Origin of the sequence: Marivita sp., assembly GCF_022763305.1 — a bacterium.
GTDB lineage: Bacteria > Pseudomonadota > Alphaproteobacteria > Rhodobacterales > Rhodobacteraceae > Marivita.
In genome coordinates, this window is sequence record NZ_JALEGT010000001.1 from 1 (window position 1) to 42,122 (window position 42,122).

At 60.6% G+C, this 42,122-nt stretch carries 38 protein-coding genes and 2 tRNA genes; 19 read left to right on the forward strand and 21 right to left on the reverse strand.

What is annotated here, in order from left to right; genetic code table 11:
* Nucleotides 1–361: 361 nt before the first annotated feature.
* The 5 genes from MRY75_RS00005 to MRY75_RS00025 all read right to left on the reverse strand — a co-directional run bounded on the left by MRY75_RS00005 (nucleotide 362) and on the right by MRY75_RS00025 (nucleotide 6,741).
* On the reverse strand, nucleotides 362–2,650 hold the full coding sequence (locus MRY75_RS00005; protein WP_292305094.1) for an arginine/lysine/ornithine decarboxylase: 2,289 nt from the start codon (nucleotides 2,648–2,650) through the stop codon (nucleotides 362–364).
* Nucleotides 2,651–2,906: 256 nt separating this feature from the next.
* The gene (locus MRY75_RS00010; protein ID WP_292305095.1) at nucleotides 2,907–3,989 is read right to left on the reverse strand and encodes a Xaa-Pro peptidase family protein; all 1,083 of its coding nucleotides are present in this window, start codon (nucleotides 3,987–3,989) and stop codon (nucleotides 2,907–2,909) included.
* Nucleotides 3,986–4,444 carry a GAF domain-containing protein gene (locus MRY75_RS00015; RefSeq protein WP_292305096.1) on the reverse strand — a complete coding sequence of 153 codons (459 nt, stop codon included), beginning with the start codon at nucleotides 4,442–4,444 and terminating at the stop codon, nucleotides 3,986–3,988. Before MRY75_RS00015 ends, MRY75_RS00010 begins: the two co-directional genes overlap by 4 nt.
* A gap of 50 nt (nucleotides 4,445–4,494) precedes the next feature.
* Entirely contained in the window at nucleotides 4,495–6,090 is a 1,596-nt protein-coding gene (locus MRY75_RS00020; protein ID WP_292305097.1) for an ABC transporter substrate-binding protein, read from the reverse strand.
* A gap of 21 nt (nucleotides 6,091–6,111) precedes the next feature.
* Entirely contained in the window at nucleotides 6,112–6,741 is a 630-nt protein-coding gene (locus MRY75_RS00025) for an XRE family transcriptional regulator (RefSeq protein WP_292305098.1), read from the reverse strand.
* A 100-nt stretch (nucleotides 6,742–6,841) separates the two neighbouring features.
* On the opposite strand from MRY75_RS00025, the gene MRY75_RS00030 reads away from it, so the two are divergent.
* The 9 genes from MRY75_RS00030 to MRY75_RS00070 all read left to right on the forward strand — a co-directional run bounded on the left by MRY75_RS00030 (nucleotide 6,842) and on the right by MRY75_RS00070 (nucleotide 17,442).
* Nucleotides 6,842–7,843 carry an ABC transporter permease gene (locus MRY75_RS00030; RefSeq protein ID WP_292305099.1) on the forward strand — a complete coding sequence of 334 codons (1,002 nt, stop codon included), beginning with the start codon at nucleotides 6,842–6,844 and terminating at the stop codon, nucleotides 7,841–7,843.
* Nucleotides 7,840–8,742: an ABC transporter permease gene (locus MRY75_RS00035; protein ID WP_292305100.1), complete on the forward strand. Its 903-nt coding sequence runs from the start codon at nucleotides 7,840–7,842 to the stop codon at nucleotides 8,740–8,742. Before MRY75_RS00030 ends, MRY75_RS00035 begins: the two co-directional genes overlap by 4 nt.
* Nucleotides 8,739–9,560, forward strand: a complete 822-nt coding sequence (locus MRY75_RS00040) for an ABC transporter ATP-binding protein (RefSeq protein WP_292305101.1) — start codon at nucleotides 8,739–8,741, stop codon at nucleotides 9,558–9,560. The genes MRY75_RS00035 and MRY75_RS00040 overlap by 4 nt, the downstream gene beginning before the upstream one ends.
* On the forward strand, nucleotides 9,557–10,285 hold the full coding sequence (locus MRY75_RS00045; protein WP_292305102.1) for an ABC transporter ATP-binding protein: 729 nt from the start codon (nucleotides 9,557–9,559) through the stop codon (nucleotides 10,283–10,285). The genes MRY75_RS00040 and MRY75_RS00045 overlap by 4 nt, the downstream gene beginning before the upstream one ends.
* Before the next feature lie 288 nt (nucleotides 10,286–10,573).
* Nucleotides 10,574–12,154 carry an ABC transporter substrate-binding protein gene (locus tag MRY75_RS00050; RefSeq protein ID WP_292305103.1) on the forward strand — a complete coding sequence of 527 codons (1,581 nt, stop codon included), beginning with the start codon at nucleotides 10,574–10,576 and terminating at the stop codon, nucleotides 12,152–12,154.
* A gap of 74 nt (nucleotides 12,155–12,228) precedes the next feature.
* Nucleotides 12,229–13,785, forward strand: a complete 1,557-nt coding sequence (locus MRY75_RS00055; RefSeq protein ID WP_292305104.1) for an ABC transporter substrate-binding protein — start codon at nucleotides 12,229–12,231, stop codon at nucleotides 13,783–13,785.
* A gap of 59 nt (nucleotides 13,786–13,844) precedes the next feature.
* Complete coding sequence (locus MRY75_RS00060) at nucleotides 13,845–14,813, forward strand: ABC transporter permease (protein ID WP_292305105.1); 969 nt, start codon at nucleotides 13,845–13,847, stop codon at nucleotides 14,811–14,813.
* Nucleotides 14,810–15,715: an ABC transporter permease gene (locus MRY75_RS00065; protein ID WP_292305106.1), complete on the forward strand. Its 906-nt coding sequence runs from the start codon at nucleotides 14,810–14,812 to the stop codon at nucleotides 15,713–15,715. The genes MRY75_RS00060 and MRY75_RS00065 overlap by 4 nt, the downstream gene beginning before the upstream one ends.
* Nucleotides 15,715–17,442, forward strand: coding sequence for an ABC transporter ATP-binding protein (locus MRY75_RS00070; RefSeq protein ID WP_292305107.1), 1,728 nt, complete (start codon nucleotides 15,715–15,717; stop codon nucleotides 17,440–17,442). Before MRY75_RS00065 ends, MRY75_RS00070 begins: the two co-directional genes overlap by 1 nt.
* A 127-nt stretch (nucleotides 17,443–17,569) precedes the next feature.
* Here MRY75_RS00070 and MRY75_RS00075 read toward each other — a convergent pair whose 3' ends face one another.
* The 10 genes from MRY75_RS00075 to MRY75_RS00120 all read right to left on the reverse strand — a co-directional run bounded on the left by MRY75_RS00075 (nucleotide 17,570) and on the right by MRY75_RS00120 (nucleotide 26,185).
* Entirely contained in the window at nucleotides 17,570–18,598 is a 1,029-nt protein-coding gene (locus tag MRY75_RS00075; RefSeq protein WP_292305108.1) for an AbrB family transcriptional regulator, read from the reverse strand.
* Nucleotides 18,595–19,245 carry a GntR family transcriptional regulator gene (locus MRY75_RS00080; RefSeq protein WP_292305109.1) on the reverse strand — a complete coding sequence of 217 codons (651 nt, stop codon included), beginning with the start codon at nucleotides 19,243–19,245 and terminating at the stop codon, nucleotides 18,595–18,597. Before MRY75_RS00080 ends, MRY75_RS00075 begins: the two co-directional genes overlap by 4 nt.
* A 119-nt stretch (nucleotides 19,246–19,364) precedes the next feature.
* Nucleotides 19,365–19,646: a hypothetical protein gene (locus tag MRY75_RS00085; RefSeq protein WP_292305110.1), complete on the reverse strand. Its 282-nt coding sequence runs from the start codon at nucleotides 19,644–19,646 to the stop codon at nucleotides 19,365–19,367.
* Nucleotides 19,647–19,767: 121 nt separating this feature from the next.
* Complete coding sequence (locus MRY75_RS00090; protein ID WP_292305111.1) at nucleotides 19,768–20,703, reverse strand: AEC family transporter; 936 nt, start codon at nucleotides 20,701–20,703, stop codon at nucleotides 19,768–19,770.
* A gap of 46 nt (nucleotides 20,704–20,749) precedes the next feature.
* The gene (locus tag MRY75_RS00095; RefSeq protein ID WP_292305112.1) at nucleotides 20,750–21,553 is read right to left on the reverse strand and encodes an MBL fold metallo-hydrolase; all 804 of its coding nucleotides are present in this window, start codon (nucleotides 21,551–21,553) and stop codon (nucleotides 20,750–20,752) included.
* Nucleotides 21,553–22,356: a TatD family hydrolase gene (locus MRY75_RS00100; RefSeq protein ID WP_292305113.1), complete on the reverse strand. Its 804-nt coding sequence runs from the start codon at nucleotides 22,354–22,356 to the stop codon at nucleotides 21,553–21,555. Before MRY75_RS00100 ends, MRY75_RS00095 begins: the two co-directional genes overlap by 1 nt.
* 43 nt (nucleotides 22,357–22,399) lie before the next feature.
* Nucleotides 22,400–23,527 (reverse strand): DNA polymerase III subunit delta', encoded by a 1,128-nt coding sequence (locus MRY75_RS00105; protein WP_292305114.1) that lies wholly within the window; start codon nucleotides 23,525–23,527, stop codon nucleotides 22,400–22,402.
* Nucleotides 23,524–24,150, reverse strand: coding sequence for a dTMP kinase (gene tmk, locus MRY75_RS00110; protein ID WP_292305115.1), 627 nt, complete (start codon nucleotides 24,148–24,150; stop codon nucleotides 23,524–23,526). The genes MRY75_RS00105 and tmk overlap by 4 nt, the downstream gene beginning before the upstream one ends.
* Complete coding sequence (locus MRY75_RS00115; RefSeq protein ID WP_292305116.1) at nucleotides 24,147–25,319, reverse strand: D-alanyl-D-alanine carboxypeptidase family protein; 1,173 nt, start codon at nucleotides 25,317–25,319, stop codon at nucleotides 24,147–24,149. Before MRY75_RS00115 ends, tmk begins: the two co-directional genes overlap by 4 nt.
* 32 nt (nucleotides 25,320–25,351) lie before the next feature.
* The gene (locus MRY75_RS00120) at nucleotides 25,352–26,185 is read right to left on the reverse strand and encodes an SPOR domain-containing protein (protein ID WP_292305130.1); all 834 of its coding nucleotides are present in this window, start codon (nucleotides 26,183–26,185) and stop codon (nucleotides 25,352–25,354) included.
* A gap of 804 nt (nucleotides 26,186–26,989) precedes the next feature.
* Here MRY75_RS00120 and MRY75_RS00125 point away from each other — a divergent pair.
* The 3 genes from MRY75_RS00125 (at nucleotide 26,990) to MRY75_RS00135 (ending at nucleotide 29,089) form a co-directional block, all read left to right on the forward strand.
* Entirely contained in the window at nucleotides 26,990–28,828 is a 1,839-nt protein-coding gene (locus tag MRY75_RS00125) for a reverse transcriptase domain-containing protein (protein WP_292305117.1), read from the forward strand.
* Nucleotides 28,829–28,839: 11 nt separating this feature from the next.
* A tRNA-Ser gene (locus tag MRY75_RS00130) sits at nucleotides 28,840–28,929 on the forward strand.
* Between the two features lie 56 nt (nucleotides 28,930–28,985).
* Nucleotides 28,986–29,089: transfer RNA gene (locus MRY75_RS00135), tRNA-OTHER, on the forward strand.
* Nucleotides 29,090–29,596: 507 nt separating this feature from the next.
* On the opposite strand, the gene MRY75_RS00140 is transcribed toward MRY75_RS00135, so the two are convergent.
* From MRY75_RS00140 to MRY75_RS00160, 5 genes are read right to left on the reverse strand one after another with little or no spacing between them, the layout of a single operon-like run.
* Nucleotides 29,597–30,178 (reverse strand): VOC family protein, encoded by a 582-nt coding sequence (locus MRY75_RS00140; RefSeq protein WP_292305131.1) that lies wholly within the window; start codon nucleotides 30,176–30,178, stop codon nucleotides 29,597–29,599.
* 35 nt (nucleotides 30,179–30,213) lie between these two features.
* Complete coding sequence (locus tag MRY75_RS00145; RefSeq protein ID WP_292305118.1) at nucleotides 30,214–31,239, reverse strand: uroporphyrinogen decarboxylase family protein; 1,026 nt, start codon at nucleotides 31,237–31,239, stop codon at nucleotides 30,214–30,216.
* A 51-nt stretch (nucleotides 31,240–31,290) separates the two neighbouring features.
* Nucleotides 31,291–32,787, reverse strand: coding sequence for an amidohydrolase family protein (locus MRY75_RS00150; protein WP_292305119.1), 1,497 nt, complete (start codon nucleotides 32,785–32,787; stop codon nucleotides 31,291–31,293).
* Nucleotides 32,788–32,813: 26 nt separating this feature from the next.
* Nucleotides 32,814–33,617, reverse strand: coding sequence for an IclR family transcriptional regulator C-terminal domain-containing protein (locus MRY75_RS00155; protein ID WP_292305120.1), 804 nt, complete (start codon nucleotides 33,615–33,617; stop codon nucleotides 32,814–32,816).
* A gap of 5 nt (nucleotides 33,618–33,622) precedes the next feature.
* The gene (locus MRY75_RS00160; RefSeq protein WP_292305121.1) at nucleotides 33,623–34,486 is read right to left on the reverse strand and encodes a dioxygenase; all 864 of its coding nucleotides are present in this window, start codon (nucleotides 34,484–34,486) and stop codon (nucleotides 33,623–33,625) included.
* Between the two features lie 125 nt (nucleotides 34,487–34,611).
* On the opposite strand from MRY75_RS00160, the gene MRY75_RS00165 reads away from it, so the two are divergent.
* From MRY75_RS00165 to MRY75_RS00195, 7 genes are read left to right on the forward strand one after another with little or no spacing between them, the layout of a single operon-like run.
* Nucleotides 34,612–35,424 (forward strand): citryl-CoA lyase, encoded by an 813-nt coding sequence (locus MRY75_RS00165; RefSeq protein WP_292305122.1) that lies wholly within the window; start codon nucleotides 34,612–34,614, stop codon nucleotides 35,422–35,424.
* Between the two features lie 4 nt (nucleotides 35,425–35,428).
* Nucleotides 35,429–36,574 carry a CoA transferase gene (locus MRY75_RS00170; RefSeq protein WP_292305123.1) on the forward strand — a complete coding sequence of 382 codons (1,146 nt, stop codon included), beginning with the start codon at nucleotides 35,429–35,431 and terminating at the stop codon, nucleotides 36,572–36,574.
* A gap of 50 nt (nucleotides 36,575–36,624) precedes the next feature.
* Nucleotides 36,625–37,674 (forward strand): C4-dicarboxylate TRAP transporter substrate-binding protein, encoded by a 1,050-nt coding sequence (locus MRY75_RS00175; protein WP_292305124.1) that lies wholly within the window; start codon nucleotides 36,625–36,627, stop codon nucleotides 37,672–37,674.
* A gap of 9 nt (nucleotides 37,675–37,683) precedes the next feature.
* Nucleotides 37,684–38,241: a TRAP transporter small permease subunit gene (locus MRY75_RS00180; protein WP_292305125.1), complete on the forward strand. Its 558-nt coding sequence runs from the start codon at nucleotides 37,684–37,686 to the stop codon at nucleotides 38,239–38,241.
* Nucleotides 38,238–39,548 (forward strand): TRAP transporter large permease subunit, encoded by a 1,311-nt coding sequence (locus MRY75_RS00185; protein WP_292305126.1) that lies wholly within the window; start codon nucleotides 38,238–38,240, stop codon nucleotides 39,546–39,548. Before MRY75_RS00180 ends, MRY75_RS00185 begins: the two co-directional genes overlap by 4 nt.
* Before the next feature lie 9 nt (nucleotides 39,549–39,557).
* The gene (locus MRY75_RS00190) at nucleotides 39,558–40,085 is read left to right on the forward strand and encodes an NAD(P)H-dependent oxidoreductase (RefSeq protein ID WP_292305127.1); all 528 of its coding nucleotides are present in this window, start codon (nucleotides 39,558–39,560) and stop codon (nucleotides 40,083–40,085) included.
* A gap of 30 nt (nucleotides 40,086–40,115) precedes the next feature.
* Nucleotides 40,116–40,961, forward strand: a complete 846-nt coding sequence (locus tag MRY75_RS00195; protein ID WP_292305128.1) for a fumarylacetoacetate hydrolase family protein — start codon at nucleotides 40,116–40,118, stop codon at nucleotides 40,959–40,961.
* Between the two features lie 216 nt (nucleotides 40,962–41,177).
* Here the strand turns inward: MRY75_RS00195 and MRY75_RS00200 are convergent, their stop codons facing one another.
* Nucleotides 41,178–41,861, reverse strand: coding sequence for an FCD domain-containing protein (locus MRY75_RS00200; RefSeq protein ID WP_292305129.1), 684 nt, complete (start codon nucleotides 41,859–41,861; stop codon nucleotides 41,178–41,180).
* Between the last annotated feature and the right edge of the window lie 261 nt (nucleotides 41,862–42,122).

A 42,122-nucleotide genomic window follows, 5' to 3' on the forward strand; every position in this document is an offset into this window, starting at 1 on the left:
ACCCGGACGCCGACGTCGCGTGCGCGAGACAAAACCAAACCCCACGAAACTGCCCCCCTGAGCAAAAGTTCGCAGCTTCATGAATTATCCGGGCTAGCAGTCTTTGGTGCGTTGTCATGCGTTGCGTAAGGCAGGACCGCGGTTGCCCTGCCTGCCCGGGTCTCGTCGCCCCGTGCCGAACGGGACGATCAGGTCACGCAAGGACACAAGGATACGGGTAAGGTATCCGCCGCCCGGCAAGGCAGGGCACTTCGCAGGTGGCGGAGACGGTATCCGCTTCGAAGGGTAACGCTCCCCACGCTCGATTTGCGCGGGGATTCGTCACGTTTGCCGTATAAGGCACCGTCTGGGTGCCTTCCATTCACGCCACGCAATCGGCGAAGTACTGCACGTTGCCATCTTCCCCGGTCTCTTGGACCAGTCCATGAATATCGGTTTCGAAGCCCGGGCATTCCAATGCGAATTCGCGATTGAACTTGAGGAAATCCACGATCTTTCTGTTGAAGACCTCGCCCGGGATCAGCAGCGGAATGCCGGGAGGATAGGGTGTGACAAGGCTGGTCGTGATCCGCCCTTCGAGCTCGTCGATGGGCACGCGCTCTGTTGTGCGACGCGCGATATGCGAATAGGCCTCGCTCGGCTTCATCGCGGGCACCAGATCGCCGAGGTAGATTTCGGTCGAAAGAACCGCAACATCGTGACGGGCATATTGCCTGTGAACATGCTCGCACAAATCGCGCAGTCCCATATTCTCATAGCGGGGATGCTTCATGCAGAATTCGGGCATGGCCCGCCACATCGGCTGGTTCTTTGCGTGGTCATCCTTGAATTGCTGCAACGCGGTCAACAGCGTGTTCCAGCGACCCTTGGTGATGCCGATGGTGAACATGATGAAAAAGCTGTAAAGGCCCGTCTTTTCAACCACGACGCCATGCTCGGCAAGGTATTTCGTCACGATGGAGGCCGGGATGCCGGAGTCGTCGAACTTGCCCTCGAGGCTCAGGCCGGGGGTGATGATCGTCGCCTTGATGGGGTCCAGCATGTTGAAGCCCGGCGCCATGTCGCCAAAGCCATGCCAGCTGTCCTCGCCATCCGAGGACTGAACGCCGTCGGCATCGGTCCGTTTGAGGATCCAGTCCTTGGTACTGCCGATTCCCTCGTCGGACAGGCCTTCCGGACCCCAGACCTTGAACCACCAGTCGTCGTCGCCGTATTCCTCGTCGACCTTGCGCATGGCGCGGCGGAAATTCAGCGACTCCTCGATACTCTCTTCCACCAGCGCAGTACCGCCCGGGGGTTCCATCATCGCCGCCGCGACGTCGCAACTGGCGATGATGCTGTATTGCGGGCTGGTGGACGTGTGCATCAGATACGCCTCGTTGAACAGATGGCGATCGAGACTCGCGTTCTGGCTGTTCTGGACAAGGACATGGCTGGCCTGACTGATGCCGGCCAGCAGTTTGTGGATCGACTGCGTCGCATAGGTCACGGAATGCTGCGGCCGCTCGCGCTTGCGGCCCATGGAATGAAAATTCCCGTAGAAGGGATGGAATGCGGCATGCGGCAACCACGCTTCGTCGAAATGCAGGTTGTCGACATACCCATCCAGCAAGGTCTTGATCGTTTCCGTGTTGTACAGAACACCGTCATAGGTGGATTGCGTCAGCGTCATGATCCGCGGTTTGACGGTGTCGGGATCGACATCTGCCAGCAGGGGGTTTGCGCCGATCTTGGCTTTGATCGCGTCGACCTCGAAAGCGCTTTGCTGGATCGGTCCGATGATGCCCCAGTGATTGCGCGTCGGTTTGAGGAATACCGGCACCGCGCCTGTCATGATAATGCTGTGCAGAATGGACTTGTGGCAGTTGCGGTCGACCACGACCACATCGTCGGGCGCAACCGTGTGGTGCCAGACCATCTTGTTCGAGGTCGATGTCCCGTTCGTGACGAAGAAACACTGGTCGGCATTGAAGATACGAGCCGCGTTTCGCTCGGACGCCCCGATGGCCCCGTTGTGATCCAGCAGTTGTCCAAGTTCTTCGACAGAGTTGCACACGTCTGCGCGCAGCATGTTCTCGCCGTAAAACTGGTGGTACATCTGGCCGACAGGCGATTTCAGAAAGGCAACCCCGCCTGAATGGCCGGGACAGTGCCAGGAATAGGACCCGTCCTCGGCATAATCCAAAAGGGCTTTGAAGAACGGCGGCTGAATGCCCTCCAGATAGGCTTTGGCCTCGCGGATGATGTGGCGGGCAACGAACTCCGGCGTATCCTCGAACATGTGGATGAACCCGTGCAGTTCGCGCAGGATGTCATTCGGCAAGTGCCGGCTGGTCTTGGTCTCGCCGTACACGTAGATCGGAACATCCTCGTTCTTCCACCGCACCTCTTCGATGAAGTTGCGCAGGTTCACGACCGCCGGATCGAGATCCGGGCCCGGGCTGAATTCCTCGTCGTCGATCGACAAGACGAACGCGCTGGCGCGGGACTGCTGTTGAGCGAATTTGGAGAGATCGCCATAGCTGGTGACGCCCAGAACCTCGAAGCCTTCCTCTTCGATGGCTTGCGCCATGGCCCTGATCCCAAGGCCCGATGAGTTCTCTGAACGAAAGTCTTCGTCGATGATGACGATTGGGAAGCGGAACTTCATGGAGGCAACCTAGCGCGTGATGTGAGTGACGGGTGGCGCAATACGCTGAATTTGTTCCAGTCTGTGGCGGAATATACTCTGCGCCTTTGTTCAAAGCATTTCTGCTGGCGCGCGCCACGTCAAGGGGCAGAAAGTCCTTTCGTCTTTCAGGGCAGCGGTCTCAATTCAGGCAAAGTGCCACCAGCGCGCCGCATCGAGCCGGCCATGACCGACTGCCCTTCGGCCAAATCGCAGTGGTGCGCCGCGCGACGGTCTTTCACGCGGGTGCGATGAAGGGATCGCGCGACAGACCCGAAAGGATGCGGCATCCGTCAGATGTCACAACAGCCACTTCTTCCAGCCGCACGCCGAACCGTCCGGGAAGGTAGATCCCGGGCTCGACCGTGAAGACCATGCCTTCTTCCAGAATTTGCGCGTTGGTTGCGGTGATATAGGGCGGTTCATGCACTTCCGACCCAAGCCCATGGCCGGTCCGATGCGTGAAATAAGGACCATAGCCGGCATCCGTGATCACATCACGCGCCGCCTTGTCCACAGCCCGTGCCTCGACACCCGGTCGAATGACCGCAAGCGCTGCCTGCACCGCGGCATCCACAACCGCGTGCACCTCGTCATAGCCTTCAGGGGGCTCGCCAAGGCAGGCCATGCGCGTGATGTCCGAGAAATATCCGTCGACCGTGCCGCCGATATCGACGACGATGGCATCTCCGGCGCGCACGGCTGTATCCCCGGTGTGATGATGCGGATACGAGGAATGTGCGCCCGTCCCGACAATGGAAAAGGCGACCCGCGATCCGTGTTCTGCAAAGCAGGTCTTGGCCACTTCGGCCAGATCGCTCTCGGTTATGCCCGCGCGGATCGCCGCGCGCAGCGCGGTCTGAGCCGCATCGGCAATGCGGGCGTTCTTCTCGAGGGCTTCAAGCTCGGATGCGTCCTTGATCATGCGCAACGCCCCCAGCGTATCGCCCGCAAAGCTGCGGGCCACGTTGGGAACGGCGTCGAGCAGGAGCAGCGCATGATCCGCGCGCATGGTTTCATCCACCGAGACGCTGCGCGGTTGCGGGCATATCTTTTTCAAAGCCTCGTCCAGCGCGCTGTCGGGGCCGTCGTCGTCGCGCCATTCCCAGAACGGCAGATCGGTGTGCTGGCGGGCATCGCCCGCGTTGAGGGCCGGCATGACAAACCCCGCCGCGTCGCGGCCGATCAGCAGCAGGCAGGCGCGCTCGTCCGGATGCGGCATGAATCCCATGAGCCACCGCATATGCGCGCCGGGGGCCAGCACGATCAGATCGGTGTTGGTGTCGCTCATCTTGCCGCGCAGGCGTTCGAGACGGGTCACGACGGGTCCTCCATAGGAACATGTTTGAACGCGGCGCGCAGGGCGTCGCTATGGGCATGCACCAGTGCCTCGAGCCTCGCGACGCAGTCGGGCGTGAAGTGGCCTTCCCGGTCCAGGATGTTCACCGTGCCGACCACCTGTCCGTCTTCGGAGACAGGAATGTTCATTGCCGCTTCGCAGCCCAGTTCGTTGATCAACGCATGGTCCGAGAAATACGGTGAGAATCCCGCCGTTTCATTGGCGACGAATGTCTCGCCGCGCGTGATGACCTGCGCGGTCCAGGGGCTGTCTCCCATCGGTTTCGTGCCGGTGACCGGGTAATCCGCGGGATGCGAAGAATAGGCCCGGCGCGCCACACCGGCCCCCCGGTCAAGAACCGTTACGGTAAAAAGCCGTGCGCCACAGGCGTCTTGGGCCGCGCGGTGCAGCGCGGCGAAGGTGTCGTCAGGTGTCATGATCTGTCCCTATCGTGGGCCGGGGGCGCAACCCGCCCCCGGCTCTGATCTCAGTTCTTTTCGACGAGACGGTAGTACACGTAATCCGAGCTTGCGCCGTTCACGTAGCCCTGCACGTCGTCGTCCATTGCAACCTGCTTGGTCGCCTGGAACATGATCACAAAGGGCGCCTCCTGCTGCATGGCCTCCTGCAGCTCGACATACATCTGGTTGCGTGTCTCGGCATCGCGTTCGGCCAGAGCCGCCATCGTCTTCTTGTTGATGTCCTCGGGCGGCATCCACGCATTGCGCCAAGTCGTGGTCGACACATAGGCGTCGTCGGAATTGTCCGCGTTATAGGCAAAGGCCTTGGCGTTGGAATGCGGGTCCATGAAATCTGGCCCCCAGTACAGCAGCATCCCTTGATGGGTCCGCGCGCGGTACTTGGTGATCACCTGCGCCCCGGTGCCGGGCAGGATGTCGAAGTTGATCCCGGCCGGCGCAAAGGTCTGCTGCAGGCTTGCCGCGATATCCGTGAAGGGGGCCGCATTGATCACGTCGAGTTCGATGTCGAGCGGCAGCTCGACGCCGCCCTCTTCGAGGATCGCCTTGGCCTTCTCGGGATCGTAGGTGAACGGCGTGTCGGTCAGGGCTCCGGGGAAGCCTTCGGGCCAGAACGCCTGATGCACCTCCATCTGCCCCTTGAGGAAGCTGTTGGCCATGCCCTCGTAATCCACGAGGTAGCGGGACGCCTCCCACAGCGCGGGGTTGGTCAGCGGCTCGTATTTCTGGTTGAAGCTGAACCAATGGACGGCGGTCTGCGGGTAGGTCTCGATGCGAATGTCCGCGTTGCCCTCGAGACCGGCAACCTGATCCGGAGTCAGGTTCTTGGCCATGTCGACATCGCCGGATTCCAGAAGCAGGCGCTGGGTGGCGGCTTCGGCGACATGCCGGATCAGCACGCGCTGCATGCCGGGGGCACCATCCCAGTAATCGGGGTTGGCATCGAGCATCAGCACCTCGCCCGGTGCATAGCGCGCGAGTTTGAACGGCCCGGTGCCGGCACTGTTCTGGTTCATCCAGCCGTGGCCCATGTCGCCATCGACCTCGTTGGCCATCGCCGTTTCGACATCGACAATGGAGGCCGGACGCGAGGCCAGAACGTTCAACACGAAGGACGGCGCGAAGTCGCCCGACCAGCGCGCAGTGACGGTGTTGCCGTCGGTGGTCACCATCTCTTCGAGATTGTCGGCGGTCCAGCCAAGGTTGCCGAGAATGAACGCCGGAGCCTTGTTCAGCACCAGAACGCGCTTCCAGCTGCCGACCACGTCTTCGGCACGCAGCGGGTTGCCGGAATGGAACGTCACCCCCTCGCGCAGCGTGAACGTGACCGATTTCGCGTCGGCGTCGATCTCCCAGTCGGTGGCAAGGCCCGGCGCGAGGGTGGTGGTGTCCTCGGCCCCGTACTGCACAAGCTGGTCATAGGTGTTGGTCACGTATTCGCCGGACGAGAATTCATAGGCGGTGGCCGGGTCGATGGTGACGATGTCGTCGATGTTCTGGGCGATCACCAGCGCGTTTGCGGGTGTTTCTGCCAGGGCGGGCGCGGTGGACAGTGCGATCAGGCTGACCGCGAGGGCCTTGGTGAAGGTCGTGGCATGTTTCATGGGTCTCTCCTGTTGGTGTCTTTATGGGTCTTCTTGGGCGTCTTGAGGTTCGGGCTGTGCCGGGTTTGGCGGCCCGATCAGGCGCGGTGACGTCCCGGTCCAGAGAAGCCGGGCAGGGCCGTCACCGACATTGGCGAAGGAATGGGGGGTGTCCCCCATGAAATGCAGGCTGTCGCCGGGGTGAAGGATGAAGGTCGCCGCACCAAGGGTCTGGCGCACGGTCCCGTCGAGCACCACGATCAGTTCTTCTCCGACATGCGCCGTCACTTCGGACGCATAACCTTCGGGTATGTGCACGACGAGCGATGACAGCGTGCCGCCCGGCAGCACCGTCGACAGCCGTTCATACCGGAGCGAACTGTCCGCCAGCGCGAACTGAGGTCGCTCCCCCTGCCGCGTCACGCTGTCAGCGGGTTTGGGCGTGGCGATGAAGACATCGACATCCACCCCCAGAGCGGCGGCAAGACTCGCCAGCGTGCCAAGACTCGGTGTCGCCTTGCCGCGCTCGACCTGGCTCAGGAAGCCGACCGAGATGCCTGCCTGATCGGCCAGTGCCTGCAGCGTAAGCTCTGCCTTGCGCCGCAGGTCCCGAATGCGACCTCCGAAGGCCGGTGATTGAGACGGCTCGGCTTGGCGCATCGGTTGAGACATGATTCCTCCTCGGCTTGCCGAAAAGCGTAGTAAAAAAATTTTGATCAGTCAAAAAATCTTTGCTAGGCTGGTCCAAACGGAGCTGCCAGAAGCCTGCCTCATGCCCGCCCTGCGATTCCTGCTGACGCTTGCCGTGACCTTTCTCGGCCTGCTCGCGATCACCTTCGTGATCGGTCGGGTCGTGCCCATCGATCCGGTTCTGGCCGTGGTCGGGGATCGCGCCAGTGCCGAGACCTATGAACAGGTGCGCGCGGAAATGGGTCTGAACGATCCGCTTCCCCTCCAGTTCGCGCGCTATGTCCTGAGCGTCCTGCAGGGCGATCTTGGCCAATCGGTGTCAACCGGTCGTGCCGTGGCCGAAGACCTTGCCCGGGTGTTTCCGGCCACGCTCGAGATGGCAACGCTCGGCATCATCATCGGCGTGGCGCTTGGTGTGCCGATGGGGGTCTTTGCAGCGGCGCGTCAGGGATCGTGGGTGGATCAGGTGATCCGCGTGATCGGACTTGCAGGCTATGCGATTCCCGCCTTCTGGCTTGGGTTGGTCGGGCTCGTGATCTTCTATGCCAACCTGCGCTGGGTCGGAGGCCCGGGGCGGATCGACCTGTTTCTGGACGGCATGGTGCCCGTCCGCACCGGGCTTCTGCTGGTCGACAGTGCAATCGCGGGCGACTGGGAGTCCTTCGTCAGCGCATTTTCGCATATCGTCCTGCCTGCAACGATCCTCGGCTTTTTTGCGCTGGCCTACATCGCGCGCATGACGCGAAGCTTCATGCTCGAACAGCTGAGCCAAGAGTACATCGTGACCGCCCGCGTCAAAGGTGTGCCCGAGCGGCTGATCCTCTGGCGTCACGCCTTCCGGCCGATCCGCGTGCAGCTCATCACTGTGATCGGGCTCAGTTATGCGGGTCTGCTCGAAGGGTCGGTCATGATCGAGACCGTCTTCAGCTGGCCCGGCATCGGCAACTACCTCACCACCGCGCTCTTGAATGCCGACATGAATGCGGTGCTCGGTGCGACGCTGGTGATCGGGGCCGTCTTTGTCGGCATCAACAAGGGGTCGGACGCGCTCTACCGCGTGCTCGACCCGAGGGCGCGCACATGATCCCGACCGCCTGGCTTTTGTCCGATGATCCCGAAACGCGCTGGCAGGCCCGGCTTGGTCAGGGCTACCGGCTGTCTCGCGCATTGCTGCGCAACCCACTGTCGGTTGTCGGACTGTCCATCATCATCGCGCTTCTGCTCGTCGCCGCCTTCGCGCCATGGCTGGCCCCGTTTTCGGCCGTCGAGGGCGATCTGGCGGACCGGCTGCAGCCGCCGTCCGCCGTGCACTGGATGGGCACGGATGAGCTTGGTCGGGATATCCTGTCGCGTGTCATCTATGGCGCACGCATCACGCTGGGAATCGTGCTTCTGGTCGCGGTCATTGCCGCCCCGCTGGGTCTGCTGATCGGGACTGTCGCGGGCTATTTCGGTGGGTGGATCGACCGCGTCCTGATGGGTCTGACCGACATCTTCCTGTCGCTGCCCCGGCTGATCCTTGCCTTGGCGTTCGTGGCTGCCCTTGGGCCGGGGATCGAGAATGCGGTGATCGCCATCGCCATCACGGCCTGGCCTGTCTATGCACGCATCGCCCGGGCCGAGGTGCTGACCTTCCGCAACGCCGAGTTTCTGGATGCCGTGCGCATGCAGGACGCGTCATCCGTGCGGATCATCGCGCTGCATGTCATGCCGCTCTGCCTCTCCTCGACCATCGTGCGGGTGACGCTCGACATGGCAGGCATCATCCTGACCGCGGCCGGTCTTGGGTTCCTCGGTCTCGGTGCGCAGCCGCCGCTGCCGGAATGGGGTGCCATGATCTCGCGCGGGCGCGATTTCATCCTCGACCAATGGTGGGTCGCCACCATGCCGGGATTCGCGATTGTCGTGGTCAGTCTGGGTTTCTGCCTCTTCGGCGACGGTCTGCGCGATGTGCTCGACCCGAAACAACGGGGGCGCGGATGACGTTGCTCTCGGTCGAAAACCTGCGCGTGACCTTTCCGTCCGATCACGGTCCGGTCGAAGTGGTGCGCGGACTGTCCTTCACGCTGGGCCGCGAACGTCTCGGGATCGTGGGCGAGAGCGGGTCAGGAAAGAGCATGACCGGGCGCGCCGTGATGGGGTTGGTCGCTCCGCCGGGGCGGGTGACGGCGGACCGGCTCGAATTCGAAGGGCGTGATCTGCGCAGCCTGCCGGAACGGGAGTTCCGGGCACTTCGGGGGCCCCGCATGTCGATGGTGCTGCAGGACCCGCGCTACAGCCTCAATCCCGTGATCCGCATCGGCGCGCAGATCGAAGAGGCTCTGGCCGTACATGGCAACCTGACCGCAAAGGATCGACGGACGCGGATGCTTGACGCGCTGAACGCCGTGCGGATCGACGACCCTGAACGCGTCGCGCGGCTGTATCCGCACGAAGTGTCAGGGGGGATGGGCCAACGGGTGATGATTGCGATGATGGTGGTGCTGGAGCCCGCACTGATGATCGCAGACGAGCCGACCAGCGCACTGGATGTGTCCGTGCGCGGTCAGGTGCTCGATATCCTCGATGATCTGGTAAAACGGCGGGGCATGGGGCTCATGCTCATTTCGCATGACCTCAACATGGTCGCGCGCTGGTGTGACCGCATCCTCGTGATGTATCGCGGAGAGGTGGTCGAAGAGCTGGGCGCGGGCGCGTTGCATCAGGCGCAGCATCCCTACACCCGTGGGCTGATCGCGTCGCTGCCGCGGCTTGACGAAACCCGTGACCGACTGCCGGTGCTGGACCGGAGCCTCTTGTGATCTCCGTCCGCGATCTTTCCGTACGGTTCGGGGAAACGACCGTCCTGCACAGCGTGTCATTCGACGTGGCGAAGGGCGAAAGCTTTGCGCTCCTTGGGGAATCGGGTTCCGGCAAATCGACGATCCTGAAGGCGCTGTCGGGGCAGGTGACGGATTGGACGGGAGCACTTCAGATCGCGGACACGGTGCTACGGCCGGGCCATCGCGCACGGTTGGCGCGGACTGTTCAGATGGTGTTCCAGGACCCGTTCGGCAGCTTGCATCCACGCAGAACCCTCGACGACACGCTGTCCGAGCCGCTCGCCATTCACGGGCAACCCGACCGCGACAAACGGGTGCTTGCCATGCTCGACGCCGTGGGCCTGCCACGCCGTTTCAGGTTTCGTCTGCCGCACCAGCTTTCGGGTGGCCAGCGCCAGCGGGTTGCCATCGCGCGCGCCCTCATGCTTGATCCTCCGGTGCTGCTGCTCGACGAACCCACGAGCGCGCTGGACGTCAGCGTACAGGCTGAAATCCTGAACCTCTTGAAGTCGCTGCAGGAAGAGAAAGGTCTGACCTTCCTTCTGGTGACCCATGATCTTCCGGTGGTCAGCTTCATGTGCGACCGCCTCGCGATCCTGCGGGCCGGTCGGATCGAAGAGATGGCCGATGTCGCGGCGCTGCGGGCCGCAAGACTGGAAAGCGACTATGGACAGGAACTGATCCGGCGGTCCCAACATGGCTGAGACCCATGCGGCAAGCGACGTGCGGGGCGACAGCCCAACGATGACATCCGGATGTCGCGGGCGGGCTTTGCCCGCGCGAAGCGATCGTTGCCGCAACCGCGTGCACGCTCGGGTAAGGTCCCACTTTACGCTCTGGACCGCCCTGAAAAAGACCGGAATTCCGCAAGGTCAGGTGTCCGCAACGGTCAAAAACTTTTCCAAAAGCCTTGGCACTTGGACGGCCTCGTGCTGTGCTGGCGGTATCGTCCCCACCGCAAAGAGGGACATGAATAAACCAGGGAGACCCTTATGACCAAGTTTACTGGCTTGATGGCGCTTGCCGCGCTGATGTCCACAACGACGCTTGTTTCGGCAGAGACACTGCGCTGGGCGCGGGCAGGAGATGCGCTCACGCTTGATCCGCACGCGCAAAACGAAGGCCCGACCCACACGATTCGGCATCAGATTTACGAGCCTCTGATCATTCGTGACACAAGCGGCGCGTTCGAGCCGGCGCTGGCCACCGAATGGGGCCCGAGCGCCGACGACCCGAATGTCTGGGTGTTCAAGCTGCGCGAGGGCGTGACCTTCCACAATGGAGAGGCGTTCACGGCGGAAGACGTGGTTTTCTCGTTCGAACGCGCAAAACAGCCCAACTCGGACATGAAGGAACTCATCAACTCGATCGTCGAGGTCCGGGCTGTCGACGACTACACGGTCGAGATGGTCACTGACGGTCCGAACCCGATCCTGCCCTCCAACCTCACCAACCTCTTCATTCTCGACAAGGGCTGGGCCGAGGCGAACAACACGGTGAACGTGCAGGATTTCGAAGGTGGCGAGATCACTTACGCCACGACCAACGCAAACGGCACCGGACCCTACGTGCTGCAATCGCGCGAACCGGACGTGCGCACCGTCATGACCCGCAACGAGGGCTATTGGGGCCGCGATCAGTTCCCCATGGAAGTCTCGGAAATCGTCTACACCCCGATCCAGAACGCGGCGACGCGCGTTGCGGCACTGCTGTCGGGTGAGGTCAACTTCCTTCAGGACATGCCGGTTCAGGATCTGGAACGCGTGAACAATGCCGATGGTCTGGTCGTCAAGAAAGCACCGCAGAACCGGGTGATCTTCTTCGGCATGAACATGGGGGCCGACGATATCGAGGCCGACAATGTGGACGGAGCCAACCCGCTGGCAGATGCGCGGGTGCGCAAGGCGATGTCGATGGCAATCAACCGGGACGCCATCCAGCAGGTCGTGATGCGCGGCCAGTCGGAACCAGCCGGTATGATCGCGCCGCCCTTCGTCAACGGCTGGACCGCCGAGATGGACGCGGAATCCACAACCGATATCGAAGGCGCGAAGGCCCTGATGCAGGAGGCGGGCTATGGTGACGGGTTCTCGATCCGGCTCGACTGCCCGAACGATCGCTACATCAACGACGAGGCGATCTGCCAGGCAGCGGTCGGCATGCTGGGCCAGATCGGTGTGACCGTGAATCTTGACGCCAAGCCCAAGGCGCAGCACTTCCCGTTGATCACCGACGGCAAGACCGATTTTTACATGCTGGGCTGGGGCGTTCCGACCTACGATTCCGAATACATCTTCAACTTCCTCGTGCATGGCCGCGAAAGCGATATCGGAACGTGGAACGGGACCGGATATGACAACGACGAGCTGGATGCGAAGATCAAGTCGCTTGCGTCCAACACGGATCTCGACGCGCGGAATGCGGACATCGCTGAAATCTGGCGGGTCGTGCAGGATGAGACCCTCTACATCCCGATCCACCACCAGGTGCTGAACTGGGGCATGGCCGATGGTGTCGGCATCGAGGTCGATCCGGAGGATCAGCCCAAGGTCAAGTACTTCACGATGAAGTAAGTTTTGGAACCGCGGGCCGCTCAGTGTTCCGGGCGGCCCGCAGCAACAGCCAAACAACAAGCGAGGATGTGACGATGCTCCGCCTTTCGACTGCACTTGTGATGGTTCTGGCCCTGCCTGCCACAGCCGAAGACTTCAAATTCGCCGTGACGACCGACCCGCAGACGATGGACCCGCACGCGGTCAATTCCGCGCCGGTTCTGGGTTTTCTGAACAACGTCTACGAGGGACTTGTGCGTCGGGGCAAGGACATGAGCATCGAGCCATCGCTCGCCACAAGCTGGGAGCCGATCGGCGACGGCGCGGGCTGGCGCTTCAATCTTCGGGAAGGCGTGACCTTTCAGGACGGCTCTGCGTTCAATGCGGATGATGTCATCTTCTCTTATGAACGCGCATCCTCGGAACAGGCTGACACGTCCAGTTGGTTTGCGCCGGTGAGCGAGGTTGTGAAGGTCGATGAGTTCACCGTCGACATCCTGACAACGGCGCCGAACCCGATCTTTCCGGATTCGATCGCGAACTGGATGATGATGGACAGCGGCTGGGCGGAAGCCAACAACGCGGTTCGTCCCGACAAGGATCAGGGAAATTACGCGACGCTGAATGCGAATGGCACCGGTCCCTTCCAGCTGGTCTCTCGCGAGCCCGATCTGAGGACAGTGCTTGAACCTCATGCCGGCTGGTGGGGTGAGGTCGAACACAACCTCACCCGGGTCGAGATGACACCGATCCAGAACCCGGCCACGGCGCTGGCGGCCTTGCTGTCCGGTGATGTGGATTTCGTCAATCCGGTGCCCATTCAGGACGTCGAACGCCTGAAGGGCAATCCGGATGTCTCCGTGGTCCAGGGGGTCGAAGCACGGGTGATCATGTTGGGCTTCGATCAGCAGGAAGGCGCCGCCGAAAGCGGTCAGGGGGCGGCGGACATGTTCCTTGACCCGCGCGCCCGAGAAGCCGTGGCCAAGGCGATCAACGTGCCCGCCATCCTGCAGACGATCATGCGGGGCAATGCCGAAGTCGCGAGCCAGTTGGTCGATCCCTCGATGCGGGGATACTCGACCGCGAACGCAGCACCTTACGCCTTCGATGCTGAGGAGGCGCGGCGGCTTGCGGAAGAGGCGGGACTGACAGGGCAGACGATTGCCTTCAAATGCCCGAATGACCGCTACCTGAACGACGAAGCCGTTTGCCAGGCCATTACCGCAATGCTGGCGCAGGCCGGCATGGATGTGTCGCTGGATACGATGCCCGTTTCGAACTATTGGCCCGAACTCCGGGCCGACAATTTCGACATGTATCTGCTGGGATGGTCGCCGGGAACGCTGGATGCCGAACATCCGATCCGGTTCCTCGCAGCGACACCCAATGAAGAAGCCCGTCTCGGAAGCTGGAATTTCGGCAGCTATTCCAATGCGCGTGTCGACGAACTCTTGCCGCAGATCCAGTCTGAAATCGACGACAGCGCACGTCAGGCCATGCTCGATGAAGTGGCTGCGATCCTGCAGGATGATGTGGCGTACGTACCGCTTTATGTTGAGCCACTGGTCTGGGGTGTCCGCTCCGGTGTCGAGCTGACGCAGCGGTCGGACAATTTCTTCATCCTGCGCTGGGTGACTGTCAATCAGGGCTGAAACAACGAACCGCCCCGGAGCTCAGAAGAGTACGGGGCGGGTTCCAACGGGATGATCCAGTGCTTTCGTTCATCATCAAACGTGTCGGACAATCCATCCTCGTGCTCTTGATCACGGGGCTGGTCGCGTTTTCCATGTTCACCTTCGTGGGTGATCCGATCGACAACATGCTCGGTCAGGAGCGCACGATGGAAGACGTCGAGCGGCTGCGCCAGCAGCTCGGTCTCGATCAGCCTTTCATCGTTCAGTACTACCGCTTCCTCGAACAGGCCGTGCAAGGCAATTTCGGCGTCTCCTATCGGCAAGGCCGTCCGGTGGCAGAAATCCTGCTCGAACGCGCTCCGGCCACGCTCGAACTGGCAGCGGTATCCGGCATTTTCGCCATCGTGCTGGGCATCGCTCTCGGGGTGTTTACGGCGATCCGACGCGATGGGGTGGCGGCGAACCTGATCATGTCCGCGTCGCTCATCGGTGTCTCGCTTCCGACCTTCCTGATCGGCATCCTGCTGATCTACCTCTTCAGCGTCGAACTGGGATGGCTGCCCAGTTTCGGACGGGGCGAGACCGTGAAGATCGGGGGATGGTCAACCGGCTTTCTCACCGAGTCCGGCCTGAAGGCGCTGATCCTGCCGTCCATCACACTGGGCCTGTACCAGATGACGCTGATCATGCGCCTCGTGCGTTCGGAAATGCTCGAAGTCCTGCGGCAGGACTATATCCGCTTTGCCAAGGCGCGCGGATTGAGCGACCGGGTCATCAACTTCCGTCATGCGCTCAAGAACACGATGGTGCCCGTGATCACCGTGATCGGTCTGCAGCTTGGCTCGATCATCGCCTTTGCCATCATCACTGAGACCGTTTTCCAATGGCCGGGGGTCGGGCTTCTGTTCATCAATGCGATCCAATTCGTCGATATCCCGGTCATGGCGGCCTACCTGATGCTGATTTCCGTAATGTTCGTGGGGATCAACCTGCTGGTGGACATCCTTTATGCGTTCATCGACCCGCGCCTGAGGGTGGCAGCATGACCCGGTTCTTCGAGAGCGACATCTTCTACGCCTTCCGGTCCAGCCCGGTGGCCATCGTGTCGGCCATTGTCACGGCGCTTCTGGTGCTGTCTGCCGTTCTTGCGCCTTTGATCGCACCCACCAACCCGTTCGATCCGGCAAGCCTCAACCTGATGAACGGGTTCACGCCGCCGATGGAGCCCAACGCCTTTACCGGAGACAGCTTTTTCCTCGGCACGGACGACCAGGGGCGGGACGTGTTCTCGACCATTCTCTACGGGTTGCGGATTTCGCTCTTCGTGGGCTTCGCGGCGGTGCTTTTTGCGATGATCCTCGGCATTCTGCTCGGCCTGCTCAGCGGCTATGTCGGCGGGTGGACCGAAACGATCATCATGCGCGCCGCAGATGTTCAGCTGACCTTTCCGTCGATCCTTGTTGCCATGCTGATCTTCGGCATCGCGAAAGGGATCACCCCGGTCGAATACCGGGATCAAATGGCGATCTGGGTGCTGATCCTCGCCATCGGTCTGTCGGATTGGGTGCAGTTCGCGCGTGTGGTCCGCGGCGCGACTCTGGTGGAAAAATCCAAGGATTACGTCGCCGCGGCGCGTCTGATCGGACGGTCCCCTCTGACGATCATGATACGGCACATCCTGCCGAACGTCCTGTCGCCGGTTCTGGTAATTGCAACGATCTCGCTGGCGCTGGCAATCATCGCCGAAGCGACGCTCAGCTTTCTGGGCGTTGGCGCGCCACCGACACAGCCGTCGCTGGGAACGCTCATCCGGATCGGCCAAGGATTCCTCTTTTCGGGGGAGTGGTGGATCCTCTTCTTTCCGGCCTGCACCCTTCTGGCCCTTGCCCTTGCGGTCAACCTGCTGGGTGATTGGCTGCGTGACGCCCTGAACCCGAGGCTCCGGTAATGGCCGAACCTGTTCTTTCGATCCGCAATCTCACCGTCGACATCCCGACGCGGCACGGCCTTTTCAAACCGGTCGAGGGCGTCTCTTACGACATCCGTCCAGGCGAAATTCGGGGCGTCGTCGGAGAGTCCGGTGCCGGCAAGTCCATGACCGGCAACGCGATCATCGGGCTTCTCGATCCACCGGCGCGGATTGCGGACGGGGAAGTGTGGCTCAACGGTCGCCGCATCGACCAGATGGGGGCCGAGGAGAAGCGTCGCATCCGGGGCAAGGAGATCGGCATGATCTTCCAGGACCCTCTGACCTCGCTCAACCCGCTGTTCACTGTCGGCGAGCAACTCGTCGAAACGATCCAGCTGCATCTTGGAGTAAGCCAGAGCGAGGCCAGGAAACGGGCCATTGCGCTGTTGGACCGGGTGCGCATTCCCAACCCCGAAGAGCGGTTCAACCAGTATCCGCACCAGTTCTCGGGCGGCATGCGCCAACGTGTGGTGATCGCACTTGCCCTCTGTTCCGAGCCTTCGGTGATCGTCGCCGACGAGCCGACAACTGCGCTTGATGTCAGCATTCAGGCCCAGGTGCTCGACCTGATCAAGGAACTCGCGCAAGAACGTCAGGTGGGTGTCATCCTTGTGACCCACGACATGGGGGTGATTGCCGATACGACCGATCAGGTGACGGTGATGTATGCCGGGCAAGTCGTCGAGCAGGGGCCCACCGACCAGATCCTGGGTGCGCCGCAACACGAATACACCAAGAGCCTGATCGCCGCCGTCCCGCGCCCACAGGTCAAGCTGCACCGCTTCCCTCAGGTGAGCTATGGCGGGCGGGATACGACTTTCAAGATCGAAGATCTTGCCCGGAACTGGGATCGGTCCGGTGCGTCGAAGACCGGGACATTGCTCGAGGTCAGCGGGCTGACCAAGCGCTTCTTGTCGAAAGGTTCGGTGCTGCCGTCGCGGCGGGAATACTTCACCGCCGTCGATGACGTGAGCTTCGGCATCAAGGATGGCGAAGTGTTCGGTCTGGTGGGCGAATCCGGGTCGGGCAAGTCCACCGTGGCGCGGATGATCGCCACGCTGTACCCGGTCGACGCGGGCACGATCACCTTTGATGGCGATGAGATGACGGCGATGGATGCAGCCGGGCTGGCACGGTACCGGCGTCAGATCCAGATGATTTTCCAGGATCCGTTCTCCTCGCTTAATCCGCGCATGTCCGTCGGCGATATCGTCGCCGAACCGCTCATCCATCACAAACTGCTCCCCCGCGGCGAGATTGCGGGCCGTGTGCGGGAATTGCTGGATCGGGTTGGTTTGGCATCGGACGCGCATCGCAAGTATCCGCATGAGTTCTCGGGCGGACAGCGTCAGCGTATTTCCATTGCCCGCGCCTTGGCGACGCAGCCCCGCTTTCTGATCTGCGACGAGCCGACCTCGGCGCTTGACGTGTCGATTCAGGCGCAGATCCTCAACATCCTGAAAGACCTGCAGGAGTATCTTGGCCTTACGATGCTGTTCATTTCTCACGACCTTCCGGTGGTTCGTCAGATGTGCGACCGCGTCGGTGTCATGCGACAGGGCAAACTGGTCGAAGTTCAGGAAACCGGGGCATTGTTTGAAAGCCCCCGATCCGACTACACGAAAGAGCTTCTGAACCTGATGCCCCGCCTTGAACAATTGTCCGAGGACGAAATCGCAAACCTTCGCGCCAAGGAAACAGGCTGAGTTATTCTCTGCCGTCTTGATGCAACGAATGGTTCGGACCGGATGCGAGTCTCTCGCGACAGGCTGTCTTGACCATATCGGATTCCAGAACCTTGTCAGAATGCGCAAGTTTGCAAAATACAGTTTGCTACTTTGTAAACCGCGTCCGGAACACCCGCGCCGCCAAGGGGGCACCCATGATGACGACGAAAATCCGTAACACATGGTGCGCCACGACAAAGGCCACGTCTGCGCCCACGATCAGCGCGAGAACGGTCAGTTCCGCCTGACCTCCCGGAGCAAAGGCGAGCAGGGTTTCCATTCCGGGGGCAAGGCCAAGACCATAGATCGCCTCGACGAAGATCAGGGTCAGCACGATCAGGATCAGGCAAAAGCCCAGGCCTGCCGCCAGATCCTTGCGGATCTCACCCATTGTGATCCCGGCGTATTTGGTGCCGATGGTCATGCCGATAAAGAACTGTGCCGCCCAGATCGCCTCGGCAGGGGGGCGGTTGTGCAGGCCACCTGCGAGTGTCAGCGCCGCCGTCACGATCAGTGGCCCGAGGATCGACGCACCGAACAGGCCCACCCGTTTCGCCAACCGCCAGCCGGTGATGGCGCAGACAGCCATCAGCAGCAGTTCAAGCGGCGGGATGCTGGTTGCGGGTGCGCCCGGTGGGTTGGACAGGTCCGCCTCCCAGATACCGATGAGCAGGAAAGGCAGGGCGACGACGATCACCATCACCCGTGTCGCATGAATAAGGCTGAGCGCGCGGACATTGGCCCCGGCCTCTTCGCCGAAGATGATCATGTCCTGAAGTCCGCCCGGCATGGTGGCGTAGTAGGCGGTGGCGAAATCGTATCCGCAGAACCGCTGGAAATAGGGCACACCGATGACACCGATCACGGCAACCATGATCGGCACCAAGAGCAGGGTGGGCCACATGGCCGGGAAGGTCGCCAATACGGCAGGGGTCAAGGTGGCGCCAACGGCGACGCCGAGGATCGTTCGCATCGTGTCGTTGAGCGGTTTGAACCCGCGCATCGGGACCCCGGCCAACGCGGCGGCGAGGCAGGCAAAGATCGGCCCCATCAACCATGGCAGGGGCAGGTGCAGCAGCTTGAACAGGGCAACGCCTGTGCCGGCAATGGCAAAGGTCCGCAGGATCACGATCACGTGGCGATCCCCTTGAGCCTGTAGCGAAGCGAGGTCTGCAGATGTGCTTCGGCCGCATCGGCAGCACGGTCGCCATCGCGCTGGCGCAGGGCGGTGATCACATCGCCGTGCTGCGAGACGACGACGCGGATGCGGTCGGGGTCAAGATAGGTGGTCGGCCCCAGCAGGATCAGCGCGTTGTTGATTGCCTCAGCCGAGGCCAGCAGGAAGCGGTTGCGGGCGGCACGGTAGAGCGCTTCGTGAAAGTCCTGATTGATGGCGGCACCCAGCGTCGGAGTGTCCTGCGCATCGAGGATTCGGGCGTTCATATCGTCCAGCGCGTCGAATTCAGCCGCGGAGCCATGCTGTGCCGCCATGCGGGCGGCGGTGCGTTCCAGAACGATGCGCATCTCGTAAAGCTCGACCACTTCGGTCCGCGAAAGTTTCCGGATCACCGCTCCGATGCGGGGGCGGTGTTCGACAATCCCGCTGAGTTCAAGCCGCCGCAGCGCTTCGCGCACCGGTGTCCGGGACAGGCCGAGCCGCTGTGCCACGTCCTCTTCGCGCAGCCGGTCACCGGGGGCGAACTCACCGCCGCGCAGGGCGTCGATCAGGCTGGCATAGGCTGCCTCGCCGCTGGAGAAAGGGGATTTCTTTGGATCGGTCATTTTGTATCCGTTTGGATACAATTCTTATGCGCGAAGCGCGGGTGCATGTCAAATACACTGTGCGACATGCAAAACGCGCCGACACGGCGGCGCGTTTGTCCTGTGTTGCAATGTGAGGATCAGTCTGCCTGGGACAGCTGGAACGGCTGAGGCGTAATGCCGTGTACGTTTGCATGTTCCAAAGCCCCCGCCTTCTGCAGTTCCTCATGCACCAGCAAGAGCTTCATCCCGTGGGCCAGATCGCTCCGGTCGTGAATGGCACGGATCCGGTTTTCCGCATTGGTGTCCAGCTGGCTCAGATCGAAATCCGTGACATAGGTGCCGATCACCTCGGGCAGGGTCTCGGCCGACAGAGTCAGCGGCATCAGCGTCAGCAGAAATGTTGCAATCATGCGGGTCATGGTTCGGGTTCCGTTTGGCAGCGGTTCACCAAGGAAACGCGAACCTTCGGCACAAGGTTCCGCAACCGGGCCACCGGGTTTCGGGGCAAGGCTGTGCAACGCCGCTAAATCTAGAGGATGTTCAGGGCAGGGTGCCTAACCAGAACCAGGCCGTGATCACGGAAAGTGCACTGGCGGCCAGCACCGAGGACGCCACCACCCTGCGGGCACGACCATAGATATTGGCGAAGACATAGCAATTGACGCCCGGTGCCATCGCGGCGGTCAAGACCGCGCTTCTGAAGGCGCTGTCGTCGAGATTGAAGGCGGTGCCGAGGGTCCATGTGATCGACGGGTGCAAGAGCAGGCTGATCGCGCAGATGAACAGGATGATCCGCAAATCCCCTTCGGGCCGGTAGCGATAGAGCACGCCCCCCATCGCGAAGAGCGCGGCGGGCAGGGCGGTGCGCACCATCATGTCGAGCGCATCGGTGAAGGTCGCCGGTAGCGTGACGTTCAGAACGTTGAACACCGCGCCCAGAGCGATGCCGACAACCAGAGCGTTCCGGAACATGGCCTTGACCACGGTCACGGGCAAATCGCGGTTCGGTTTGCCGGTGGCGCGGGCGCGGACGAATTCCATGGTGGTGATGCCCAAGCCATAGCAGATGGGCGAATGCAGCGCGATGATCGCGTAGTTGGCGGCCAGCGCGTCCGGCCCGAAGGCGCGTTCCGTGATCGCGAGGCCCAGAAGGACGGAATTCGCGAAAAGGCAGGTAAAGCCGATCGCCACCGCATCTTCCCAGTCGCGCTTGAACAGGTAATGCGCGCCCAGAAGACCGACGAAGAAGCAGGTCAGGGACCCGGAATAGAAGCTGACCAGAAGCGGCAGCGAAAAGCTGTCCCCAAGGTCCAGTGTCCAGATCGCTCGGAACAACAGACAGGGGATAGCGACGTTCTGGGTAAAGGACATCAGCCCGTCGATGGAGGCCGCCGACAGCAGCCCGCGCCACGCCACCAGGTAGCCGAAGCCGACGACCAGAAAGACTGGCAGAATGATGTCGAGCAGCGCCTGCATCAGCCGCGCGCCCGTACGGTACGACCGCCGTATCGCACGGTTGGGGTCACGCCAGCGGCTGCGTGATCACCATGCCGTCATAGGCCGGTGTGATGTGGTCGGGGGTCTCGGCCTCGACGGTCGCGTAGTCGAGGTCGATATGCATGTTGGTCAGCACGCCTTTGCGCGGTTTGGCCCGGTCCATCCATTCCAGCGACTGCGCCAGATGCGCATGGGTCGGGTGCGGATCGCGGCGCAGGGCGTCGAGGATCCAGACATCGAGGTCCTGCAGATGATCGGTCCAGACATCATCGGGGATTTTGGCGACATCCGGCAGGTAGGCCAGATCGCCGATGCGGAACCCCAAGGCGTCGATGCTGCCGTGGTTGACCTTGAACGGGGTCAGGGTGACCGTGCCGCCTGCGCCGTCAATGCTCACAGGACCGTCGATGGTGTTCATGTCGAGGATCGGCGGATACGGGCTGTCCGAGGGTTGCACAAAGGCATAGCCGAAACGCGAGAAGAGATCGTTCTGCGTGTCGCCATCGGCCCAGACCTGCAGCCGCTTGCGCATGTTGAAGACGATCATCCGCAGGTCATCCAACCCGTGCACATGGTCGGCATGGCTGTGGGTGTAGACCACCGCGTCCAGCTCTCCGACCCCGGCGCTGAGCAGTTGCGCGCGCATGTCGGGGCTGGTGTCGATCAGGACGCGGGTGGTGCCTGCGTCGGTCACACGTTCGACCAGCATGGAACAGCGGCGGCGGGTGTTCTTGGGGTTGTCGGGATCACATGCGCCCCAGAGGCCACCAAGGCGGGGCACTCCGCCTGAGGATCCGCAGCCGAGGATGGTAAAGCGCATCTCGCCCATTATGCGGCGGCCTCATATTGCGCGGCTTTCCAGAACAGGCGGTCGAAATTGGCCTCGGTCCGGGCGGCGAAATCGGCATAGTCCATGCCGTAGATCTCGGCTCCGACGCGGGCGGTGTGTGCGGTGTAGGCCGGTTCATTGCGCTTGCCGCGATGGGGCGGGGGCGCGAGGTAGGGGCTGTCGGTTTCCACCAGCACGCGGTCCACCGGGGCGGCCGCGAAGATGTCGCGCAGCTCTTGGCTTTTGGGGAAGGCGGCGATGCCGGACATGGAGAGGTAGAAGCCAAGGTCCAATGCCGCGCGGGCCAGTTCGGCGGATGAGGAAAAGCAATGCATCACGCAGGTATAGGGCTTGGTCTTGAACCCATCTGTGAGGATGTACGCCATGTCGTCATCTGCCGCGCGGGCGTGGATGATGAGCGGCAGGCCGGTTTCCTGCGCCGCCTCGATATGCACCTTCAGCGAGGTTTTCTGAATGTCGGCGCTTTCGGCGGTGTAGTGGTAATCGAGCCCGGTTTCCCCGATGCCGACGAATTTCGGATGCTGTGCCAGCTTGACCAGTTCATCGACGGTTGTCAGCGGTTCATCCGCCGCACTCATCGGATGGGTGCCTGCGGCGTAGAACACCGGGTCGAACGCTTCGGCAATCGCGCGGACCTGCGGCTCAAGGCGCAGGCGGGTGCAGATCGTGACCATGCGGCGCACGCCCGCGTCGAGCGCCCGGGCGATCACCTCGGGGCGTTCGTCGTTGAAATCCGGGAAGTCCAGATGGCAATGGCTGTCGGTGATCTGTGGTATAGACATGAGGCTGGTATCAGGGATGCAGGCAGGGGCGTCAAGACGTGGCTTACGACCTGGGGCAGCCCTCTTGCAGGGCAAGGAAGCTGGCGAGCAGGAGCGATCCCGCCTCGACATTCACCGCGCGCCCATGGCGCAGGCGTTCACCCTGATCCTGTGCCAGTTGCGCCCATTGCCGGGCAGCCGTGGGGGACGGGCAGAGACGCTGGAAGGTCTCTGCCTCGTCTGGTGCGGCTTCGGGTGAGGGCGGTTGGCCTGTCGCGCCCGTTCGGGCAAGACGGGTCAGGGCGCGGTCGAAGAGGCCCAGAAGCAGGTCGAGCCGCTCTTCCTTGCCGCGCCCGGCGGCGCTTTCAGCCAGCGCGATGGCGTGCGGACGGCTGAGATTGGGCAGGGTGGAAAGCAGTTTGACGAGATCCGCGTAAAGTTTCAGCCCGTCCTGCTGCATCAGGCGCACGGCTTCGCCGACCGACCCGCCGGACAGCGCGGCCAAAGCGGCGGGGTCGGACACGGTCTGGTCGATCTCGGTTGCCGCAAGCGCCTGCGCCATGTCGGCGGCGTTGAGTGGTGCCAGCCGCAATTCGCGGCAGCGGGACCGGATGGTCGGCAAAAGCCGCGAGGGCTGGTGGCTGACCAAAAGCAGCGTCGTGCGGTCCGGCGGTTCCTCCAGCAGTTTGAGGATCGCGTTGGCCGCGCTGACGTTCATGTCGTCGGCAGCGTCGACAATCACGACGCGGCGCCCGCCATCGGCAGAGGACAGCGCAAAGAACCCCTTGAGCTTGCGCACTTCATCCACGGTGATCTGGGCCTTCAGGCGTTTCGCCTTGTCGTCATATGGACGGCGCAAGGCAAAAAGACCGGGTTCCGAGCCTGCGAGGATTCGCCGTGCAACCGGGTGGTCTGATGCGATATGGAGATCGGTCGGGGGGGGCGGGGCACCGAAGAGGCCATCGTCCTGTGCGATGGGCGTGGCCAGCAGAAACCGCGCGATCTGCCAGGCGAGCGTGGCCTTGCCCACCCCGCGTGGGCCTGTGATCAGCCAGCCGTGATGCAATCGGTCAGAGCTGAAGGCCTGCAGGAAATCCGCCTGCGCGGCGTCCTGACCATAGAGTTTGACGGTCTCGCGCGGATGCGGCGCGCCGTCGATGCGGTCTGGTTCTGGCTGTGTTGCGTCACTCATGTCAGATGCGGGCTTACCGCAGCCCAGACATCCTCTGCAACGCTGTCCGCATCCCGCGCGCCGTCGATCACGCGGAAGCGGTCGGCGTATTCCTGGGCGAGATCAAGAAAGCCGGCGCGCATCGCCATCTGCAGCGAGGCACCGAAATCCTCGAACCGTTCTTCCAGCGTCTTGCGGGCTTTGGCGCGGCTGAGCCCCACCTCGGGGTCCATGTCGATCAGAAGGGTCAGGTCCGGCTCCACCCCGATCATCAGGTCATGCAGCGCGTCGACCTTGGCCCGCAGGTTGCCGCGCGAAAGGCCCTGATACATGCGGGTGCTGTCAGCAAAGCGGTCGCAGATCACGACCTTGCCCGCCTCAAGCGCGGGCTGGATCGTGCGTTCCAGATGGTCGCGGCGGGCGGCGGTGAAAAGCAGGATCTCAGTCTCGGCAGACCAGCGGTCGGGATCGCCTTGCAGGACGAGCGCGCGGATTTCCTCGGCCCCCGGTGATCCACCCGGTTCGCGGGTATGGATTACATCGACGCCCTGCGCGCGGAGCCGGTCTGCCAGCATCCGCGCCTGTGTGGATTTGCCCGAGCCATCAATCCCTTCAAAGCTGATGAACAGCCCGGATCGGCTCACATCGTGCCCTCGGCCGGGGCTTGCAGGCGGCTCAGCAGCACCTGCGACACGCTCATCATGCGGGCGACAAAGCCGCTCGCCGGCACGGCGCTGGCCGCAAAGAGCGGAATGCGATGCTCAGGCAGGCCCTCCGGGCTGATGATCAGCTCGGCCAGTTGCCGCCCTTCCGCGATCGGCGCCTCGATCGGCCCTGTATAGACCACTTCGGCGGTGACACCTTGGCCGGGCGTGTTCGGCAAGAGCAGGGTGACATCCTCTTTCGCCATCAGCCCGACTGTGTCGCTGGCCCCCATCCAGACATCGGCCTCGGCCACCACGGCACCGGCGCGGGTCACGGTCTTTTCAGCGAACTGGCGGAAGGCCCAGTTGACGATGGACTCGGATTCCTGCGCACGAGCCTGTGCCGTGTCGAGCCCCGTGATGGTGAAGATCACCCGCCGGTCGCCCTGCTTGGCCGATCCGACCAGCCCATAGCCCGCTTCCTGGGTATGGCCTGTCTTGAGACCGTCCGCACCGATATCCAGCGCCAGAAGCGGGTTGCGATTGAACCGGTTGGAGGATTCAGCCTCGTCGAACAGAAACTCCTTCTCGGCGAACATCGGATAGAAATCCGGGAAGTCTTCGATGATGCGTTGGGCCAGAAGCGTGAGATCGCGCATCGACATCACATGGCCTTCGGCAGGCCAGCCGCTCGAATTCTTGAAGATCGAATTGGTCATGCCCATCTGCTGCGCGCGCTGGGTCATCATGCGGGCGAAGCCGGCCTCGGTGCCGTCGGGCGACAGCGCTTCGGCCAGCACGACGCAGGCGTCATTGCCCGACAGAACGATGATCCCGCGGATCAGGTCCTCGACAGTGACGCGTTCACCCTGGCGCAGAAACAGCGTCGAGCCGCCAAAGGAATTGGCATGGGCCGAGACGGGCAGTTCCTCGTCAAGCCGCAACCGCCCGTCGCGCACCGCCTCAAAGGTGATGTAGAGCGTCATCAGCTTGGACATGGATGCGGGTGGCATCGGGACATCCGCATTCTTGGCCAGAAGGACGGTCCCGGTCTTTTCGTCCAGCACGAAGGCGGCCGAGGCGCGGGTGTCGAAGGCGCTGGCTGAGCTTGTCGACAACAGCAGCGCGGCAAGGCCGGCGGAGACGAAGGCGCGGTATTTGCGGATCATGGCAGCTCTCCTGTCATACCTGCGGGGTCGGATCAGTTGGTGACGGCATAGGCGTCGGTAAAGCCGGTATCCTTGATCTTGGCAAGCAGAGCGCTGCGCTCTGCGCGGGTCTGTGCCGGTCCGACAAGCACGCGCCAGAAGGTTTTGCCGCTCGAGGATTGTTCAAGAACAGTGGGCACCATGCCAGCCTGGCGCATCGCGGTGGCGGTATTGTTGGCGTTCTGTTCGATGCTGAAGATGCCGATCTGGATGAAGGGCTTGTCGAGCGTCGATGTCGCAGGGGCCGGGGCTGCTGCGGGGGCAGGGGGCGGTGCCGCATCAAGGGCTGCGGCCGCGGATTCGGCAATCGGGTCGAGCGTCGTTTCGGCCACGTCGGTGGGCGCGTCAAAGCCGCCGTCTCCGATGGGGGCATCCTGCGGCGGGGCAGATGTGGCGTCGTCCGGCACTTCCTCGCGGCGCAGGGCCACCACGTTGAGTTGCGTCGGCGCGCCTGCCAGAACCCCAAGGGCTGCTGCGGCATCGGAGGAGATCTGCAGGCGCGGACCGGGGGTTTCGCGTTCCTTGCGGAACAGCGCGCCGATCACGAAATTGCCGTTTGTTTCGTTGCGGATGATCACCCGCTCGGGTTCGGACACGTCGGGATGCGCGGCCCAGACACCGCCCAGCGACGGGCGCCCGTCCCAGAGACCATTCTCGCTGACCGAGAACACTTCGGGCGCTTCGACATCGCGTTCCACCAGCCGCGTCGACCGGGTGCCCGGAGCTGCGGTGCCATCGGTGGCAGACGCCCCCTGGCCCCCCTGCAGGAATGCCGGCAGATTGGCCCCGTCGCAGGCGACCAGCGCAATCAGCGCCACCCCGCACATCGCGGTCGCGCGCGCCCTGCGCCAGAGCGGAGAGTTGGTGATCGTGCTGTCCATTGCCTGCTCGCCTTCTGCTATGCCCATTCGGGCGCATGTCCGGGCATGACACCCCGCGCCGCTCTTTCTTTTGCGCAAAGCTTACAGGCTTCGATGCGTCAAGAAAAGTCTGACGGTGGCAATGCGCAGATTTTCCCCCGACGCCGCTTTCAGAATCGCAGACGTGGGGCTATGTCACTCGCCACCGGAGGTTTGGCAGAGTGGTCGAATGCGGCGGTCTTGAAAGTGCGCCGATTTCGGCGTGAAATTGGTAGAATAGGAGTCTATTCCACACTGTGTGAATGTGTGTAAAACACCGCGGTTAGGTCGGATCGAAAGAGAAGGCTGAACATAGCATCCGTGGAAAAGCGGCGTTGAGGCGAACGAGTTGTAGCCAAGGAGAACGCCGCAGTTAAGTTGCATATGGTTAAATCTACACTGATTGAACCCCAGTCTATCCGGGACCACTGCGACCCTTGACGGAAAAACTCGCGATACCGTCGACTTTGCTCAGAGGAAAAGGTTTTCAAGTTTCCTCTGCCACACAGCAAAGGGAAGCATGCGCGAAGCATGCCAACGGACGAAACGGGAACCTAAGTGCAACCTATAACCAGTTTCTCGCAAAATTCGGGAATGCCTAAGGGGAGTAATCCCTATGGTATCGGAGTCGCCGTAGTAGTCGTTCCGCTGTGCGGTATAATGACGGTTGTAATGATCGTAGAAGACGAAGGGCGACAGGTTCTCAGCTGAAGGATGAGGAGGTTTATCCGGATGGATAACAAAGGCCTATTAAGACTTCAGAAACTGAAGACGCTGAATGCTGACCCTAACTGGGAAAACAAAGATCTATACCGTCTGATGTATATGGAAGAACTCTATATCATCGCCTACGAAAAGATCAAAAGTGAACCCGGTAACATGACTGCGGGGGCGGATAACAAAACCATTGATGGCTTCTCTATGTCGACCATCAATAACACTATCCGCAAGATGAAGGACCAGAGTTTCGATTTTACCAGAGCAAGAAGGATGCATATCCCCAAAGCGAACGGTAAGACGAGGCCCTTGGGAATTCCCTCCCCCAAAGACAAAATCGTTCAAGAGGTCATTCGAATGATTCTCGAATGCATCTATGATGGCTCCACGCCAACATTCTCTGAACGATCTCATGGCTTCCGCGATGGAAGAGGGACACACAGTTGCCTACAGGTCGTTCGTTCATGGAACGCTGTTTCATGGTTCATCGAAGGAGACATCAAAGGATGCTTCGATAATGTGGACCACCACGTTCTCATGGATATCCTGAAGAGGCGGATCAAGGATCAACGATTTTTGGACCTAATCTGGAAAACTCTTAGGGCGGGGTATATGGAGGGTAACATCCACCATAACTCCATCATCGGGACTCCCCAAGGGAGTATCGTTAGTCCTATTTTGGCTAATATCTACTTACATGAGTTTGATATGTGGGTAGAGGACTGGATCGCCAATCACGAGAAGTCCCAACGTAAACGGACCAACCCGGAATACACGTATTACGTCAAAGAGCTGAACAGGATCAAGAATGGCAAGAAACGTGTCTCTCCAGAGAGATACGCCGAACTCGTCAAGGGGAAACTCCACACCCCATCTCTAATGCACAACGACCCCGAACATATCCGGGTAGTATACGTGCGCTACGCTGACGACTGGCTAACAGCTATCGACGGACCCCGCCACTTGGCGGAGAAATTCAAAGCCGAAGCCACCGAGTTTTTCCTTGGAAAACTCAAACTGGAACTCAGCGATGAGAAGACGGCCATCAGGAACGCCAGGAAAGAAGAAGCTGTTTTTCTCGGAACCAGTATAACTATCGGTTCTGGAGACAATATTGTTCAACGCAGCTTACCACCTCGTGGCAAAACGCTGATCAAACGTCGGACAAATACTGCCCACCTCACTTACATGAGGATGCCTACTGAGAAAATTCTTAAAAGGCTTCGGGAAAATGGCTTTATCGACGGCACCAACCAGCCCCAAGCACGACGCGCTTGGATCAACAAAGAAGACTGGGAAATCGTAGAAGCCTACAATGGCATTATACGAGGCTACCGGAACTACTATTCATTCGTGGATAATCCGCGTAGCCTTCACTACCTCCAGTATCTTCTTCAATATTCGTGTGCAAAAACCCTCTGCAACCAAAAGAGAATTTCCTTACGGAAACTCTTCCGGAAGCACGGGGTTGGATGCAAAGTCCCCAAGAAATGGGATAAAGACGGAAAGGTCATCAAGTTTTCTGAACTTGCGCTACAACGCAGCTTCAAGAAAAATCGGATGGATTTCAAATGTGGCAAAGGTCCCTCGGATCAAGTCACACTTGGGATTAAATACCTTACACGAACAAAGCTGGACGAAGACTGTGTAATCTGCGGAGAGACCGAAGGCATCCAGATGCACCACGTCAAACATCTCCGAAAAGATAAGGCAAAAGGCTTCACGCGGATCTTGCAGGCTATCAACCGTAAACAAGTCCCGGTCTGTCATAAATGCCATGTGGGTATTCACATCGGCTCCTACGATGGAATCTCCATCAAGGACTTGGCAAACCCGGCTGTTGCACGTAAGTAGTAGCGGATTGAGGAGCAGTGGCAGAGTGGTCGATTGCGTTCGACTTGAAATCGAATGAACGTTCGCGCGTTCCGTGGGTTCGAATCCCACCTGCTCCTCCATTAGCGCGTATGGAGAACTGGAGAGCCGTGTGCTGTGAAAGCCGCAAGCACGGTTCGGAGGGGGGTTGTTGGTTATCCTGTCTCAACAGGACCCGGCAGCCTACCCTACACCGTTGGGCGTGAGAGCGTCCCCAGGGTTCGAATCCCTGAGCCTCCGCCATTGAATCGCATCAAATATTTGATATTATTGTGTTTTGCGGGCGGCATTTGGTCTCTTGCAGCCTTCCTTGCCACCATCGTGGCCGCCATTGCGTGCATCTCTTTGCATTCGTCCCAGACTCGTTTTGAGGTCTGGGTCGGGGAAGAGTGAAGAGGTGTTTAACCGAGTATTTTCGGGGAGTCTAAGCAATCGACCGTCAGCTGGGGCATGCGCGTGGCGACGCGACGGCCAAGTCGGGCTAAGAGATGTCTGAGTGCGTTGCGCCAAGACTGTCAATTAACCGATGCTCACCCCAAGTTTTTGGTTGAAGATGCTAGTCCAGCCGGTCAATCAGGCGCTCGATTCAATCCTCGGAATGGCAGTGCAAATTCCAGCTCTCAAGACCATCGGAGACGAGCTTGGCCTGTCGATGGGGGATGCCGTGAAGAAGGTAAAGCGGGACGACGACGCCAAAAGCTGACCGAGGCGCCGGAACCCGGATCGGTTTCCTGAATGACAGGCCGACTGTCAGTAGGGGTTTCGCGCGCCCCGATCTTCTGAAAGAGATTGCTGGTCGCGCCGCACCAGCAGTTCGATGGCGTCCGCAAGATGTTCCTTGTCGATGTTGTGGTCGCCGCGCGCGACGCGGATGCGATGGGCTTCGATCATCACATCTGCATGACGGCAGCCTTCAGGCGGTTCAAACCTGTAAGACGCCAATTCGATCCGCAGGCCCAAAGGATCGCGGAAATAGATCGAGTCCATGAACCCACGGTCGACCGGTCCCGAATGGGGGACGCCCCGTGCGTCAAGGCGGGCTGGAACCTGCCAGAACGTCGCCTGGCTCACGTTCAGAGCCAGGTGATGCAGCGAACCGGTATCCTCTGGCACCGGAGTGGGGTCAGGCTGGCGATCTTCGGACGTGAAAATCGTGATCAGGCGGCCATCTCCGGGATCGAAGTAAAGATGGCCCTGAGACGGATCGTCCAGATTGGGCTGATCAAAAATGAACGGCATGCCCAGCGTTCCTTCCCAGAAATCGATCGATGTCTGACGGTCAGCTCCAATAATCGTAATGTGGTGTACGCCTTGGGTCTGGATCTTGCGCAAGGACGTGTCAACCATGGGATTTCCTTTCCGATATCTTAGCCAGCGTATTCGGCACGGACGAGCGCGGCGCCGTCTGCCATGGCCTTCATCTTGCCGAAGGCCACATCGCGAGGCAGGTACTTCAGGCCGCAATCCGGGGCGACCACGACCTTTTCAGCGTCGACATGCGGCAGGGCGCGACGAATACGCTGTGCAATGACTTCAGGTGTTTCCACGTTCATATCCGACAGGTCGAGCACACCGACCATGATCGTCTTGCCACGCAGCTCTTCCAGAACGGACGTATCAAGATTGGCCTGAGCCGTTTCGATGCTGATCTGATCGCAGAGGCAGTCCTTCATCTGTGGAAGGAAGGAATAGCCTTCAGGTCGTTTCTTTGTCATCGCGGCGTACCCGAAACAGATATGCACGGCCGTGGTGCCTGCCGCACCTTCCAGCGCCTTGTTGATGGCCTCGATGCCATAGTCGGAAGCGATGTCAGGCTTGGCCTGCAGCCAGGGTTCATCAAGCTGAACAATATCTGCTCCGGCAGCAAAGAGATCCGCGATTTCCTCTTTGACCGCCTGCGCATAATCCATCGCAGCGTCAGCGGTCGAACCGTAATGATCGTTCTGCGCCTGAAGGCTCATTGTGAACGGGCCGGGCAGGGTGATCTTGATCTTGCGATCGGTATGGGCGCGCAGGAATTTCAGGTCTTCGACCTCGACCGGTCGCGCGCGGCGAATAGGTCCGCTGATCCGCGGCACCGGAACCGGACTGCCAGAGCGCGTCATCACGGTGCCATAGTTGTCAAGGTCGAGACCCTCAAGCGCCGTGGCAAAGCGGTTGGAATAGCTTTCGCGACGAATCTCGCCATCGGTGATGATGTCGAGACCTGCCTTTTCCTGTTCACGGATGGCCACGAGCGTTGCGTCATCCTGTGCCTGAGACAGAAAAGGCTCCGGGATGCGCCACAGTTCGGCGGCTCGGGTGCGTGGGGGGAACTGGCCTTTAAGCTTGTCGCGGTCGATCAGCCAGTCGGGTTGGCAATAGCTGCCGACGAGGGTCGTTGGGAAAAGCATGGTCTGCCTCCTGATAACCGGGCGTTGGAGTACGCCCGGTCGGGTTGCCATTCAGGCGAAAAGATCCTGCTGCACGCCGGCCTTTTCAAAAATGTAGTCGCGGCTTTGCTCCAGTTCGGAGCGCAGTTTATCAAGGTCATGGCCCAGAAGCTGTCCCTGCCACTTGCGGATCTTGCCTGCGACCATGACGGTGTCGACATTGGTGCGGTCCATCAGCGTCACAACCGCGCCGGGCGCATTGTTGAGCGGTGCAACATTGAGTGCCTCTGCGTCGAGCAGGATGATGTCGGCCTCCTTGCCGGGCGTCAACGAGCCTGTTTTGCCGTCCAGCCGCAGACCTTTCGCGCCCTCGATTGTGGCGTGACGAATGGCATCCGAACAACGCATCAGGCTTGGGTGGTCGCCGCCGCCCAGAGCCAGTTCGTTGGCGTGCATGCGCTGCAACGTGATCATGCCCCGCATCTGGGTGAAGAAATCCGCCGACATGGTGCATTCGACGTCTGACGACAGTGATACGGACATACCAAGGTCAAGCGCCTTTTGAATCGGCGGCTGACCGTGGCGCATGTGCATTTCGATAGGTACAGAGAGCGAGACATGCGCACCGGCATCGGCTGCCGCTTTCCATGCATCATCGGTCATGCCTGTCATGTGGATGAAGATGTTGTCCGGACCGAACACGCCTTTCTTTGCCAGCGCGTCAAAGGTCGGGGTCATGCCGAATGTGGTCACCACATGCAGCGCAATCTGCAGATCAAGCTCGCGGCCGATCTGCCACATTTCTTCGTAGCCTTCGATGTAGATCTCGCCACCCATGACCATGCTCAGAAGCTGGTCATCCGAACTGAAATACTGCTCGCGGATGCGCCGTGCGCCACCGGGATGTTCCTTGCCGTCCCACCAGCCTTCGAAATAGCCGAATACGCCCCGGCGCCCGGCATCGCGCAGACCTTCGATGGCAGCGTCTGAATGCTGAGCGGAGTGATGGATCTGACTGACATCCATGACCGTGGTCACTCCGGCGTCAAGCTGGGCCAGACCGCCGTAGAGTTCGTTGATATAGACATCTTCCGGGCGATAGTGCTGCGAAAACCCGAGCAGCATTGCCTCGTAGTAGTTGCGGGCGTTTTCGGGCTTGCCGTCATTGACCACGATGGCATCCGACAGAGACGACCGAAGCCCGGTTTCGAACTGGTGGTGGTGCGTGTCTATAAAGCCCGGCATCACGATTTTGCCCGATGCGTCGATGACGTGTGCATCCGCGGCGTCGATATGGGCTGCGACCTCAACGATCTTGGACCCTTCGATCAGCACGTCACCTTTGGCAAAATTCCCGACCGCGTCATCGACCGACATCACAACGCCACCCTTGATCAGGATGCGCGTGCCTTTTTCACCCGAAAGTTCGGGAAGCGGGGCGGCGGTGATGTTGGTGCGCGCGGCCTGCGCTGCCGCCGCGCCGGAGCTTGTCTCGGTCGGTGGCGAAAAGAGCGGTGGCCTGGCGGGGCACAGCGCGCGGGGCGTGGTTGGACTGCAAAGTCTGCACATGGTTGGGTCTCCTCCCTGAAAGTTCTTTATCCCGCCAGCGCGGCGCGCAGCATCGGGTAGCGGGTCAGTTGGTGGCCGATATGAGCGGCTGCCTCGCGCAGCGCGGGCAACCTTTCGGCAACAAGTTGATCCGGGGTGACGAGCCCGGTGTAGCCGGACGTGTTCAAGGCTGCGACGGTCTGACCGTCCGCATCGCGCACGGGGACAGCCAGAGCGGTGATGCCATAGTCGAGTTGATCGACGGTGGTGGCATAGCCCTCGCGCCGGGCGACCATGATTTCCGCGCGCAGGGCTTTTGTGTTGGTGCAGGTCTTGGAGGTGAGTTTGACCATCTCGACCTGCGCCAGATAGCGATCCAGCGCATCGTCGGTCTGCCCGGCAAGAAGCACGCGCCCCATCGACGTGGCATAGGCCGGATAGCGCGCACCTGCCACAGCGGCCGCTCGGCGCGCGCGCTGTACGGACACATGCGCAACGTAGATCACGTCCTCTCCATCAAGCGCACCGACCGAGGAGGCATCGCCAAACTGGTCTACGATTGCTCGCAGGTCTTCGCGCAGGATTTCGTCAATCTGCGCTGTCACGTAGAACGCCGATCCCAGGGCCATCAGCTTTGGCCGCAGGTGAAAGCGCTTGTCCCGGCGCCCGACATATCCCAGCGATTCGAGCGTCATCAAAGAGCGTCGCGCTGCGGCCGGCGACAGCGAGACGCGGCGTGCCACCTCGGACAACGTCATTTCAGGATTGGAGGCATCGAAGGATTCGAGAATCGCGATGCCTTTGGCCAATGCCTCTACGAACTCTGCCGGTTTGTCGTCAGCGACGCTCACTTGTTTCAGCCTTCCGGAGCCAGAACGAAGTCGAATTCGCAGACGGCATCAGGTGTCTTGGTGAGCGTGTAACCCAGATCATCGATATTCTTTGCGGGCTTCATTTTGGCGATGAGCGACTTGCGCACTCCGAACACCGCGTCGTTGTCGAGATATTCCATGTTCTCGAAGAACACTTCGGTGGTGATCGAACTCATGCCCGGAGACCGCACCATGTAGTGCAGGTGGGCGGGGCGCCACGCATGGCGATTGCCGGCGCGCAGAAGTCGCCCAACCGGGCCATCATAGGGGACGGTATAGGGCTTGGGCAGGACCGTGGTGTAGTAGTAGCGCCCGTTTTCATCAGCCTCGAAAACGCCGCGCAGGTCCATCTTGTCCTGCCCCTGTTCCTGCTCCTGGATGGGATAAGTGCCTGCGGCATCGGCCTGCCACGTGTCGACGATGGCACCGGGCAGAGGGTTGTGGAGCGAGTCGGTGACCTTGCCATGAACGAGCACGCACACCCCGTCGCGACCATCGGACAGGTCCGCGCCAAGCGCCTTGCGCGGTGCATTGTCGAGGTAGAAGGGGCCAAGGTTCGAGCCTTCGGTTGCTCCGCCGCGCGTGTTGATCATATCGACCAGCGCAGACCAGCCGATCACATCCGAAAGCAAAATGAATTCATGACGTTCCGGCGTGGAAATCTGCCCGCAATCATAGAGAAACATGAGGACTTCCATCCATTCCTCATGCGTGACCTGGTTTTCGCGGGTGTAGTCATGCACGTGCTCGATGAAACTGTGCAAGAGCTGCTCGAAGCGGCTGCCTTCTTCGGTCTTGAAAGTTTTTTTCACAGCTTCGGTGATCGTGAACTCGTTGATATCGCGCATGATTTCTCCTCCCCGTGTGGCTGACGCAGCGCGCCAGCGACATAATTGCTTGACCCGAACCTAGGGCCGCTCATATTTTTCGACAAGAGAAAAAATTTTCGCAATGCGAAAAGGAGCATATACACATGCGCATCGGCAAGCAGAACCAAGCCTTCACCGCAATTGCCACATCGGACTCGGAAACGATTACCGTGCGTGGTCTGGATCTGTGTGACGACCTGATCGGTAAGATCAATTTCACCGATTATTTCTGGCTTCTGGTGCTTGGTGACAAGCCGACCGAAGCGCAGCGCGACATGATGGATGCTTGTCTGGTTGCGATTGCCGAACATGGATTGGTGCCCTCGGTGCAAGCCGCGCGGATGACATTGGCAGCGGGACCGGACGCGTGGCAGGGGGCCATGTCGGCGGGGCTGTTGGGTATGGGCAGCGTGGTTGCCGGGTCATCCGAAGCCGCCGGACGGTATCTTGCCGAGGTCATCGCCAAGGCTGAGGCTGATGGAACCGACATTGAGACGGCCGCGATTGCCAGCCTTCAGGACCATAAGATCAACAAGCGCAAGGTCGCGGGCCTTGGTCATCCGCAGCACTCGGGAGGGGATCCCCGCGCGGATCGTCTGCTCGCCATAGCTGATGAGTTGGGGGTTTCCGGTAGGTATATCGAAACGCTGCGCATCCTCGGCAAACATGCCCCAGGCATCATCGAACGACCCTTGCCGATCAACGTATCGGGCGCGATTCCGGCTTGCATCCTTGATGCGGGTTGGCCGTTGGAAGCCATCAAGGCGGTGCCGCTATTGGCCCGCGCGGCTGGTCTGTCGGCGCATCTCTTCGAAGAGGCTCAGCGTTCCATCGGGTTCATCATGTCCCACAAGGCCGATGAGGCCATTGCCTATGACGGCAAGACTTCGTCCCGCAACACAAAAGCAGCGGAGTAATCAAATGGTCAAACCGCTCAAGAACATCCGCGTCATCGAATTGGGCACCTACATCACCGGGCCTGCTGCCGGCATGCATCTGGCCGATCTGGGCGCTGACGTGATCAAGGTTGAACGTCCGGGCACGGGTGACCCGTTCCGCGCGTTCAAGGGTGGTCTCTACAGCCCGCACTACCAGACCTACAATCGCAACAAACGGTCCATCGCTTTGGATACGAAAGACCCGGACGATCTGGCTGTCTTGCATGATCTGGTCGCAACAGCCGATGTGTTCATCCAGAACTTCCGGCCCGGTGTGGCGGAAAAGCTGGGTGCGGGTGAGGACGATTTGCGCAAGATCAGGCCTGACCTCATTTATTGTGCCATTTCAGGTTTCGGAACATCCGGTCCATCGCGGGACCGCCCAGCTTATGATACCGTCGCGCAGGCGGCTTCGGGCTATCTGCGGCTGCTGACACCGCCAAGCAACCCACGCGTGATCGGTCCGGCGATCGCCGATGCGGTGACTGGACAATACGCAGCGATGGCCTGTCTGGCTGCGCTGTTGGAACGGTCGCAGACCGGAAAAGGCCGGCGCATCGACATTTCGATGCTGGAGGCGATGTGCCATTTCAACCTCGACAGTTTCACGCATTATTACTCGGTGAACGAGGTCATGGGGCCATTGTCGCGCCCGGTGGTGTCGCAATCCTACACGTTCGAATGCCGTGACGGAAAATGGATCGCGATCCATCTATCGTCGCCCACGAAGTTCTGGGAAGGATTGCTGGCGGCGACCGGTCAGGAACAGTTGAAGGAAGACCCGCGGTTTGCCGAGCGGCTTGAACGGATCAAGTATCAGGACGATCTGATTGCGCATTTCACTCCGGTTTTCAGAACCAAGACCCGCGATGCCTGGTCCGATCTTTTGCTCGAACATGAAGTCCCGCACTCGCCCGCGTATGACAGCGACGAAGCGTTGGAGGATCCGCAGGCCCGCCATTTGGGTATCAAGGTCGAGGCACCATCATCGGAGCTGGGCACCTTCACCACCGTGCGCCCACCGTACAATTTCGACGGCGCACCAGAGACAGATGTTTCAGCGCCGCCGGTTCTTGACGAACATGGTGACGAAATTCGCGACGAGCTTGCTCGGAGGAAGGCAAGCTAGTCGTTCAACAGCAAGGCGGAGCAAAGGCCGCATCCAAGGGGAGGAAGACCATGACTTATCTGCGCGGTGCCGTTCTAGGCGCCCTGTTGGCGGTGCCGGTTTCGGCCCAAGAGACGATCAACCTGACCGTTGCGTCCAGTCACCCGACCGTTGTGCCTTGGGTCGGCATGATCAAAAGCCATTTCATGGCCAAGACGGACGAAATCCTCGCGGAAAGCGGCAACTACAAGATTGAATGGAACGAGGCTTTTGGCGGCCAGCTTTACAAGGCCAATGCCACACTCACCTCGGTCGAGGAAGGGATCACCGACATCGGTTGGGTCTTTTCGTTTCTTGAACAGGCCAAGCTGCCACTGAGCCAGGCCTCGTCCAACGCACCTTTTGCGACTTCGAACCCGGCGATCCAATTGCAGGTCCATCAGGAGCTTCTTGAGACCAACGAGGCCTTCCTGAATGAATGGGAACAGCACAACCTCAAAGTGCTCGGGTTGACGGGCACGGACCTCTACGATCTCTATCTGAAGGAGCCGCTGACTGGCATCGACGATATTGACGGGATGAAGATCTCGGCACCAGGGGTGCTGGGCACCTGGCTGCGCGGCACCGGTGCAAACGCTGTCGATGGCGCGCTGACCACCTATTATACCGACATCCAGACAGGCGTGTCCGACGGCGTTCTGACACTTGCGCTGGGTGCGCTGCCGATCAAGGTTTACGAGGTTGCCCCCTACATCAATCGCTTTGACGCAGGTGGTGCGTTTTCCGGTGCCGTGGCGATCAATCGCGACAGCTGGGATGGTCTGCCTGAAAAAGTGCAGAATGCCATGATCGAAGCCGGCCGCTACTACACCGAAGAGCACGGCAAAGACCTTGTTGAGCGGCACGAAGCTGCCCTGAACAAGATGGTCGAGCTGGGTGCTACCATTGTCGACATGCCGGATGGTGAGTTGGTGAAGTGGGTCAACAAGATGCCTGATGTCGCAAATGACTGGGCTGCTCCGCTGGAAGAACGCGGCATTCCTGCAAAGGAATTCCTTGCTGCTTACATGGACGGTCTGCGCGCGCGGGGTGAAACACCCGCCCGCGATTGGGACAAGTAAGGCGCGGCTGTGGAGACGCTCACGAACAATGGCACCTCCCCCGGTGGGGAGGTGCAGGAGACGGGTTTCGAACGTGCCTGGAGCCGACTGGTCGAAGGTTTCGCGGCTCTTGGCACGCTTCTGATCGGCGTTTTGATGTTGATCATCTGCGCCGATATCGTTGCGCGGAACATGGCGGGCGCCTCGCTTCCACTGGTCTCGGAGGGTGGCGCCTTGCTTGTTGTGACGCTTGTCGCTCTGCAATTGGGGGCCACTGTGCGCGCAGGTCGTCTGGCCCGTACCGAGGTGTTCATCGTCCCCTTCGCAGAACGCAACCCCAAAGCCGGAGCGGTCCTGAACGGGATGTACGACCTTGTGGGCGCGGTTGTTCTGGGTCTTATTGCGTGGTCGTCCTTGCGGGTCGTGGGAAAGGATTTTGACGCCGCCGAATTTATCGGCGTGCCGGGTATCGCAACACTTCCGACTTGGCCGTTTCGGGTGTTGGTGCTTGCTGGCTTTGCGGTTGCCGCAATCGAATTCGCGTTCCGTGTCATGCGCGCCGTCCGGGCCGTAAGGGCTTCCTCATGACTCCGTTCGACATCGGGCTGATCGCAATCCTGCTTCTGGTTGTGCTGATCCTGATCGGCATGCCTATTGGCATCGGTATGCTGGCCGTGTCTTTCGGCGGTGTTGCTTTTATCCGCAGCGATACGGTTGCCGTGCGGATGATGACGCAAGTCGCCAATGACAGCCTCGAGGAATACCTCTTTGCGGTCGTTCCGCTGTTTGTTCTCATGGGACTGCTTGTCACTGTCTCGGGCGTTGGCAAAGACACATTCGACGTATTTCAAAGACTGCTGCGCCGGGTGACAGCAGGGCTGGGTGTGGCAACCGTTTTTGCCAATGCGGTCTTTGCTGCGATCACCGGAATTTCGATCGCATCTGCCACCGTCTTCAGCCGGATTGCGGTGCCCGAGATGCGCCGTCATGGCTACACCAATCGGTTTTCCACGGGAGTTGTCGCCGGGTCATCTGTGCTGGGCATGATGATCCCGCCCTCGCTGCTGATGATCGTCTATGCCGTGCTGGCAGAACAATCCGTGGGGCGGATGTTTCTTGCAGGTGTCGGGCCGGGATTGTTGCTGGCTGTGGCCTTTACCCTGACGATCCTGCTGCTCGCGTGGACACGGCGCGACTTTGTTTTCGAGTCGAGCGACCACGCCAGTTATGACGACATTACCACCCTGCAGATTTTCGCCAAATCCATCCCTATCCTGTCGCTGATGATCCTTGTGCTTGGGGGACTTTACGGCGGGTTCCTCAACCCGACCGAGGCGGGCGCAGCCGGAGCCTTTGGTGCGTTGGTCATCGCCCTTTTGCGCAGGTCGCTGGACCGCAAGACCTTGTGGAGTCTCTTGGTCGAAACCGGGCAGATCACCGTATCCGTACTCTTTCTGATCCTTGCAGCAACATTCTTCAGCCGGATGCTGGCGCTGTCAGGGGTGCCACGCGAACTTTCCGAATGGGTTCTGACCGGGAACATCGGTCCTTACGGATTTCTGCTGGCCTATGTCGTGCTGATCGTGGCGCTAGGCTGTCTTATCGACTCCATCTCGATCATGCTGATCGTTCTCCCGATTTCCCTGCCGATTGCGCAAGCCGCCGGGCTCGATCTGATCTGGTTCGGCGTGATCACAGTGATCTCGGTCGAGATCGGTCTGCTGACGCCACCCTTCGGTCTGTCGGTCTATACGATCAAGGCTGCGATGGACGATCCTGACCTCAAGGTGGGCGAGATATTCCGCGGCGCGGTTCCTTTTATCTTGGCGATGTTGGCTTCGCTTGTCGTCATCATCGCCTTTCCCTCAATCGCCACCTGGCTGGCCCGTTTGTGAAAGCACCTCATGCCCAAAATCCTGATCATCCCCGGAAGTCTGCGTGCAGCGTCGTCAGCGCGTGCGACGGCACGTGCCATCGAGGCGCGATTCGTCGACAAAGCCGATTTTGACGTCGCTGACATCGGCGCGTTGCCGCATTACAATGCGGACGTCCTCAATGATCCGGCCGTGGCGCGTTTCGTGGAGCAGGTTGGCGCGGCAGACGGGGTGCTGTTCGTAACACCGGAATACAACTATTCTATCCCCGGCGTTTTGAAGAACGCCATCGACTGGGCCTCGCGTCCGGCCTATGCGTCCGTCTTCAAGGACAAGCCATGCTTTATCGTGACTGTCTCTGGTGGTGTCACTGGCGGCGTCCGGGCGCAGGCTCATCTCAAATACGTGTTGAACGGCATGCTTGCGCGGACGCATCCCTGCAAAGAGGTGTTGGTTACTCAGGCCAATGACAAGCTGACAGAAGGCGTGTTGACGGACGAAGCTGTGCTGGGCTTCATCGACACGGAATTTACCCCCTTTATCGAAAGCCTCGCCTGAGGCGCTTACAGAAAGACAAGGCACTGACGTATGCAACTGGTCACTTTTTCCCGCAACGATGGGACAATCTCCTACGGAACCCTCAACGGCGACAAAATCCGTGATGCCGGGCGCGTACTGCCTGAGTTTCCGGACCTGAAATCGGTTCTAGCCGCTGGTGCCGTGTCAAAACTCGAAGGTCTGGGGGACGAAATTGCGCTGTCGGACGTGATGCTGCTTCCGCCTGTGCATAATCCGGACAAGATCATCTGCGTCGGCTTGAACTACCTTCCGCACATCATAGAATCCGGCCGTCCGCACCCGGAGTACCCTTCGCTTTTCACCCGCTACCCAGAGAGCCTTGTCGGCCACGGCACCCCAATCGAACGCCCGCGGGCCAGCCGGGAATTCGATTATGAAGGCGAACTGGCTTTTGTGATCGGAAAAGCCGGGCGCCATATCGCATCAGAGGACGCATGGGATCACATCGCCGGTTACACCTGCGTGAACGAAGGCTCGATCCGTGACTACCAGAACCACACCACGCAGTTCTGGCCGGGCAAGAGTTTTGAGCGATCCGGCTCGATGGGACCAGCGTTGGTGACCCCCGATGAGGTGGGCGACATCCGTGCACAAACTCTGACGACGCGGGTCAACGGTCATGTCGAACAGCATGCGCCGATTTCGGACCTGGCCATCGGCATTCCCGACATCATTGCCTATGCCTCAACCGTCCTCACTCTGAAGCCGGGTGACGTGATCGTGACAGGGACGCCGGGCGGTGTTGGCCGCTACCGCAAACCGCAATTGTTCCTTGAGCCCGGCATGTCTGTCGAGGTCGAAATCACCGGCGTCGGGACGCTTGTCAACGCTGTGATTGACGAGCCTGCAACCTGACGGCATCTCGTGACCGCCGTGGCTCTGCCCGGCTCCGGGTTTCTGTCTCATGTCCACTCCTTGGTGGTCACGATGTGCCAGAAACCCTCCCTTATCAAATCACCCTCGACTGACCCGTTTAAGCTGAGGTTGGACAGCTGGAATTTTCGCGGTGTGAGATTGGTGTGGAAACACCGGAGACTGCGATGGGTGCCGCCATTCGGACAGTTCAGGTCTTCAGTGATCAGTCAGCGACATGTCGATGCGAACGGTGTTCAGATGCTCGGTCATGGACGACGCTGCCGCTGCCGTGTCATGCCGGATGATCGCATCGACGATCGTCTGGTGCTGGTCGCTGTGCAGCGTCTGAAACGCGTTTGTTCCGATGCGGCGGTAGGTTCTGTCCCATTCGCGCTGCCAGGCGACGCGGCGCCGGACGTTGGAGAGATAATTCAGGAAGCCGGACAGGATCGGATTGCCTGAGATTTGTGCGAGCGCCCGGTGGAAAGCATCGTCCGCTTGTTCGCAGGCTGCGCGATCCCGGGCCTTCCGACCTGCCTCGACCTTCTCAAGCAACAAGGCCACGTCCTCGGGGCTTGCGAGGCGCGCAGCCTCAGCCGCGACCATCGGTTCGAGAAGTATACGCGCTTGCATGACATCCGGCGATGTCGCCCCTTCGATCAGAAGTGTGTCGCGAACCGGAAGATGGCGGGGGCGTGATCCGCGAAACGTTCCCTGACCGACATGGCGCCAGATCTCACCGTCTTTTTCGAACAGCGTGAGGCAACTCCTCAGGGTTTGACGGGAACATCCCAGCTGCCTCGCCAGATCGCGTTCGGCCGGCAGCCGTTCTCCCGGTGACAGGTCATTCAAAACCGTTCGTATCGCAAGCTGGATGTCTGTCACCGACTTTCTTGGCATCGCGATTTCCTTTCACGGACCAATTTGCAGACCAATCACGATTGGCGCAAGGGCGCGCATCAACCAATGAACCGGATGCACGCCATGATGATCGACTTCCTTTTGCTTTGTCTCGCCGGTTTCTCGGCAGGCTTCCTGAATGCCGTGGCTGGCGGCGGGACTTTCCTAACCCGGATAATTCACGAGAAGGCGGCGGAGGTAGCGTAACCGTCTGAAATGCTGTATGTTTTGGGTGCTACCGCCAAATATGCAGCTTTTGAG

What these genes read in the sequence shown, in the direction of transcription:
- MRY75_RS00040 (WP_292305101.1), top strand. Translation starts at nt 8,739, where the DNA reads ATGACGTTGCTCTCGGTCGAAAACCTGCGCGTGACCTTTCCGTCCGAT.
- MRY75_RS00005 (WP_292305094.1), bottom strand. Translation starts at nt 2,650, where the DNA reads ATGAAGTTCCGCTTCCCAATCGTCATCATCGACGAAGACTTTCGTTCA.
- MRY75_RS00050 (WP_292305103.1), top strand. Translation starts at nt 10,574, where the DNA reads ATGACCAAGTTTACTGGCTTGATGGCGCTTGCCGCGCTGATGTCCACA.
- MRY75_RS00055 (WP_292305104.1), top strand. Translation starts at nt 12,229, where the DNA reads ATGCTCCGCCTTTCGACTGCACTTGTGATGGTTCTGGCCCTGCCTGCC.
- MRY75_RS00065 (WP_292305106.1), top strand. Translation starts at nt 14,810, where the DNA reads ATGACCCGGTTCTTCGAGAGCGACATCTTCTACGCCTTCCGGTCCAGC.
- MRY75_RS00195 (WP_292305128.1), top strand. Translation starts at nt 40,116, where the DNA reads ATGCAACTGGTCACTTTTTCCCGCAACGATGGGACAATCTCCTACGGA.
- MRY75_RS00100 (WP_292305113.1), bottom strand. Translation starts at nt 22,356, where the DNA reads ATGTCTATACCACAGATCACCGACAGCCATTGCCATCTGGACTTCCCG.
- MRY75_RS00080 (WP_292305109.1), bottom strand. Translation starts at nt 19,245, where the DNA reads ATGACCGATCCAAAGAAATCCCCTTTCTCCAGCGGCGAGGCAGCCTAT.
- MRY75_RS00095 (WP_292305112.1), bottom strand. Translation starts at nt 21,553, where the DNA reads ATGGGCGAGATGCGCTTTACCATCCTCGGCTGCGGATCCTCAGGCGGA.
- MRY75_RS00200 (WP_292305129.1), bottom strand. Translation starts at nt 41,861, where the DNA reads ATGCCAAGAAAGTCGGTGACAGACATCCAGCTTGCGATACGAACGGTT.
- MRY75_RS00160 (WP_292305121.1), bottom strand. Translation starts at nt 34,486, where the DNA reads ATGCGCGATATCAACGAGTTCACGATCACCGAAGCTGTGAAAAAAACT.
- MRY75_RS00015 (WP_292305096.1), bottom strand. Translation starts at nt 4,444, where the DNA reads ATGACACCTGACGACACCTTCGCCGCGCTGCACCGCGCGGCCCAAGAC.
- MRY75_RS00175 (WP_292305124.1), top strand. Translation starts at nt 36,625, where the DNA reads ATGACTTATCTGCGCGGTGCCGTTCTAGGCGCCCTGTTGGCGGTGCCG.
- MRY75_RS00085 (WP_292305110.1), bottom strand. Translation starts at nt 19,646, where the DNA reads ATGACCCGCATGATTGCAACATTTCTGCTGACGCTGATGCCGCTGACT.
- MRY75_RS00170 (WP_292305123.1), top strand. Translation starts at nt 35,429, where the DNA reads ATGGTCAAACCGCTCAAGAACATCCGCGTCATCGAATTGGGCACCTAC.
- MRY75_RS00185 (WP_292305126.1), top strand. Translation starts at nt 38,238, where the DNA reads ATGACTCCGTTCGACATCGGGCTGATCGCAATCCTGCTTCTGGTTGTG.
- MRY75_RS00145 (WP_292305118.1), bottom strand. Translation starts at nt 31,239, where the DNA reads ATGCTTTTCCCAACGACCCTCGTCGGCAGCTATTGCCAACCCGACTGG.
- MRY75_RS00025 (WP_292305098.1), bottom strand. Translation starts at nt 6,741, where the DNA reads ATGTCTCAACCGATGCGCCAAGCCGAGCCGTCTCAATCACCGGCCTTC.
- MRY75_RS00120 (WP_292305130.1), bottom strand. Translation starts at nt 26,185, where the DNA reads ATGTGCGGGGTGGCGCTGATTGCGCTGGTCGCCTGCGACGGGGCCAAT.
- MRY75_RS00150 (WP_292305119.1), bottom strand. Translation starts at nt 32,787, where the DNA reads ATGTGCAGACTTTGCAGTCCAACCACGCCCCGCGCGCTGTGCCCCGCC.
- MRY75_RS00125 (WP_292305117.1), top strand. Translation starts at nt 26,990, where the DNA reads ATGGATAACAAAGGCCTATTAAGACTTCAGAAACTGAAGACGCTGAAT.
- MRY75_RS00115 (WP_292305116.1), bottom strand. Translation starts at nt 25,319, where the DNA reads ATGATCCGCAAATACCGCGCCTTCGTCTCCGCCGGCCTTGCCGCGCTG.
- MRY75_RS00190 (WP_292305127.1), top strand. Translation starts at nt 39,558, where the DNA reads ATGCCCAAAATCCTGATCATCCCCGGAAGTCTGCGTGCAGCGTCGTCA.
- MRY75_RS00035 (WP_292305100.1), top strand. Translation starts at nt 7,840, where the DNA reads ATGATCCCGACCGCCTGGCTTTTGTCCGATGATCCCGAAACGCGCTGG.
- MRY75_RS00105 (WP_292305114.1), bottom strand. Translation starts at nt 23,527, where the DNA reads ATGAGTGACGCAACACAGCCAGAACCAGACCGCATCGACGGCGCGCCG.
- MRY75_RS00165 (WP_292305122.1), top strand. Translation starts at nt 34,612, where the DNA reads ATGCGCATCGGCAAGCAGAACCAAGCCTTCACCGCAATTGCCACATCG.
- MRY75_RS00070 (WP_292305107.1), top strand. Translation starts at nt 15,715, where the DNA reads ATGGCCGAACCTGTTCTTTCGATCCGCAATCTCACCGTCGACATCCCG.
- MRY75_RS00090 (WP_292305111.1), bottom strand. Translation starts at nt 20,703, where the DNA reads ATGCAGGCGCTGCTCGACATCATTCTGCCAGTCTTTCTGGTCGTCGGC.
- MRY75_RS00020 (WP_292305097.1), bottom strand. Translation starts at nt 6,090, where the DNA reads ATGAAACATGCCACGACCTTCACCAAGGCCCTCGCGGTCAGCCTGATC.
- MRY75_RS00030 (WP_292305099.1), top strand. Translation starts at nt 6,842, where the DNA reads ATGCCCGCCCTGCGATTCCTGCTGACGCTTGCCGTGACCTTTCTCGGC.